63 protein-coding genes and 5 tRNA genes (2 of these 68 cut by a window edge) are annotated in these 55,706 nt (G+C 30.8%); 52 read left to right on the forward strand and 16 right to left on the reverse strand.

What is annotated here, in order from left to right; all coding sequences use genetic code 11:
• The 3 genes in view from dusA to ACTTBI_RS01820 are tightly spaced (at most 40 nt apart) and all read left to right on the forward strand, a layout consistent with a single transcriptional unit that may run on beyond the window.
• A protein-coding gene (dusA, locus tag ACTTBI_RS01810; protein WP_440652337.1) for a tRNA dihydrouridine(20/20a) synthase DusA crosses the window boundary here: on the forward strand, nt 1-125 show its final stretch. It extends 868 nt beyond the left edge of the window; 125 of the gene's 993 nt are visible here — the last part of the coding sequence; its start codon lies beyond the left edge, outside the window; the stop codon is at nt 123-125.
• A gap of 40 nt (nt 126-165) precedes the next feature.
• Entirely contained in the window at nt 166-951 is a 786-nt protein-coding gene (locus ACTTBI_RS01815) for a sulfite exporter TauE/SafE family protein (RefSeq protein WP_440614249.1), read from the forward strand.
• A 2-nt stretch (nt 952-953) separates the two neighbouring features.
• Nucleotides 954-1,355 carry an HIT domain-containing protein gene (locus ACTTBI_RS01820; RefSeq protein WP_440652338.1) on the forward strand — a complete coding sequence of 134 codons (402 nt, stop codon included), beginning with the start codon at nt 954-956 and terminating at the stop codon, nt 1,353-1,355.
• A 103-nt stretch (nt 1,356-1,458) separates the two neighbouring features.
• Here ACTTBI_RS01820 and ACTTBI_RS01825 read toward each other — a convergent pair whose 3' ends face one another.
• Nucleotides 1,459-2,913, reverse strand: coding sequence for a phosphomannomutase/phosphoglucomutase (locus ACTTBI_RS01825; protein WP_440652339.1), 1,455 nt, complete (start codon nt 2,911-2,913; stop codon nt 1,459-1,461).
• Between the two features lie 179 nt (nt 2,914-3,092).
• Between ACTTBI_RS01825 and ACTTBI_RS01830 the strand changes: the two genes are divergently transcribed.
• On the forward strand, nt 3,093-5,030 hold the full coding sequence (locus ACTTBI_RS01830; protein WP_440614252.1) for a ribonucleoside-diphosphate reductase subunit alpha: 1,938 nt from the start codon (nt 3,093-3,095) through the stop codon (nt 5,028-5,030).
• Nucleotides 5,021-6,034, forward strand: coding sequence for a ribonucleotide-diphosphate reductase subunit beta (locus ACTTBI_RS01835; protein WP_440614253.1), 1,014 nt, complete (start codon nt 5,021-5,023; stop codon nt 6,032-6,034). Before ACTTBI_RS01830 ends, ACTTBI_RS01835 begins: the two co-directional genes overlap by 10 nt.
• Nucleotides 6,035-6,048: 14 nt before the next feature.
• Here the strand turns inward: ACTTBI_RS01835 and ACTTBI_RS01840 are convergent, their stop codons facing one another.
• Genes ACTTBI_RS01840 through ACTTBI_RS01855 form a run of 4 tightly spaced genes read right to left on the reverse strand, consistent with a single transcriptional unit; the run spans nt 6,049 to nt 10,290 of the window.
• Nucleotides 6,049-7,173, reverse strand: a complete 1,125-nt coding sequence (locus tag ACTTBI_RS01840) for a bifunctional 2-methylcitrate synthase/citrate synthase (RefSeq protein ID WP_440652340.1) — start codon at nt 7,171-7,173, stop codon at nt 6,049-6,051.
• The gene (gene prpB, locus ACTTBI_RS01845; protein ID WP_440652341.1) at nt 7,173-8,069 is read right to left on the reverse strand and encodes a methylisocitrate lyase; all 897 of its coding nucleotides are present in this window, start codon (nt 8,067-8,069) and stop codon (nt 7,173-7,175) included. Before prpB ends, ACTTBI_RS01840 begins: the two co-directional genes overlap by 1 nt.
• Nucleotides 8,069-9,571 (reverse strand): MmgE/PrpD family protein, encoded by a 1,503-nt coding sequence (locus ACTTBI_RS01850; RefSeq protein ID WP_440652342.1) that lies wholly within the window; start codon nt 9,569-9,571, stop codon nt 8,069-8,071. Before ACTTBI_RS01850 ends, prpB begins: the two co-directional genes overlap by 1 nt.
• A 53-nt stretch (nt 9,572-9,624) precedes the next feature.
• Entirely contained in the window at nt 9,625-10,290 is a 666-nt protein-coding gene (locus ACTTBI_RS01855; RefSeq protein WP_440652343.1) for an HAD family hydrolase, read from the reverse strand.
• A gap of 69 nt (nt 10,291-10,359) precedes the next feature.
• Here ACTTBI_RS01855 and ACTTBI_RS01860 point away from each other — a divergent pair, with 69 nt between their 5' ends.
• From ACTTBI_RS01860 to rpsD, 9 genes are read left to right on the forward strand one after another with little or no spacing between them, the layout of a single operon-like run.
• Entirely contained in the window at nt 10,360-10,983 is a 624-nt protein-coding gene (locus ACTTBI_RS01860) for a DapH/DapD/GlmU-related protein (RefSeq protein WP_440652344.1), read from the forward strand.
• A gap of 3 nt (nt 10,984-10,986) precedes the next feature.
• Nucleotides 10,987-12,807 carry a glutamine--fructose-6-phosphate transaminase (isomerizing) gene (gene glmS / locus ACTTBI_RS01865; RefSeq protein WP_440652345.1) on the forward strand — a complete coding sequence of 607 codons (1,821 nt, stop codon included), beginning with the start codon at nt 10,987-10,989 and terminating at the stop codon, nt 12,805-12,807.
• A 35-nt stretch (nt 12,808-12,842) separates the two neighbouring features.
• Nucleotides 12,843-14,222, forward strand: a complete 1,380-nt coding sequence (locus ACTTBI_RS01870; protein ID WP_440652346.1) for a class II 3-deoxy-7-phosphoheptulonate synthase — start codon at nt 12,843-12,845, stop codon at nt 14,220-14,222.
• A gap of 38 nt (nt 14,223-14,260) precedes the next feature.
• Nucleotides 14,261-14,998 (forward strand): NAD(+) synthase, encoded by a 738-nt coding sequence (nadE, locus tag ACTTBI_RS01875; protein WP_440652347.1) that lies wholly within the window; start codon nt 14,261-14,263, stop codon nt 14,996-14,998.
• Between the two features lie 45 nt (nt 14,999-15,043).
• Nucleotides 15,044-16,399, forward strand: a complete 1,356-nt coding sequence (gene cysS, locus ACTTBI_RS01880; protein ID WP_440652348.1) for a cysteine--tRNA ligase — start codon at nt 15,044-15,046, stop codon at nt 16,397-16,399.
• Entirely contained in the window at nt 16,396-17,997 is a 1,602-nt protein-coding gene (gene cimA / locus ACTTBI_RS01885) for a citramalate synthase (RefSeq protein ID WP_440652349.1), read from the forward strand. The genes cysS and cimA overlap by 4 nt, the downstream gene beginning before the upstream one ends.
• A 2-nt stretch (nt 17,998-17,999) precedes the next feature.
• Complete coding sequence (locus ACTTBI_RS01890; RefSeq protein ID WP_440652350.1) at nt 18,000-18,863, forward strand: urea carboxylase-associated family protein; 864 nt, start codon at nt 18,000-18,002, stop codon at nt 18,861-18,863.
• Complete coding sequence (locus tag ACTTBI_RS01895) at nt 18,863-19,576, forward strand: RNA methyltransferase (protein WP_440652351.1); 714 nt, start codon at nt 18,863-18,865, stop codon at nt 19,574-19,576. The genes ACTTBI_RS01890 and ACTTBI_RS01895 overlap by 1 nt, the downstream gene beginning before the upstream one ends.
• A gap of 40 nt (nt 19,577-19,616) precedes the next feature.
• Nucleotides 19,617-20,234: a 30S ribosomal protein S4 gene (gene rpsD, locus ACTTBI_RS01900; protein WP_440648935.1), complete on the forward strand. Its 618-nt coding sequence runs from the start codon at nt 19,617-19,619 to the stop codon at nt 20,232-20,234.
• A 9-nt stretch (nt 20,235-20,243) separates the two neighbouring features.
• Here rpsD and grxD read toward each other — a convergent pair whose 3' ends face one another.
• Genes grxD through sfsA form a run of 9 tightly spaced genes read right to left on the reverse strand, consistent with a single transcriptional unit; the run spans nt 20,244 to nt 27,463 of the window.
• Nucleotides 20,244-20,576, reverse strand: coding sequence for a Grx4 family monothiol glutaredoxin (gene grxD, locus ACTTBI_RS01905; protein ID WP_440652352.1), 333 nt, complete (start codon nt 20,574-20,576; stop codon nt 20,244-20,246).
• Complete coding sequence (locus ACTTBI_RS01910; RefSeq protein WP_262589071.1) at nt 20,576-20,806, reverse strand: BolA/IbaG family iron-sulfur metabolism protein; 231 nt, start codon at nt 20,804-20,806, stop codon at nt 20,576-20,578. The genes grxD and ACTTBI_RS01910 overlap by 1 nt, the downstream gene beginning before the upstream one ends.
• The gene (gene purL / locus ACTTBI_RS01915; RefSeq protein ID WP_440652353.1) at nt 20,806-22,998 is read right to left on the reverse strand and encodes a phosphoribosylformylglycinamidine synthase subunit PurL; all 2,193 of its coding nucleotides are present in this window, start codon (nt 22,996-22,998) and stop codon (nt 20,806-20,808) included. The genes ACTTBI_RS01910 and purL overlap by 1 nt, the downstream gene beginning before the upstream one ends.
• Complete coding sequence (gene purQ, locus ACTTBI_RS01920) at nt 22,995-23,678, reverse strand: phosphoribosylformylglycinamidine synthase I (protein ID WP_440618325.1); 684 nt, start codon at nt 23,676-23,678, stop codon at nt 22,995-22,997. Before purQ ends, purL begins: the two co-directional genes overlap by 4 nt.
• A 3-nt stretch (nt 23,679-23,681) precedes the next feature.
• Nucleotides 23,682-23,924 carry a phosphoribosylformylglycinamidine synthase subunit PurS gene (gene purS / locus ACTTBI_RS01925; RefSeq protein WP_262589074.1) on the reverse strand — a complete coding sequence of 81 codons (243 nt, stop codon included), beginning with the start codon at nt 23,922-23,924 and terminating at the stop codon, nt 23,682-23,684.
• On the reverse strand, nt 23,921-24,706 hold the full coding sequence (gene purC, locus ACTTBI_RS01930; protein ID WP_440652354.1) for a phosphoribosylaminoimidazolesuccinocarboxamide synthase: 786 nt from the start codon (nt 24,704-24,706) through the stop codon (nt 23,921-23,923). The genes purS and purC overlap by 4 nt, the downstream gene beginning before the upstream one ends.
• Nucleotides 24,706-25,998 (reverse strand): adenylosuccinate lyase, encoded by a 1,293-nt coding sequence (gene purB / locus ACTTBI_RS01935; protein ID WP_440652355.1) that lies wholly within the window; start codon nt 25,996-25,998, stop codon nt 24,706-24,708. Before purB ends, purC begins: the two co-directional genes overlap by 1 nt.
• A 3-nt stretch (nt 25,999-26,001) precedes the next feature.
• Nucleotides 26,002-26,772 carry a type I methionyl aminopeptidase gene (gene map / locus ACTTBI_RS01940; protein ID WP_440652356.1) on the reverse strand — a complete coding sequence of 257 codons (771 nt, stop codon included), beginning with the start codon at nt 26,770-26,772 and terminating at the stop codon, nt 26,002-26,004.
• On the reverse strand, nt 26,765-27,463 hold the full coding sequence (sfsA, locus tag ACTTBI_RS01945) for a DNA/RNA nuclease SfsA (RefSeq protein ID WP_440652357.1): 699 nt from the start codon (nt 27,461-27,463) through the stop codon (nt 26,765-26,767). The genes map and sfsA overlap by 8 nt, the downstream gene beginning before the upstream one ends.
• 20 nt (nt 27,464-27,483) lie before the next feature.
• Between sfsA and ACTTBI_RS01950 the strand changes: the two genes are divergently transcribed.
• The 7 genes from ACTTBI_RS01950 to ACTTBI_RS01980 all read left to right on the forward strand — a co-directional run bounded on the left by ACTTBI_RS01950 (nt 27,484) and on the right by ACTTBI_RS01980 (nt 32,109).
• The gene (locus ACTTBI_RS01950) at nt 27,484-28,233 is read left to right on the forward strand and encodes a competence/damage-inducible protein A (protein ID WP_440652358.1); all 750 of its coding nucleotides are present in this window, start codon (nt 27,484-27,486) and stop codon (nt 28,231-28,233) included.
• A complete protein-coding gene (locus ACTTBI_RS01955) occupies nt 28,233-28,634 on the forward strand; it encodes a gamma-glutamylcyclotransferase family protein (protein ID WP_440652359.1) in 402 nt (133 codons plus the stop codon). Before ACTTBI_RS01950 ends, ACTTBI_RS01955 begins: the two co-directional genes overlap by 1 nt.
• A gap of 5 nt (nt 28,635-28,639) precedes the next feature.
• Nucleotides 28,640-29,932: an NAD(P)H-dependent oxidoreductase gene (locus ACTTBI_RS01960; RefSeq protein ID WP_440652360.1), complete on the forward strand. Its 1,293-nt coding sequence runs from the start codon at nt 28,640-28,642 to the stop codon at nt 29,930-29,932.
• 257 nt (nt 29,933-30,189) lie between these two features.
• Nucleotides 30,190-30,633 (forward strand): hypothetical protein, encoded by a 444-nt coding sequence (locus ACTTBI_RS01965; protein ID WP_440652361.1) that lies wholly within the window; start codon nt 30,190-30,192, stop codon nt 30,631-30,633.
• Nucleotides 30,634-31,125: a hypothetical protein gene (locus ACTTBI_RS01970; protein WP_440652362.1), complete on the forward strand. Its 492-nt coding sequence runs from the start codon at nt 30,634-30,636 to the stop codon at nt 31,123-31,125.
• A gap of 123 nt (nt 31,126-31,248) precedes the next feature.
• Nucleotides 31,249-31,334, forward strand: a tRNA-Leu gene (locus tag ACTTBI_RS01975).
• A gap of 4 nt (nt 31,335-31,338) precedes the next feature.
• The gene (locus ACTTBI_RS01980; protein ID WP_440652363.1) at nt 31,339-32,109 is read left to right on the forward strand and encodes an NAD kinase; all 771 of its coding nucleotides are present in this window, start codon (nt 31,339-31,341) and stop codon (nt 32,107-32,109) included.
• A gap of 152 nt (nt 32,110-32,261) precedes the next feature.
• Here the strand turns inward: ACTTBI_RS01980 and ACTTBI_RS01985 are convergent.
• A tRNA-Thr gene (locus ACTTBI_RS01985) sits at nt 32,262-32,337 on the reverse strand.
• A gap of 33 nt (nt 32,338-32,370) precedes the next feature.
• Nucleotides 32,371-33,114 (reverse strand): 23S rRNA (guanosine(2251)-2'-O)-methyltransferase RlmB, encoded by a 744-nt coding sequence (rlmB, locus tag ACTTBI_RS01990; protein WP_440633453.1) that lies wholly within the window; start codon nt 33,112-33,114, stop codon nt 32,371-32,373.
• A gap of 130 nt (nt 33,115-33,244) precedes the next feature.
• On the opposite strand from rlmB, the gene ACTTBI_RS01995 reads away from it, so the two are divergent.
• From ACTTBI_RS01995 to rpsH, 31 genes are all read left to right on the forward strand, one after another.
• A tRNA-Tyr gene (locus tag ACTTBI_RS01995) sits at nt 33,245-33,330 on the forward strand.
• A 46-nt stretch (nt 33,331-33,376) separates the two neighbouring features.
• Nucleotides 33,377-33,450, forward strand: a tRNA-Gly gene (locus ACTTBI_RS02000).
• A gap of 47 nt (nt 33,451-33,497) precedes the next feature.
• Entirely contained in the window at nt 33,498-34,688 is a 1,191-nt protein-coding gene (gene tuf, locus ACTTBI_RS02005; protein ID WP_262589086.1) for an elongation factor Tu, read from the forward strand.
• Between the two features lie 10 nt (nt 34,689-34,698).
• A tRNA-Trp gene (locus ACTTBI_RS02010) sits at nt 34,699-34,774 on the forward strand.
• Nucleotides 34,775-34,791: 17 nt separating this feature from the next.
• Complete coding sequence (gene secE, locus ACTTBI_RS02015; protein ID WP_262589088.1) at nt 34,792-34,983, forward strand: preprotein translocase subunit SecE; 192 nt, start codon at nt 34,792-34,794, stop codon at nt 34,981-34,983.
• Nucleotides 34,983-35,513, forward strand: a complete 531-nt coding sequence (gene nusG, locus ACTTBI_RS02020) for a transcription termination/antitermination protein NusG (protein WP_262589089.1) — start codon at nt 34,983-34,985, stop codon at nt 35,511-35,513. The genes secE and nusG overlap by 1 nt, the downstream gene beginning before the upstream one ends.
• A complete protein-coding gene (gene rplK / locus ACTTBI_RS02025; protein ID WP_262589090.1) occupies nt 35,513-35,938 on the forward strand; it encodes a 50S ribosomal protein L11 in 426 nt (141 codons plus the stop codon). The genes nusG and rplK overlap by 1 nt, the downstream gene beginning before the upstream one ends.
• Nucleotides 35,938-36,627 (forward strand): 50S ribosomal protein L1, encoded by a 690-nt coding sequence (gene rplA / locus ACTTBI_RS02030; RefSeq protein WP_440652364.1) that lies wholly within the window; start codon nt 35,938-35,940, stop codon nt 36,625-36,627. Before rplK ends, rplA begins: the two co-directional genes overlap by 1 nt.
• A gap of 5 nt (nt 36,628-36,632) precedes the next feature.
• Complete coding sequence (rplJ, locus tag ACTTBI_RS02035; protein ID WP_428081222.1) at nt 36,633-37,151, forward strand: 50S ribosomal protein L10; 519 nt, start codon at nt 36,633-36,635, stop codon at nt 37,149-37,151.
• Between the two features lie 6 nt (nt 37,152-37,157).
• Nucleotides 37,158-37,523, forward strand: coding sequence for a 50S ribosomal protein L7/L12 (rplL, locus tag ACTTBI_RS02040; protein ID WP_262589092.1), 366 nt, complete (start codon nt 37,158-37,160; stop codon nt 37,521-37,523).
• A gap of 56 nt (nt 37,524-37,579) precedes the next feature.
• Nucleotides 37,580-41,665 carry a DNA-directed RNA polymerase subunit beta gene (gene rpoB, locus ACTTBI_RS02045; RefSeq protein ID WP_440652365.1) on the forward strand — a complete coding sequence of 1,362 codons (4,086 nt, stop codon included), beginning with the start codon at nt 37,580-37,582 and terminating at the stop codon, nt 41,663-41,665.
• Nucleotides 41,665-45,843 carry a DNA-directed RNA polymerase subunit beta' gene (rpoC, locus tag ACTTBI_RS02050; RefSeq protein WP_440652366.1) on the forward strand — a complete coding sequence of 1,393 codons (4,179 nt, stop codon included), beginning with the start codon at nt 41,665-41,667 and terminating at the stop codon, nt 45,841-45,843. Before rpoB ends, rpoC begins: the two co-directional genes overlap by 1 nt.
• A 169-nt stretch (nt 45,844-46,012) precedes the next feature.
• The gene (rpsL, locus tag ACTTBI_RS02055) at nt 46,013-46,384 is read left to right on the forward strand and encodes a 30S ribosomal protein S12 (RefSeq protein WP_075506813.1); all 372 of its coding nucleotides are present in this window, start codon (nt 46,013-46,015) and stop codon (nt 46,382-46,384) included.
• Nucleotides 46,384-46,854, forward strand: coding sequence for a 30S ribosomal protein S7 (rpsG, locus tag ACTTBI_RS02060; protein ID WP_075506812.1), 471 nt, complete (start codon nt 46,384-46,386; stop codon nt 46,852-46,854). The genes rpsL and rpsG overlap by 1 nt, the downstream gene beginning before the upstream one ends.
• 6 nt (nt 46,855-46,860) lie before the next feature.
• Nucleotides 46,861-48,939, forward strand: a complete 2,079-nt coding sequence (gene fusA / locus ACTTBI_RS02065; protein WP_440648601.1) for an elongation factor G — start codon at nt 46,861-46,863, stop codon at nt 48,937-48,939.
• The gene (gene rpsJ, locus ACTTBI_RS02070; RefSeq protein WP_023853699.1) at nt 48,939-49,247 is read left to right on the forward strand and encodes a 30S ribosomal protein S10; all 309 of its coding nucleotides are present in this window, start codon (nt 48,939-48,941) and stop codon (nt 49,245-49,247) included. Before fusA ends, rpsJ begins: the two co-directional genes overlap by 1 nt.
• Before the next feature lie 2 nt (nt 49,248-49,249).
• The gene (gene rplC / locus ACTTBI_RS02075; protein WP_440614291.1) at nt 49,250-49,960 is read left to right on the forward strand and encodes a 50S ribosomal protein L3; all 711 of its coding nucleotides are present in this window, start codon (nt 49,250-49,252) and stop codon (nt 49,958-49,960) included.
• A complete protein-coding gene (rplD, locus tag ACTTBI_RS02080) occupies nt 49,960-50,583 on the forward strand; it encodes a 50S ribosomal protein L4 (protein ID WP_440652367.1) in 624 nt (207 codons plus the stop codon). Before rplC ends, rplD begins: the two co-directional genes overlap by 1 nt.
• A gap of 1 nt (nt 50,584) precedes the next feature.
• Nucleotides 50,585-50,878 carry a 50S ribosomal protein L23 gene (gene rplW / locus ACTTBI_RS02085; RefSeq protein WP_262589101.1) on the forward strand — a complete coding sequence of 98 codons (294 nt, stop codon included), beginning with the start codon at nt 50,585-50,587 and terminating at the stop codon, nt 50,876-50,878.
• Between the two features lie 3 nt (nt 50,879-50,881).
• Complete coding sequence (rplB, locus tag ACTTBI_RS02090) at nt 50,882-51,721, forward strand: 50S ribosomal protein L2 (RefSeq protein ID WP_075506807.1); 840 nt, start codon at nt 50,882-50,884, stop codon at nt 51,719-51,721.
• The gene (gene rpsS, locus ACTTBI_RS02095; protein WP_075506806.1) at nt 51,721-52,011 is read left to right on the forward strand and encodes a 30S ribosomal protein S19; all 291 of its coding nucleotides are present in this window, start codon (nt 51,721-51,723) and stop codon (nt 52,009-52,011) included. Before rplB ends, rpsS begins: the two co-directional genes overlap by 1 nt.
• Before the next feature lie 2 nt (nt 52,012-52,013).
• Complete coding sequence (rplV, locus tag ACTTBI_RS02100; protein WP_075506805.1) at nt 52,014-52,412, forward strand: 50S ribosomal protein L22; 399 nt, start codon at nt 52,014-52,016, stop codon at nt 52,410-52,412.
• Nucleotides 52,396-53,076 (forward strand): 30S ribosomal protein S3, encoded by a 681-nt coding sequence (gene rpsC, locus ACTTBI_RS02105; protein WP_075506804.1) that lies wholly within the window; start codon nt 52,396-52,398, stop codon nt 53,074-53,076. The genes rplV and rpsC overlap by 17 nt, the downstream gene beginning before the upstream one ends.
• Complete coding sequence (rplP, locus tag ACTTBI_RS02110; protein ID WP_075506803.1) at nt 53,076-53,486, forward strand: 50S ribosomal protein L16; 411 nt, start codon at nt 53,076-53,078, stop codon at nt 53,484-53,486. The genes rpsC and rplP overlap by 1 nt, the downstream gene beginning before the upstream one ends.
• Nucleotides 53,487-53,678: a 50S ribosomal protein L29 gene (gene rpmC, locus ACTTBI_RS02115; RefSeq protein ID WP_440652368.1), complete on the forward strand. Its 192-nt coding sequence runs from the start codon at nt 53,487-53,489 to the stop codon at nt 53,676-53,678.
• Nucleotides 53,671-53,907, forward strand: coding sequence for a 30S ribosomal protein S17 (gene rpsQ / locus ACTTBI_RS02120; RefSeq protein ID WP_428080011.1), 237 nt, complete (start codon nt 53,671-53,673; stop codon nt 53,905-53,907). Before rpmC ends, rpsQ begins: the two co-directional genes overlap by 8 nt.
• The gene (rplN, locus tag ACTTBI_RS02125; protein WP_008544079.1) at nt 53,907-54,275 is read left to right on the forward strand and encodes a 50S ribosomal protein L14; all 369 of its coding nucleotides are present in this window, start codon (nt 53,907-53,909) and stop codon (nt 54,273-54,275) included. Before rpsQ ends, rplN begins: the two co-directional genes overlap by 1 nt.
• Nucleotide 54,276: 1 nt before the next feature.
• A complete protein-coding gene (gene rplX, locus ACTTBI_RS02130) occupies nt 54,277-54,522 on the forward strand; it encodes a 50S ribosomal protein L24 (RefSeq protein WP_262589105.1) in 246 nt (81 codons plus the stop codon).
• Nucleotides 54,522-55,076, forward strand: a complete 555-nt coding sequence (gene rplE, locus ACTTBI_RS02135; protein ID WP_262589106.1) for a 50S ribosomal protein L5 — start codon at nt 54,522-54,524, stop codon at nt 55,074-55,076. The genes rplX and rplE overlap by 1 nt, the downstream gene beginning before the upstream one ends.
• A 2-nt stretch (nt 55,077-55,078) precedes the next feature.
• A complete protein-coding gene (rpsN, locus tag ACTTBI_RS02140) occupies nt 55,079-55,384 on the forward strand; it encodes a 30S ribosomal protein S14 (protein ID WP_075506797.1) in 306 nt (101 codons plus the stop codon).
• An 11-nt stretch (nt 55,385-55,395) separates the two neighbouring features.
• Nucleotides 55,396-55,706, forward strand: partial view of a 30S ribosomal protein S8 gene (gene rpsH / locus ACTTBI_RS02145; RefSeq protein WP_428080012.1) — the 5' portion only. Its footprint extends 85 nt past the window's final position; only the first 311 of its 396 coding nucleotides appear in the window; the start codon lies at nt 55,396-55,398; its stop codon lies beyond the right edge, outside the window.

The raw sequence follows: 55,706 nt of genomic DNA on the forward strand, positions 1-55,706 counted from the left end.
GCCATTGGAAAAGATATTTAAGCGAAAATATGTGTGTGAAAGATGCTGATGTAAAAAAAATTGATCACATAATGGATAAAATTAAATACAACAATGTTGATATGAGAGAAGGTCAATCTGCTTAGTTCAATCTTAGCAAATGAATATATCTATATAGTTTTATTAATGGTTTTGACTGCAATTCCAGTAGGATTTGTAGCTGGCCTTTTTGGTATCGGCGGTGGTTTAATAACTGTCCCGTTTCTTTATTATATATTTGGCAAACTTGGAATTGATCAAGCTTATATAATGCACTTAGCGGTAGGAACTTCTTTTGCAATAATAATTCCAACATCAATAGTTTCAGTTTTAACCCATCATAAATTTAATTCAGTCGATTTTAATGTAGTTAAAAGCTATGGTTTTTTTGTAGTTGCAGGAGTTGTTTTGGGAACAATATTTGCTGCAACTTTCAAAACAAAATCATTAGTACTTTTTTTTGCAATCGTAATCTTTTTTTTAGGAATTTATTTACTTACGATTAAAGAAAAGGAACAAAATGTAATATCTGAAATGAAATTGTATTTAAAAATAATACTTGGTGCGATTGTTGGATTTATTTCAGCTATAACAGGTATAGGTGGTGCTGTTATGAATGTGCCAATCCTTAAATTTTTCGGTTATTCAATTAATAAAGCAATTGGAAGTGCTGCAGCGATTGGTTTTTTAATTGCACTATTTGGTGCTACAGGTTTTTTTATTTCAGGAAGTTATTTAAAAACAAATTTACCATTTAGTATTGGATTTTTAAATGTACCAGCTTTTTTAATTTTCATTCCGATTACAACTTTTATGGCAAGAATAGGTGCAAGAACGGCTCACAGAATAGATAAAAATAAAATTAGTAAATTACTTGCTATTTTCTTACTATTCGTAGCAGTTAAGTTTTTCTACGAATATATTAAATTATAAGCATGTCGTTTAAGTTAAATAGGAAATTTTTAAAGACTTCACATCATCTTATTGATCTTAAATTATGCACTATTAGGTTAAACGATAATTCTAAATTTCCATGGATAATTCTAATTCCCAAAAGAAATAAGATTACCGACATAAGCGATCTTAATTTTAAAGATCAAACTCTGCTAATGAAGGAAATTGTTTATGCAAGTAAAGTAATGAAAAAATTATTTAAAACTTCGAAGCTAAATGTAGAAAAAATTGGAAATATTGTTCCTCAGTTGCATATACATATTATTGCTAGAAGTAAAAAAGATAGTTCCTGGCCATTATCTGTATGGGTTGTTAAGGGAAAAAATTACCCAAAAACAGCTCTAAAAGTAATAGTCAATAAATTAAGAAAAGCTCTAAAATAAAAAGAGGTGACTTCAGTCTCCCTCCATCACCTCATCTAATTTTTTAAATGATTCTTTACAGTTTTATGAACACTTATTAGTTGAAAATTAACTTTATTAAGCACTAAATTTTTTGATCGTATTCGCCTATTTTCCCCGTTTTTTGAAGTAAATCGTCAATAAAATCAAAAATTTTCTTCTTTCTATTATCTGAGGTCGGGCTTTCAGTTACAATTACCAATGAAGGTTTATTAGATGATGCTCTTATCAATCCCCAAGATCCATCTTCAAAAGAAAATCTTACACCATTAACTGTAAGAACTTCGGTTATTACCTGATCATCAATTTTAGTTTTATTATTTTTTAATTGTTCTACTTTTTTAACTAATTCTTCAACTACTTGATATTTTTCTTCATCTTTACAGAATGGTGCCATCGTTGGTGTTTGAAAAGTAATTGGTAATTCATTAATTATTTCACTCATTTTTTTATTTTCATTATCTAATAAATGACAGATATGAATGGCTGAATTTACTCCATCATCATAACCATATCCCAAAGGCTGATTGAAAAAGAAATGACCACTTTTTTCAAAGCCTGCTAATGCCTTTTCAGTGTTAACTTTACGTTTAATATGAGAATGACCGGTTTTCCAATAAATTGTTTCACAATTGTTTTCTAATAAAATTTTGTCTTTGGAGTACAAACCTGTTGATTTTACATCAACAACAAATTTAGAATTTTTGTGTTTAGCAGATAAGTTTCTTGCTATTAGTAAACCAATTTTATCAGAGAATATTTCGTTACCTTCATTATCAATAACACCGACTCGATCTCCATCACCATCAAAGCCAAAACCTATATCAGCATTATTTTCTTTTACCACTTTAGCAATTTCATGAAGCATTTCTAAATCTTCTGGATTAGGATTATATTTTGGAAAATTCCAATCTAAGTTACAATCTAACTCGATCACTTCACACCCAATACCCCTTAAGATATCTGGTGCAAAAACACCTGCAGTTCCATTGCCACAAGCAACTACAGCTTTAATTTTTTTATTTATTTTGTTTTTATTAATTAGGTCATTTTTATAAATTTTATCGAAATCTTTTATTTCTTTTTCATTTCCATCACCTTTTGAAAACTTTTCACTCAATGTTATTTCTTTTAATTCTTTCATCTCTTCAGGCGCATGAGTTAAGCCTTTTTTGATACCCATTTTTACACCAGTCCAACCATTCTCATTATGACTTGCTGTAACCATAGCAACTGCATCTGCATCTAAATTAAATTGTGCAAAATAAACCATTGGAGATAATGACAAACCAATATCTTCTATATGACATCCTGTTGACTTTAATCCTCTTTTAAGTGAGGTTTTTATCTCCTCACTGTAAGATCGATAATCATGTCCAACAATAATTCTAGGATGATCTTTTTTGGTGTGATTTTTTATTTGTGTTCCAAGTCCTTTGCCGAGATTCTCTATTCCTGCTGAGTTTATGTCTTTCTCATACAACCAACGGGCGTCATATTCTCTAAAACCATAAGGATCTATTTTTAAATTTTCACTCATTTATCCACTACTTACTCTTTTTATGTTAATTTCTTTAAAAAAATTTTATTTTTTTATTGATAATCATATTGTCGCGTTCTATAAATGTTCCATTGATTAAACGTTTATTTAGTATACTTAATCAAAGCGCCTACAACATATAGTTGTTTTCGCAAAACTAAAATAATATAATAATAAATATGAACAAGATTCTATCTCAAGCCCTCAAGAAAGCTGTCTCCGAATATAGCCCAGAAGTTAAAGAAGTTTCAAAAGCAAATAAGCCTGATTTATTTTCTTTAAATAATGAAACAGAATTATTTCAAAACGACAAAGGTATAATAATTAAAATTGATCGTTCTAAAGATTCGAAACTTACAGATTTTGGTAAAGCAACTTTAAAAGATAGATATCTTGGTTTAAACGAATCTTATCAAGATTTATTTGCAAGAGTAGCAAGCACTTATGCTGATGACAATCTACATGCACAAAGAATTTATAATTACATAAGCAATCTTTGGTTTATGCCAGCAACACCAGTTTTATCAAACGGTGGAACTAAAAGAGGTTTACCTATTTCATGTTTTTTAAATGAAGCATCTGATAGCTTAGGTGGAATTTTAGATCTTTGGAGTGAGAATGTTTGGCTTGCTGCAAAGGGTGGAGGAATTGGAAGCTACTGGGGCAACCTAAGATCTATTGGAGAAAAAATTGGCAGAGTTGGAAAAACTTCAGGAATAATTCCTTTTATTAAAGTAATGGACTCTTTAACAATGGCAATTAGTCAAGGTTCGTTAAGAAGAGGTTCTGCTGCTTGTTATCTTCCAATTGATCATCCTGAGATAGAAGAGTTTATTGAAATGAGAAGACCAACTGGTGGAGATCCAAATAGAAAAGCATTAAATTTACATCATGGTGTTTTAGTTTCAGATGCTTTCATGAGAGCAGTTGAAACAGATGAACAATGGGCATTAAAAAGTCCAGCAGACGGAACTGTTCAGCAAACTATTTCTGCAAGAAATTTATGGATAAGATTGTTAACAGCTAGAATTGAAACAGGTGAACCTTATATAATTTATATAGATACAGTTAACCGACAAATTCCTCAGCATCATAAGTTAGCAAATCTTACTGTTAAAACTTCTAACTTATGCAGTGAGATAACTCTTCCTACAGGAATTGATAAAGATGGTAGAGATAGAACAGCGGTGTGCTGTTTATCATCTTTAAATTTAGAAAAATATGAAGAATGGAAAGATGATCCAGATATGATTAGTGATGTAATGAGATTTTTAGATAATGTGTTATCTGATTTCATTAACAAAGCTCCTGAACAATTTAAAGATGCTAAATACTCTGCTGAAAGAGAGAGAAGCGTTGGTTTGGGTGTGATGGGCTTCCATTCTTTCTTACAGAAAAATAGAATTCCACTTGAGTCTGTAATGGCAAAATCATGGAATAAAAAAATATTTAAAAATATTCATGAAAAAGTTAATCAAGCTTCTAAAGATTTAGCTGAAGAAAGAGGAGCGTGTCCTGATGCTGCAGAGTATGGTTATCAAGAAAGATTTTCTAACAAAACTGCAATTGCACCAACAGCATCAATTTCTATTATTTGTGGAGGAGCTTCTCCAGGAGTAGAACCCATTGCAGCAAACAGTTATACTCACAAAACTTTATCTGGTTCATTTAATGTGAGAAACAGATATCTTGAAGAAATTCTTGAAAGTCATGGTAAAAATGATGAGGAAACTTGGTCTAGTATTACTACAAACCAAGGCTCAGTTAACCATTTAGATTTTTTAACTGATTTAGAAAAAGATGTATTTAAAACTGCATTTGAACTTAATCAAAGCTGGATAATTGAATTGAGCGGAGACAGAACTCCTTTTATTTCACAAGCTCAATCAGTCAACTTATTTTTACCTGCAGATGTTCATAAAAAAGAATTACATAAAATTCATTTTGATGCGTGGAAGAAAGGTTTAAAGAGCCTTTACTATTGTAGATCAAAATCAATTCAAAGAGCTGAGAATGTTAACGACTCTAAGTCAACAGACATCATGGCTAATGTATATAAAAATAAATCAACCGAAAATAGTGAACCAGAGTACGAGGAGTGTTTATCATGTCAGTAGCAGAAAAAGTTAAGTCAGAAATTATTCAACCACAAAAAAACAATAATGGATTGCTTGTTGCAAATCCAGTTTACAAACCTTTTAGATATCCATGGTGTTATGATGCATGGTTAACTCAACAAAGAATTCACTGGTTACCGGAAGAGGTTCCACTTGGAGATGATGTAAGAGATTGGCAAAAAAATCTTTCAACTTCAGAAAAAAATCTATTAACACAAATTTTTAGATTTTTTACGCAAGCAGATGTCGAAGTTAGCAACTGTTATATAAGACATTACATGAATGTATTTAAACCAACTGAAGTATTAATGATGATGTCTTCTTTTGCTTCAATGGAAACCGTTCACATTGCTGCTTACTCACATTTGTTAGATACAATTGGTATGCCAGAGTCTGAGTATTCAGCATTCATGAAATACAAAGAAATGAAAGATAAATACGATTACATGCAAGGTTTCGATGTTAAATCAAATCATGATATTGCAAAAACAATTGCTGTATTTAGTGCTTTCACAGAAGGTCTTCAGTTGTTTGCAAGTTTTGCAATTTTGTTAAACTTCCCAAGACATAACAAGATGAAAGGAATGGGTCAGATTGTTACTTGGTCGGTGAGAGACGAAACATTGCATTGCAATTCGATGATCAGATTATTTAAAGATTTCATTAAAGAAAATCCTGAAACATGGACACCTCAATTGAAAAAAGAAATTTATGAAGCTTGCAGAACAATTGTTGAGCATGAAGATGCTTTTATTGATTTGGCTTTTCAAATGGGTCCAATGGAAGGTTTGACTGCAGATGATATTAAAAAATATATTCGATTTATTGCAAATAGAAGATTAGATCAATTAGGATTAGAAGCGATCTATGACATTGATAAAAATCCATTAACTTGGTTAGATACAATGTTAAATGCTGTAGAGCACATGAACTTCTTTGAAGGAAGAGCTACAGAATATTCTAAAGCTTCAACCCAAGGAACTTGGGCAGAAGCATTTAGTTAATAAATATAATTGTATTATCTGTAATTTAATTCCATTACTTTTCGATGCTTACTACCTTTATATTTAGCAAGTGGTCGAATAAGTTTGTTAGCAGCATGTTGTTCCATAATATGTGCTGACCAACCTGTAATTCTAGAAATAACAAATATAGGCGTGAAAAAATCAGTATCAAATCCCATTAAATGATACATTGGACCAGTAGGGTAGTCCACATTGGGGTGAATATTTTTCTTTTTGATCATAACTTTTTCAACAATATCGTAAATTTTTTCAAACTTTTTATCTTTTTTAAGTTTTGCAACTTTACCAAAATAATTTCTCATAGTTGGAACTCTAGAGTCTCCTGATTTATATACTCTATGACCAAAGCCCATAACCACTTCTTTATTTTTAAGAGCGTTGTTAATCCATTTTAGTGCATTTTCTGGTTTTTTGATTCTGTTCATCATGTGCATCACTTCTTCATTTGCACCACCATGTAACGGTCCTTTTAAACTAGCAATTGCACCTGTAATTGCTCCATGAATATCAGATAAACTACTTGTAATTGTTCTAGCAGTAAAAGTTGAAACATTGAAACTGTGCTCTGCGTACAATATTAGAGAAACATCAAATGCTTTAACAATTTCTTTTTGAGGTACTTTTCCAAAGCACATGTAGAAAAAGTTTTCAGCAAAAGTTAAATTCTTTTTAGGTTTGATTATTTTTTTACCACTTCTAATTCTGTAAAATGCAGCAAGAGCAGTGGGTGTTTTTGCAAAAATTCTTAATGCTTTTCGCATATTAGCTTCTGGAGTAGTGTTGGAGGTTTCTTTATCTTCTAATCCCATTACACTAACAGCTGTTCTTGCAACATCCATTGGATGGGATTTTTTGGGCATGTGTTTTATAATTTCATATAAATTTTTAGTAAGCTCTCTATTGTTTCTCTCTTCTTTTTCAAACTGTCTTAATTGGATAGTGTTAGGTAGATCTTTGTTTAAGATTAAATAAGCAACTTCTTCAAATCTGCAGTATTCACATAAATCTTGAGCAGCATAACCTCTATATGTCAGAGAGTTAATCTCCGGCATAACTTTTGAAACTTCAGTTTCATCTACAACAATTCCAAGCAAACCTTTTTTAATATCATCACTCATTATTCATGTCCTTCTGTACTAAAATTATAAATTTTTTCATCTAAAGAATTGTATTTTTCGTATTCTACCAATTCATACAATCTTTTTCTTGTCTGCATCTTATCTATTATATTATTTTGATGTCCATTTGCATAAATGTCTCTTAATCCATCTTCAACGTTTTTCATAGCCAGTCTTTGTGTAGTTACTGGATATATAACAATATTATAGCCAAGGTTTTCTAACTCCTTATAGTTAAATAACTTGGATTTACCAAATTCTGTCATATTAGCTAACAAATAACATGAAAGTTCTTTTCTTACTTTTTCAAAATCTTTTTCATCATGCAAAGCTTCAGGAAATATAATTTCTGCTCCAGCATCAATATAAGCTTTACATCTGTCAATCATTTTATCAATTCCCTCAACACTTTTTGCATCTGATCTTGCTATAATTTTAAAATTTTGATCTTTTTTTGCAGCTACACATTCTTTTATTTTTGAAACCATAGCCTCTGTTGAAACAAGTTCTTTATTATCTAGATGCCCGCATCTTTTTCTCTCAATTTGATCTTCTAAATGAACACCAGTTAATCCAAATTCTTCAAAAGTTTCTATAGTTTCTTTGCAAGATTTAAATCCTGTGTCTATATCAACAATTGTTGGAAGATTTGTTACTCTCGATATTAAATATGATCTGGTACTCACATCTTGAAGAGTTGTTAAACCAATATCTGGAAAACCAAGATCATTGGCCATAACACCACCTGATACGTAAACTGCATCATAACCAATTTCCTCAATTAATTTCGCTGTTAGAGGATTGTAAGCTCCAGGAACTCTCAGAATTTTATTTGATTTAAGTTTTTGTTCAAAATCTATTCTTTTTTGACTTGGTTCTTTATCAACAAAGTGCATTAAAAAATTCCTTTTTTCAAATTTCTTTTTAACTTACTTTTTTTAATCTCAATATTTAGTTTATCTAATTGACCAGCTTTTAAGTTTTTTAAATTTTGAACATTTCTTAAAAAACGATCACTCTCTTTTTTATCTAAAATGCCATCTGTTAGAGTTAAAAATTTATTTATATAATTTTCTCTTTTAAATGGTCTTGCTCCATATGGATGAGCATCAGCTCTATCTAGTTCCTCAGTTACTTTTTTTCCACTGTTCAATGTAACAACAACTTTTGCTCCAAAAGATTTCTTTTTTGGATCTGGATCATGATATTTTTTTGTCCATTTTTTATCTTCATAGGTTGTTATTGAATTCCATATTTTAATAGTACTTTTTCTATTAGCTCTTGATTTTGTGTAAGATTTTACATGATGCCAATCACCATCTTCTAGGGCGACTGCAAAAATATACATAATAGAGTGATCCAATGTTTCTCTACTTGCATTTGGATCCATTTTTTGTGGATCATTTGCACCTGTTCCAATTACATAATGCGTATGATGACTTGTATAAATATCTATTTTTTTGATTTGATTTAAATTTGGTACTTTGGTTTTTAATTTCTTTGCAAGATCTATTAAAGCCTGAGATTGATACTCCGCGGAATATTCTTTTGTATAAGTTTCTAATATAGCTTTTTTACTTTCTCCTTTTTTAGGTAATGGGACTTTATATTTTGCTTTTTTTCCATCAAGTATCCTTGCAATTAAACTATCTTCACCTTCATAAATTGGACTTGGGGCGCCTTCACCTCTCATAACTCTATCGACAGCTTCTATTGCTAGTTTCCCAGCATGTGCAGGTGCATATGCTTTCCAACTAGATATCTCTCCCTTTCTAGATTGTCTTGTAGAAATAGTTGTGTGAAGTGCTTGCTGAACTGCTTGGTAAATTGTTTCAGTATTTAATTTTAACATTGATCCTAACCCCGCAGCAACACTTGGACCAAGGTGGGCAATGTGATCTACTTTATGTTTATGTAAACAAATCCCTTTAACTAAATTTACTTGAACTTCGTAAGCAGTTATAATTCCTCTTAATAGATCTAAACCACTCTTTTTATTTTGTTGGGCTACACTTAAAAGTGGGGGAATATTATCACCAGGGTGACTGTAATCTGCAGCTAAAAAAGTATCATGAAAATCAAGTTCTCTTACAGCGGTTCCATTTGACCAGGCTGCCCATTCACAATCAAATTTTAGTTTTGAGTTAACTCCAAAAAGAGTTGCTCCATTCTTTCTTGAATGCTTCAAAGCCATCTCTCTTGATGAAATAACAGGCTTTCTATTTAAAGAAGCAATAGCAACTGAAGCATTATCAATAATTCTATTGATTACCATTTCAACTGCTTCTTTATTTAGTTTAGCATTATCACTTGCAATTTCTGCAATTTTCCAGGCAAGTTGTTTTTTCTTAGGTAAATGAATTTTAGATGGAAAAACTTTAACAGTATGTAGTAACAAAATAACTCCTTTTAAGTAAATTTGTTTTAATAGCTAAAATAAATTAATCAATATTAAAGATATTCAGATATGATTTTTTCAATTCCAACAAAATCTTTTATCAGGTGATTATGGTAGATTTCATCAGATCTTTTTTCAGTATATCCATATTTTAACAATATCATTGGGATCTCTGCAGCTTTTGCAGAATTAGCATCTGTTTCGCTATCTCCAATCATAATAGATTTTTTTAAATCACCATCTAAAATTTCTATAACTGTAGTCAAATGTCTTGGATCAGGCTTACAATAATCAAATGTGTTATACCCCGCAACATATTCAAAATAATCATAAATTCCAATTTTTTTTAAAAGATCAACAGCAAGATGCTCAGTTTTATTAGTACAAACAGCCATAGAGATTTTTTCGTTCTTACACCAATTTAAAAACTCTTTTACTCCATTTATTAAAGTACTTTTGTTATAAATATTTTTTCCATAAAAAGACAAAAATTCATCTGTCATTTCGTTTTGAATTTTTTCATCAAACCATTTCCATTGACCGTTAGCTTTTGCCATCATAGCTTTTGCACCTTTACCAACTGCATTTTTTAATTCACCTAGTGTTTTTGTTGGATAACCAAATTTTTTCATTACATGGTTGTGCGCTGTTATTAAATCTGGTGCTGTATCTATTAAAGTTCCATCTAAATCAAACAATACTGTAAATTTTTGTTTCATATTAAAAGTATTTTAAAGAAATAATTTGTGAATTAATTAACATATATACTTAATGTAAAGAAAATCTAGATGAAACATACAAAGAAGCAACATAATCAAAATAAACTTAGAAATAAGTTTTTAAAAGCTGGTGTTGAAATGACAGGACCTGAAACTATTTTTTTTTCAAATGACACTAAAATTGGCAAAGGAGTTAGAATTGAACCATATGTAGTAATTGGTTCTAAAGTCAAAATAGGAAATAATGTTGTTATTAAATCTTTTTCGCATCTAGAGTCTTGTAAGTTAGAAAGTAAAGTTGAAATAGGTCCTTATGCAAGAATTAGACCTGATACAATCCTCAAAGAAGGTTCAAAAGTAGGTAATTTTGTAGAGATTAAAAAATCAACTGTTGGAAACAAATCAAAAATTAATCATTTATCTTATGTCGGAGATAGTGATATTGGCAAGATGGTAAATGTTGGTGCTGGAACAATTACTTGTAACTATGACGGTGTAAAAAAAAGCAAGACAGTAATTAAAGATAAAGTATTCATAGGATCAAATTCATCTCTAGTAGCGCCTGTAAAAATTGATAAAGAAAGTATTGTTGGCGCAGGATCTGTAATAACAAAAAATGTTAAAAAAAAATCTTTAGCACTAACTAGATCTTTACAAGTGGAAATTAAAAATTACAAAAGAAAGACAAAATAAATTATGTGTGGAATTATAGGAATATCTAGTAACAAATCTGTTTCTGCAAATATTATAAATTCTTTAAAAAAACTAGAGTATAGAGGCTATGACTCTGCTGGGGTTGCAACTTTATTTGACGGTCAGTTAAATGAAGTTAAATCTGAAGGAAGAGTTGATAATTTAGAACAAAACTTTGATCTAAAATCTTTAAAAGGAAATATAGGAATAGGTCATGTAAGATGGGCTACTCACGGTGTGCCAAATAGTATTAATGCTCACCCACATTCTTCAGACAATGTATCTGTTGTGCATAATGGAATAATAGAGAATTCAACAATTCTTAAAAAACATTTAATTAACAAAGGTCATACGTTTAAATCTCAGACTGATACTGAGGTAATAGTTCATTTAATTACAGAAAATTTAAAAACGATGGAATTTGAAGAGGCAATAACCAAAACCTTAAAACAGCTTCATGGAAGTTTTGCATTAGGTATAATTTTTAAAGATTTTCCAGGTTTAATTGTAGGTGCAAGAAGAGGATCACCACTAGCTGTCGGTTATGGTCCTAATGAAAATTACCTAGGGTCAGACTCTTATGCTTTAAAATCCATGACAAATAAAATTACTTATCTTGATGATGGAGAATTTTGTATTGTTAAAAAAGATCAAGTTCATTTTTATAATCAAGAGGGAAAAAAAATTAACAAAAAAATTTTAGAATTATCAACTAATGAGTCAAATTATGACAAAGGTGACTTTAAACATTTCATGGCTAAAGAAATAGAGGAGCAGCCTGTAACAGTAAAAACTGGAATTAAAGAATATTTAGATAATGTAAATAATGAGATAAACATTTTCAATTTTCCATGGAAAATCAATGAAATTAAATCAGTTACTTTAATTGGTTGTGGTACTGCTTATCATTCTTGTTTAATGGCAAAATATTGGTTTGAAGAATTAACTTCTTTAGATGTTAATATCGATATAGCTTCAGAGTTTAGATATAGAAAAAATAGATTTAAAAAGGATAGTTTATATATTTTTGTTTCCCAATCAGGTGAGACTGCGGATACTTATGCAGCTTTGGATCTTTGTAACAAAAATAATATGAAAACATGTGCAGTTGTTAATGTAATTGAAAGCTCAATAGCAAGAGACTCAAATTTTGTATTACCAATTCACTGTGGACCCGAAATAGGGGTTGCATCTACAAAAGCGTTCTTAGGTCAAATACTTGTTTTATATATTTTAGCTTTAAAAATTGGATCTTTGTCTGGTCAAATAGATAAAAAAAATTATCAGGAAAAAATTAAAGATCTTAAAAACTTACCAAGCTTAATAGAAAAAACTTTATTAATAGATAATGATATTCAAGCAATCTCTTCAACATTCAATGAGGCTAAAGGATCTATGTTCCTTGGAAGAGGTTTCTCTTTCCCCATAGCTTTGGAAGGTGCTTTGAAATTGAAAGAATTATCTTATGTTCATGCGGAGGGTTATCCAGCAGGTGAAATGAAACATGGACCACTTGCTTTAATAGAAGAGGGTATGCCAGTTGTTGTTCTAGCACCAAGAGACAGTTACTATAAAAAAACAATTTCTAATATGCAGGAAGTTATAGCAAGAGGTGCTAAAGTTCTTTTAATTACAAACAAAAGCAAGGATGAAATTGTTTCAGAGAATATTTGGGAGACTATTGAGGTAGAAAATACAAATGACGATTTATTACCATTCCTTTTAACAATTCCACTTCAAAAGCTTGCTTATTACTCAGCTTTAAAAATGGGCCATGATATAGATAAGCCAAGAAACTTAGCTAAATCCGTCACAGTTGAATAAAGTTTAAACTCTGCTAAAACACCCATAGGTTGAATATGAAAAATTGGAAAAAAAATAGTTGGAGAAAATATCCGGTTAAACACATACCGGAATATCCAGATAAAAAAGAACTGAATAAAGTTTTAGATAAAATTGGAACTTTTCCTCCTTTAGTATTTGCAGGTGAGACTAGACACTTAAAAGATCAATTAGCTGATGTTGTGGACGGAAAAGCATTTTTACTTCAGGGAGGAGATTGCGCAGAGAGTTTTGCTGAATTTAACCCTGATAATTTAAGAGATACATTTAAATTAATTTTGCAAATGTCTTTAGTTTTAACTTATTCAGCTTCTTTACCAGTCGTTAAAGTAGGAAGAATTGCTGGTCAATTTTCAAAACCAAGAAGTTCTCCTGTTGAAAATAAAGATGGTGTGGAGCTTCCAAGTTATTTAGGTGACAATATAAACGGAATGGAATTTACTGAAAAAGCAAGAGTACCTGACCCAAAAAGATTATTTAAAGCTTATTCTCAATCCGCATCAACTCTAAATCTTATAAGAGCATTTTCAAAAGGAGGTTTTGCAGACTTGAACAAAGTTCATTTATGGAATTTAGGCTATATTAAAAAAAGTCCAGAAGCCAAAAAATTTAAAGATCTTGAAGATAAAATTGCAGATGCCATAGCATTTATGCGAGCTTGTGGAATTACATCAGATTTCAATAATAGATTATACACAGTGAATTTTTGGACATCACACGAAGCGTTACTATTACCTTTTGAGGAGGCAATGACTAGAACTGATTCTACTACAGGTGAGAACCATGATACCTCAGCTCATTTCGTTTGGATAGGAGACAGAACAAGACAGCTTGATGGAGGACATGTGGAATTTTGTAGAGGAATTGAAAATCCTATAGGTATAAAATGTGGACCAACACTAAAACCAGATGATTTAATTAATCTTTGTAACCGAATTAATCCAAAAAATGAAAAAGGTAAAATAACTTTAATTTCAAGATTTGGAGCAGATAATGTTTCAAAATTTTTACCAAAATTAATTAGAGCAATTAAAAAAGAGGGATTGAATGTAATTTGGTCTTGTGACCCATGCCATGGTAACACAATTAAAGCTGCAACAGGTTTCAAAACTAGACCATTCAATAGTGTACTAAATGAGGTTAAAAATGTTTTTGCATGTCACCAAAGTGAAGGAAGTTATGCAGGAGGTCTTCACATTGAGTTAACTGGTCAAGATGTAACTGAATGCATTGGTGGAGCACAAAAAATTTCTGAAGAAGATCTTTCTTCAAGATACCATACTCATTGTGATCCAAGATTGAATGCTAATCAAGCTTTAGAATTAGCATTTATGATTTCAGATGAGATTAAAAAGAATAGCTCATATTCTAAAAATGCAGATAGAGCGGCATCTTAAGGCATTGTAAAATCTCAATAATAAAATAATTATAAATTATGAATGTCTCAGAAAAAGCTAAGTTTATATCTAATTGGATTAAAAACTATGTAGACAATATGCCTTCAAAGGCACAGTCTCTTGTTATAGGAATATCTGGAGGTATTGACTCATCTGTTTCTAGCACCTTAAGTGCTATGACGGGTTTGAAAACAATAGTTTTGTCGATGCCAATTAAACAAAAATCACATCAACATGATTTAAGTTTAAAACATCAGGAATGGTTGGTAAAAAATTTTAAAAATGTTGAAGCACATACAATTAATTTAGATGAATTGTTTTTAGCATTTAGCTCAAGTTTATCTAAATTTGAAAACGAGCATGGAATGGCAAATTCTAGGGCAAGATTAAGAATGACTACTCTTTACCAAGTAGCTGCAGCTAATAAAGGAATAGTAGTTGGAACTGGTAACAAAGTAGAAGACTTTGGTGTAGGATTTTACACAAAATACGGAGATGGAGGTGTAGATATTTCTCCCATAGCAGATTGTAATAAAACTCAGGTTTGGGAACTTGGAAAAGAACTTGGTATTTTAAAAGAAATTATTGAAGCTGCACCTACTGATGGATTATGGGATGATGGTAGAACAGATGAGGGTCAGCTTGGGTTAAAATATGAAGAGCTTGAGGAAGCTATGGATAATCCTAAATCTTCCAATAGAGCAAAATACGAAACCATTAGAAAACAAAATTTGCATAAAATGGAGCCTATTCCAGTATGCAAAATTCCAAATTAATCAAATAGATTCACAAATCTATAATTTAAGTATATTTCTAAAATTATGAGTAACGATATTTTTTTAACAAACAATCTTACAAACAAAAAAGAAAAATTTGTTCCAATAGATGAACAAAATATAAGAATGTATGTTTGTGGACCAACAGTTTATGATGATCCTCATATTGGAAATGCAAGACCAATAGTTGTTTTTGATATTCTTTATAAAATTTTTAATAAAAAATATTCAAAAGTTACTTATGTTAGAAATATTACAGATGTAGATGATAAAATTATTAAATCATCAAAAGAAAATAATATTTCAATTTCAGATTTAACAAATAAAGTAACAGAAAGTTTTGGTGAAGATTGTAATTATTTAAATTGTGAAGCACCAACTCATCAACCTAAAGCAACTGAAAATATTGATTTGATGATTAATATGATTTCTGAATTAATCAAAAAAGGTTTTGCTTATGAAAACAATAATCATGTTTATTTTGAGGTCAAAAAATTTAAGGATTATGGTCAACTTTCTAATAAGAAATTAGAAGATTTAATTGCAGGATCTAGAATTGAAGTCAGTGAAAATAAAAAAAATTCAGAAGATTTTGTTTTATGGAAACCATCAGTAGATGATGAACCTTCTTGGGATTCTCCATGGGGAAAAGGAAGACCTGGCTGGCACTTAGAATGTTCAGCAATGTCAAAAAAATTTTTAGGAGATGAGTTTGATGTCCATGGTGGAGGTATTGATTTAATATTTCCCCATCATGAAAATGAAATAGCACAATCAAGATGTGCTAATGATACAAAGGTATTTGCTAATTTTTGGTTGCACAATGCATTTATCACTATGTCCAATGAAAAGATGGCAAAATCTCAAGGTAACATTTTAAAAATAAAAGATTTTAGAAAAAAGATAAGTGGTCAAGTTTTAAGATTAGCTTTAATGAGCGCACATTATAAACAACCATTGGATTGGAATGATAAACTTTTAGAAGATAGTCAAAATACTATTAACAAATGGTACAATGTTTATGTAGATAGTAAAAATAATGCAGATATCTCGGATGAAATTCTTCAACCTCTGTATGATGATTTAAACACACCAGGTTACATAGCAAATTTACACAAATTATATGAAAAAGCACTAAAAGGTAATGACAATGATAAAGCTTTATTTGTTTCTGCTTGTCAGTTCGTAGGACTTTTAAACCAAAATAAAGTTGAGTGGTTAAGCTTCAAAATGAGCAAAGCTTCTATTTCAGAAAAAGAAATTTTGCAGAAAATTGATGAAAGAAACAAAGCTAGAGAGAACAAAAATTACGAGGAAGCTGACAAAATTAGAAATGAGCTTTTAGACAAAGGTGTTTTAATAGAAGATAAAGATGGTAAAACGACTTGGAAATTTAAATGAGTAAAGAACAACTTTATATTTTTGATACAACATTACGTGATGGTGCACAGACGCAAGGAGTTGATTTTTCCATTGATGATAAGAAGAAAATTTCATCAGCATTAGATATGTTGGGAGTTGATTATGTAGAAGGAGGTTGGCCAGGCGCTAATCCAACAGATACAGAATTTTTTAATAAAGATCATAATTTTAAATCAGCTAAATTAACCGCATTTGGCATGACAAAAAAATCAGAACATAGTGCTGAAAATGATCCAATGTTATCATCATTAATTAATTCAAAAAGCTCAGCAGTTTGTTTATTTGGAAAATCATGGGATTTCCAAGTTAAAGTTGCCTTAGGAATTACTAATGAACAAAATTTAAACAACATAAGCGAAAGTACCAAGCATATTGTTAAATCAGGTAAAGAATTTATGTTTGATGCAGAGCATTTCTTTGATGGTTATAAATCTAATCCAGAGTATGCATTGTCATGTTTGAAAGCTGCTTATGATAATGGAGCTAGATGGATTGTATTGTGTGATACTAACGGCGGAACACTTCCACATGAAATTTCTAAAATTGTAACTGAAGTAAGCAAACATATTCCAGGAAATAACTTAGGAATACACGCTCATAATGATACTGAAAATGCAGTAGCAAATAGTCTTGCTGCAGTTCAAGCAGGAGCAAGACAAGTTCAAGGAACTATAAATGGATTAGGAGAAAGATGTGGTAATGCAAATTTAATGTCTTTAATACCTTCATTTTTTTTAAAGAAAGATTTTTCAGAAAAATTTGAACTTAGTATTAAAAGAGAAAATTTAAAAAATTTAACTCAATGCTCAAGATTGCTAGATGAAATACTAAATAGAAAACCTAATAAACATTTGCCTTATGTTGGTGCCTCAGCTTTTTCACATAAAGGTGGTATGCATGTATCTGCAGTTCAAAAAGATCCAAAAACTTATGAGCACATCAATCCTGAAGAGGTTGGAAATTCTAGAAATATCGTAGTTTCGGATCAATCAGGACAATCAAATATAATGTCTAGATTAAATTCAATTGGGATTAATGTTCAGAAAAGTGATCCAAAAATAAAAAAACTTTTAGATGAAGTAAAAGATAGAGAGTTCATTGGTTATAGTTACGATGGTGCTGACGCGTCTTTTGAATTATTAGCTAGAAGACTAATGGGTGAAATACCAAGATATATTTCAATCAATGAATATGATGTTTCTGTAAAGAAAGATAAAACTGGAGAGATTATATCATATGCTAAAGCTCAATTAGAAGTGGACGGAGACAAAATTTTATGTGAAGGGCAAGGAAATGGACCTGTTAATGCTTTAGATAATGCAATTAGAAAGAATGTAAATAAGCTTGCCAAATATTCTGAATATCTGAAAGACTTAAGACTTGTCGATTATAAAGTTAGAATTTTAAATACAGGTACAGAAGCAGTTACAAGAGTTAGTATTGAAAGCACAGATGCAAAAGGAGTGAACTGGTTCACAATTGGAGTATCACCTAATATAATTGATGCTTCATTCAAGGCTTTAGTGGATAGTTTAGATTATAAATTATTTAAGGATAAAGCGCCTGGAAGTTTATAAAAATGAAAATTAAAAAATTTTCAGAAAAACCAACAGATATCGATAGTAGAATAGGGGCAAAGCCTATCGTTTGTTATCCAAATACCACTATTGAAGATAAAAATTTAAGTATTTTACATTCTGCAAGAGAGCATTTGGTTAAAAAAGATGAAGTAATCATACCTCCAAGAGACGCGAAAACATTTGAGGTTAAATTTGGGGAGTTTTTCAGAATTGAAAGTGTAGATGGTCCACAAGTTGGAGATCTAAATTTATTTAATTTAAATAATCTAGAGGAAAAATTTTATTCAGGAAAAACAAGAGCTTTATATGGGACACATCTATCCGTTGGAGACAAAATGTTTAGCAGCCTTCCATACCTCAGGTCTTTAGCGACAATAACTTGGGACACTTTGGATTGGTATGATTATGATAAAGACGGTGGTTCTGTTCATGATGTAATTGGAACCAGATGTGACCCTTATACCTCAAAGCTTTTGAGTGACAATGATTACCATTATTGTTGCCATTCAAATTTAACTAGAGCATTAGTTAAAGACAAAAATGTTGAGTTGGATTATGCAGAAAAAATAGTTCATGATGTTTTAAATGTATTTATGCTAACTGGTTTTACTAATGATACCAAACAATACTTCATGAAAGCTAGTCCTGTTAGACCAGGGGATTATCTAGAGTTTTTTGCTGAAACAGATTTGTTGGGCGCTCTTTCAGCTTGTCCCGGAGGAGATTGTGGATCTGAACACTCTTCTGATGTTGCAAAATGTTATCCATTAAAAGTTTCTATTTGGTCTGTAAATCCCAAGTATTTAACAGACATCAAACCATCTGTTGTCTCTAGTTACAACAGAAATCATGGCATTGATTAATGTCAGTTAATAATATTTCTTTCATTTTACATAAGCCTCAGCTTTCAGAAAATATTGGAGCTTGTGCAAGAGGAATGAAAAATTTCAATTTTCAGAAATTAGTTGTTGTTGATCCTAAACCAATATTTCCTAATGATAAAATTTTAGCAACTTCTGTTGGTGCTAAGAATATTATTAATAAAGCAAAGAGTTATGAAAATTTAGAAAGGTCTTTAAAGAATATTGATATTGTTATTGCAACATCCGCGAGATTTAGAAACAAAAATATAAAGCACATTCAATTAGAAGATTTAAAAAAAATTAATTATAAAAAAAAGATAGCTTTCCTATTTGGATCAGAAGCATCAGGTTTATCTAATAATGAGGTTAGTTATGCCAATTATACCCTCCAAATTCCAACAAATCCTGATTTTAAGTCATTAAACCTTTCTCATAGTCTCATAATTATTGCTCAATATGTATCAAGTATTCTTAATTCAAAAGTGTCCTCTTTTAATAAATCAAATAAAGTAAAACCAGCCTCAAAAAAAGAGATTGTGGCTATGGCTAATTTATGTGTTAAGAATCTGGAAGAGATTAATTTTTTCAAATCAAAAGAGAAGAAGCCAATAATGCTCGAAAACTTAAGAAATATCTTTTATCGAATGGAATTATCATCAAAAGAATCGCGTATTTTATCTGGTGTATTTGCCAGTTTAGGTAAAAAACGTTGATTGACAAAAGTAAGAGTAAGTTTATAAAGCCCACTATTAAATGACAAAAAGATTAAACTCTAAACATAAAGTAGACAGACGATTAAAGGTTAACCTGTGGGGAAGACCAAAAAGTCCTTTTAATACTAGAGCTTATGGACCTGGTCAACATGGTCAAACAAAAACATCTAAGCCTTCAGATTATGGAATTCAGTTACAAGCTAAACAAAAACTAAAAGCTTACTACGGAAATATAAATGAAAAACAATTCAGAAATATATACAAGAAAGCAGTTATGCTTAAGGGTGATACGGGTGAAAATTTAATTGGTCTATTAGAGAGAAGACTAGACGCTATTATTTATAGAGCAAAATTTGCAACAACTATTTTTTCAGCTAGACAATTAATCAATCACGGTCATGTTAGAGTAAATGGCAAGAAAGTTAATATTGGAAGCTATTCAGTAAAAGAAGAGGATACAATTGAAATTAGAGACAAATCCAAACAATTAGCAATCATTGATATTGCTCTTGCAAATAAAGAAAGAGAAACACCAGAATACATCCAAATGGATGAGAAAAATAAAAAATTAAAATTTGTAAGAATTCCTAAATTTGAAGAAGTTCCTTACCCTGTAATAATGGAACCTAATCTTGTAATTGAATATTACTCTAGATAATTTCTAAATTTAATTTTTAAAATTTATACCTTTATCCTCAAGAACTTTTTTAAGTTCTCCGTTTTCGTACATTTCTTTTACGATATCACAACCACCAATAAATTCTTTTTTAATATACAATTGAGGAATTGTTGGCCAATCACTGTAAACTTTAATACCTTCTCTGATGTTTTGATCTTCTAAAACATTTACTCCTTTAAAATTTACTTCAAGAATTTTTAACATGTTTGAAACAGCCATTGAAAAACCACACTGCGGAGCATCTGGAGTTCCTTTCATAAATAAACAAATATCATTGTTGTCTATATGATTTTGAATTATATTTTTTGTATTATCGTCCATTATTGCTCCTTTGTTTTAATTGCTAGGGCATGTAATTCATTTCCCATACGTCCCTTTAGAGAATTATATACCATTTTATGTTGTTCAATTTTACTTTTTCCTGAAAACTGAGAAGAAGTCACAGTCGCTGAATAATGATTTCCATCACCAGCTAAATCTTGAATCTCTACAACAGCATCAGGCATTGCTTCTTTAATTAAACTCTCAATTTCTTTTAAATCCATTGCCATTAGTTACTCATATAATCTGTAAGCCACTTTGTATTTGAACTTGTTAATTCGTCAATTGTAACTTTTGTCTTATCATCAAAATATAGTTCATTTTCACTGATTGTACCAAGTTCGTCAAAATGAACAGCATTTTTATTCAATATATCTGTGACTTTTTTAAAATCTTTTTTACTAACCTCAATAATGTATCGCCCCTGATCTTCACCAAAAAAATATTCCAATTCATTGATTAAATATTTTGGTTTATTTAAATTTATTCCTTTTTTACCTTTGATGCACATTTTGGCTACTGCTGTAATAATTCCACCTAAAGAAACATCATGAGCACTTTTGATTAGATTACTTTCGATAAGTTTCAATAAAGTTTCTCCATTATTTTTCTCATTAAATAAATTTATTTCAGGAGGAGGACCATTTTTTTCATCTAATATATTCCTTGCAAATAAAGTTTGATCTAAATGTCCCTCTGTTTTTCCAATAACTATAACCATACTATCAATCTCTTTAAAATCCATAGTGATCATTTTATTATAATCCTTTATCAAGCCCACACCTCCAATAGCAGGAGTTGGCTTTATACCTTCATCTTTAGTTTGATTGTAAAAAGAAACATTTCCTGAAACTACTGGGAATTTTAAATATTCGCTTGCTTCACCAATTCCTTGAACACATTCAACAAACTCACCCATATTCTCTTCATTTTCAGGGCTTCCAAAATTTAAACAATTAGTAATAGCTATAGGTTTTGCACCAACAGCAATTAAATTTCTAAAACTTTCACAAACAACTTGTTTTCCACCGGTAAGAGGGTGAGCCCAACAATATACAGCAGAACTGTCGACTGAAGCAGCTACGGCTTTATTTGTTCCATGCACTCTCACAACTCCAGCATCTCCACCTGGTTTTTGAATAGTATCCCCCATAACCGTATGATCATACTGCTGCCAAATCCAATCTTTGCTACAAATATTTGGGTTTGCTAAAACTTTTTTCAGAACATCTATAATTTTGAAATTTTTTAAATCTTCTTTTTTAATTTTATTTTTTTTAGGTAGCTTTGCTTTTTTCCATTTACGATTGTACATAGGTGAATTTTCGACCAATGTATTGACTGGGATGTCTGCTACTTTTTCATTGTCAAAGTAAAGTTGTATTTTTTTTGAATTAGTAGTTTTGCCAATTACTGCAAAATCTAAATTCCATTTATCAAATATTTTTTTTGCTTGTTTTTCTTTTCCATTTTCTAAAACAATCAACATTCTTTCTTGGCTTTCAGAGAGCATAATTTCATAAGGTGTCATCTTAGTTTCTCTGCAAGGAACTTTGTTTAGATTTATTTCAATACCAAGATTTCCTTTTGATGCCATTTCTATACTTGATGATGTTAATCCAGCAGCTCCCATATCTTGTATAGCTATAATTGAGTCTCCAGCCATTAATTCTAAACAAGCTTCCAGTAAAAGTTTTTCAGTAAATGGATCTCCAACTTGAACAGTAGGTTTCTTTTCCTCTATTTTGTCATCAAAACTTGCTGAAGCCATGCTAGCTCCATGAATTCCGTCTCTACCTGTTTTTGAACCAACATAAATAACTGGCTTGTTTAAACCAGCTGCTTTTGAGTAAAAAATCTTGTCTTTTTTAACCAAACCCAAGGTCATTGCATTAACCAAGATATTTCCATTATATGAACTATCAAAACTTGTTTGTCCCGCAACAGTTGGAACACCCATACAATTTCCATATCCTCCAATTCCATGAACTACACCTCTTAGCAGATTTTTTGTTTTTCTGTGTTGAGGGGAACCAAAATGAATTGAGTTTAAATTTGCAATAGGTCTAGCACCCATTGTAAATACATCTCTCATAATCCCACCAACGCCAGTTGCTGCACCTTGATAGGGCTCAATAAAAGATGGGTGGTTATGGCTTTCAATTTTAAAAACAATGGCATCATTATCTTCAATATCAATAACACCAGCGTTTTCTCCAGGACCTTGAATAACTTTTTTTCCTTTTGTTGGAAGTTTTTTTAAATGAAGTCTTGAAGATTTATATGAGCAATGTTCATTCCACATTGCAGAAAAAATACCAAGTTCAGTAATATTTGGTGTTCTTTTTAATAATTCACAAATTTTAGCATATTCATCTTTTTTTAAACCATGATCAATAGCTACTTGTTCGTTTACTATCATTTTAAATTATTAATTAAATTATTAAAAAAAATTGAACCATCTTCTCCTGATAAACAATTATCAATCATTCTTTCAGGATGAGGCATCATACCTAAAACATTTTTTTCTTTATTAAAAATACCAGCAATATTTTTAATTGAACCGTTTGGATTGAATTGTTCTTCTATTTTTCCATTTTCATCGCAATAATTTATTGCAACTTGTTCATTATCTTCAATTTCTTTTAATTGATCTTTGGTACAAAAATAATTTCCTTCATTGTGAGCAATATGAAATTCCAAAACATCATTTTTAATATTATTAAAATAATTATTTGTTTTATTATTAATTTTTACGAATACATTTTTGCAAATAAATTCTAAATATTTATTTCTTAATAACACACCGGGAACCAGTCCAGTTTCAACTAATATTTGAAATCCATTACAAATTCCCATTACCATACCACCAGAGTTGGCGAAATTAATGACTGACTTCATAATTTTAGACTTAGATGCCATGCTCCCACACCTTAAATAGTCACCATATGAAAATCCTCCTGGTAATACAATTAAATCACTTTTTGGAAGTTCAGCATCATCATGCCAAACCATTTTATTCTTAAATCCAAATTTTTTTAGAGCAACATCCATATCTCTATCACAATTGGATCCAGGAAAAGTAATGACAGATGATTTCATTAATTACTTTAGATCGATAATTTTATAGTTTTCAATTACAAGATTGGCTAAAAGTTTTTTACACATTTCTTCAACTTTATCTTTAGCTTTTTTTGGATCATTTTCTTTTGTATCAATTTCAAAATATTTACCTTGTCTAACTTCATTAACATCATCAAAGCCCATACCATCTAAAGTTTGATGAATAACTTTACCTTGAGGATCTAGCACATCTTTTTTTAGAGTGATTACTACTGAGATTTTCATTTTTTCTTTCTCTTAACAGATGATAGTTTTGTTACATTCACGGCACTTACATTGGATTGTTCATGCAAAATGCCTAATCTTTTAGCAACTTCTGTGTAGGCTGGGATTAAATCACCTAAATCTTTTCTAAATCTGTCTTTATCAAGTTTTTTATCAGTAATACTGTCCCAAAGTCTGCATGTATCTGGGCTAATCTCATCTGCCAGTATTACTTCTTGCTTCCCATTAGACTTTAATCTTCCAAATTCTAGTTTGAAATCAATCAATTTAATTCCAACTCCTCTAAACATACCAATCATAAAGTCGTTAATTCTCAAAATCATTTTTTTAACTTTATCAATTTCATTTTTAGTAGCCCAATCAAAGGCTATTATATGCTCTTCAGCAATGAGAGGATCACCTAATCTGTCATCTTTTAAGCAGTATTCAATTAATGGTTCTTTTAAAACAGTTCCATCCTCAATACCTAGTCTTTTAGTAATAGATCCTGTTGCAACATTTCTAACAATAAATTCAATTGGAATTATCTCAACTAGTTTTATTATTTGTTCACGCATATTTAATCTTTTTACTAAATGATTTTTAATTCCTATTTGGGATAAGTTTGAAAGAATATGTTCAGATATTCTATTATTTAAAACACCTTTTCCTTCAATTGTAGTTTTTTTTTGATTATTGAATGCCGTCGCATCGTCTTTAAAATATTGAATAACTAAGTTTTTATCATTTGTTGCATAAATGATCTTTGCTTTACCTTCGTATAGTTTTTTTCCTTTTTTCATTATTTAAAAACTCTTCTAAAGATCAAATGCACATTTTTAAAGTGTTTTGCGTAACTAAATATTGATTTAAGCCTTTTTGTTGTAATTTTACTCATAATAAACTTATCGTTAGATATCACATCAAATAAGTTTAGGTTTTCAGCAAAACATTTTTTTGCATACGATTGAACCATTCTGTAAGATTTTTCTCTACTTAAACCAGATTTAGTTAATTCTAGCATAACTTCTTGAGAAAAAATTAGCCCTTTTGTTATATTCAAGTTTTCTAACATTTTTTTAGGATAAACAATCATGTTGTCTAAAATATTTGTTAATCTAACCAATGCAAAGTCTGTTGTAATATTTGCATCAGGACCAATGTTTCTCTCAACACTTGAGTGTGAAATGTCTCTTTCATGCCATAGCGCTATATTTTCTAGAGCTGGTATCACAGCGCTTCTAACCATCCTTGCTAAACCAGTTAAGTTTTCACTTAAAATTGGATTTTTTTTGTGAGGCATTGCAGATGATCCTTTTTGATTTTTCGAAAAATACTCTTGTAATTCATAAACTTCTGTTCTTTGTAAATGCCTTATCTCAATTGCCACTCTCTCAATTGAACCTGCAATAATACCTAAAACTGAAAAATAAAATGCATGTCGATCTCTTGGAATTACTTGTGTTGAAATTGGCTCAACTTTTAAACCTAATTTTTTTGCAACATGTTTTTCTACATTTGGACTTATATTTGCAAAAGTCCCAACCGCTCCTGATATTGCGCACGTTGATACTTCATCTATTGCATCTTTAAGTCTTTTTCTGTTTCTCTTAAATTCCTCATAAAAAGAAGCTAATTTTAATCCAAAAGTAACTGGTTCAGCATGAATTCCATGACTTCTTCCCATACATGGAGTCATTTTGTATTTATTTGCCTGCTTTTTAAGTACTTTTAAAATTTGATCGATATCTTTAAGAATTATTTTTCCAGATTGAACTAATTGAATATTATAACTGGTATCAAGAACATCTGATGAGGTCATCCCTTGATGCAAATATCTTGCTTTAATTCCTGCTTTTTCTGTAACAGAGGTAAGAAAAGCTATAACATCATGTTTAACTTCAGATTCAATTCTATGTATCCTATTTACATTGATGACTGCTTTTTTTCTAACAATTGAAGCTACTCCTCTTGGTATTTTACCAAGTTTTTCCATAGCCTCAGCAGCAGCAACTTCTACATTTAGCCAAATTTTATATTTATTTTCCTCTGACCAAATATCAGTTAATTCTTTTCGAGAGTATCTTTTAATCATTAATTATAAGTATGGAGGCTTTGAATAACCTTTAGCAGATTCTGTAAAGATTTCATAACCATTTTCAGTAATTCCTAACGTATGTTCAAATTGAGCTGATAAAGATTTATCTTTTGTGACAGCAGTCCAACCATCATTTAACATTTTAACATCATATTTACCTGAATTTATCATAGGCTCGATTGTAAAAGTCATTCCAGGTTTTAACTCTGGTCCTGAGTTTTTACTTCCATAATGCAAAATGTTTGGTGGTTCATGAAATGTTGTACTTATACCGTGACCACAAAAATCTCTAACAACAGAGTATCCTTTTTCTTCAACAAATGATTGAATTTCATAACCAATATCACCTAATTTAATTCCTGGTTTTAAAATTCGAATTGCTCTCATCATAGATTCGTAAGTAGCGTCTATAAGATTATTCAATTTAATTGGTGTCTTACCAATACAAAACATTCTACTGGTATCACCATAATGTTCATCTACAATTGCTGTAACATCAACATTAACCGCATCACCATCTCTTAAAATTCTATCGGAAGGAATTCCATGACACACAACATGATTTAAAGAAGTACATAAAGATTTTGTAAAACCTCTATAGTAGAGTGGAGCAGAGTGACCTCCATTATCTCTTATAAACTCATATCCTAATTTATCTATATAGTCTGTAGAGACACCTTCCTTAATGTTATCAGTTAACATATCAAGTGTCCTTGCTGCTAAATCACCAGCAACTCTCATTTTTTCAAATTTTTCTTTATAATCACTCATCTAAAATTTTAAGTTTTTTATCTATAATAATTTTTTTTGAACTTATATCACATCTATAAGCTAGAAAATTTACACCAGCTTTTTTAGCTTTTTTATAATTTTCATAATATTCTTCATCGATATCTTTAGCTATTTTAAAATATTTCATATTTTGAATTTGAACTAAAAATATTAGATAACCTTTATAGCCTTTATTTATGGCATCAATAAGAGTTAATAAATGCTTAGATCCTCTTGAAGTAATGGCATCTGGAAATTCAGCAGTTTCTTTATCTCTAAATAACGTAACGTTCTTGACCTCTACAAAGCTTTTTTTATTTTTTTTTTCTAGTAAAAAATCAAATCTAGTTTCCTTATTAAAGAATACCTCTGGTTTTATTTTATAGTTATTTTTTAATTCTTTGATCAAATTATTTTTGATAGCATGATTTACTATCTTGTTGGCCATATGAGTATTGACACCAACTAAATTTTTTCTTGATTTAATTATTTCAAGTCCAAACTTTAGTTTTCTCTTAGGATCATTATTTGGTAGCAAATAAACTTCATTACCTTCATCTAATAAGCCTTTCATAGAACCTGTGTTAGGACAATGAGCTGTGATAATTTCTTTACCAAGTTTTACGTCGGTAAAAAACCTTTTGTAACGTTTGATTAGTTTGCCTTTTATTAAAGACTTGTTAAATTCCATTGCTAAATTATATATTTCATATGGATAAAAAAGCAAAATTTAAAGCTTCAATTTTAATTATTGGTAATGAAATTTTATCTGGAAGAACACAAGATACCAATACTTCAACATTAGCAACTTGGTTAAATTCTATAGGGGTAAAAGTTGAGGAAGTTAGAGTAATTCCTGATGTAGAAAACACTATAGTTGAAACACTAAATTTACTTAGATCAAAATATGATTATGTTTTCACAACTGGTGGTATAGGTCCTACTCACGATGATATAACAGCTCAATCGGTTTCAAAAGCATTTGGAATAAAATATGAAGTTCACAAAGAAGCTTTCAAAATTCTAGAAGAATATTATCAACCGGGAGAATTTAACAAGGGAAGACAGAAAATGGCATGGATGCCTGAAAATGCAAATCTCATTTTAAATCCAACAAGTGGTGCTCCAGGATTTAATATTGAGAATGTTTACTCACTACCAGGAGTTCCTTCTATATTAAAATCTATGTTAGGTGGATTAACAAATAATATAGTTGGTGGTGAACCAATCAAAAGCTTAACTATAAGTTTAAGAACAGTTGAAAGTGAAATAGCAAGTTCACTAACAAAAGTACAAAATAATAATTTGGATGTAGAGATTGGCAGTTATCCATTTTTTCATGCTGGTAAGCTTGGTGTATCGATAGTTATTAGATCAGAAGATCAAAATAAAATTGATGATTGTAATTCGCAGATTTTAAAATTTGTAAATGAAAAAAAAATTGAGGTAGTTGAGCGCTAATGTTGTATTTTGCTTACGGTAGCAATCTTCATCATTTTCAAATGAAACGAAGATGTAAAGACAGTGTTTTTTTAAAAAAAATAAACTTAAAAGATTTTAAATTAACATTTAGAAGTAAATACAGAGCAGCAGATATAGAGCCAAAAAAAAATTCGATCGTACCAGGTGGATTATTTGAAATATCAAAAAGTGATGAGAAAAAGTTGGATGTTTATGAGGATTTTCCAATTTTATATAAAAAATACTATTTCTATTATTATGGAAAAAAAGTCATGACTTATACAATGGTCAAGAAATCTCCTTTTAAATTTCCTACAGAAAGATATCTAAACATAGTTAAAAGAGGATATAAAGATTGCAAGTTAGATAAAAAATTTCTCACAAAAGCTTTACAATTTTAATTGAAATGTTTTTACACACAAAATTAGAGGATCGAAAACATCCAATAAGTGTAGCTTTTATTGGATGTGGGAAATTTGTAAGTATGTTTTTATCTCAATATTCTAACTTAAATAAAATTAAAATTGATAGCATAGTTGACCTCAATATTGATCAAGCAAAAAAAAATTGTTTAAAAAGCGGAGTAAGTGAAGAAGAGGTATCTAAAATTAATTTTACAACCTCTCTTGATCAAATTATTGATAGAAATATTGAAATCTTTATTGAAGCAACAGGAAACCCTATTGTAGGTACTGTCCATGCAACAAAGATTTTAAAAGAAAAGAAACATTTGATTTTAGTTAATGTAGAAGCAGATATCACATGTGGAAAATATTTATCAGATTTAGCTAAAGAAAATGGAGTTATTTGTTCAATGGCATATGGTGACCAACCTTCGTTAATTCTAGAACAAATTGAATGGGCTAGACTTAATGGTTTTGAAGTTATTTGTGCTGGAAAAGGAACAAAATACCATCCAAGTTTTGAATATTCCACGCCCGATACAGTTTGGGGTCATTATGGTTTAACTAAAGAAAGAGCAGAGAGTGAGTCAGGAATGAATCCTAAAATGTTCAATAGTTTTTTATGTGGTGATAAATCTGCAATTGAAATGTGCGCAGTAAGCAATGCTGCAAATCTTAAATGTCCTTCCAACGGATTAACTTTTCCTCCAGTTGGGGTTTATGATATAGCAAAAAAATTAATACCAAAAAAAGATGGTGGATTAATTGATTTTGAAGGTCAAGTTGAAGTTATATCAAGTATTGATCTAAATAAAAAAGATATTCCTAATGACTTGAGGTGGGGCGTATACATTGTAATTAAAGCTCAAAATGAATATGTAAAAAATTGTTTTAAAGATTATGGAATGGTCACAGATTCCTCTGGAAACTACTCGGCAATATGGAGACCTTATCATTATATTGGTTTAGAACTTGCTCAGTCGATATATTCTATAGCGCTTGATAATAGAGCAACAGGTTATACAAAAAAATATAATGCAGATGTTGCAAGTGTTGCAAAAAAAGATTTAAAAGTTGGTGAAAAGCTCGATGGGGAAGGAGGGTTTTGTGCAAGAGGTAAATTAATTACATCTCAAAATTCAAAAAATGAAATGATTTTACCACTTGGTTTAACAGATAATGCAATATTGAAAAAAAATATCAACAAAGATGAAATAATAAAAATTGGTGATGTTGAGCTTAATTTGCCAAAAGAGGTAATAGAAGCTAGAGATTACCAATACAATTTAATATAGTTGAGTTATAAATAATTGTGGATATAACAGTGAAATTCATTAATGCCCTCGTGGTGAAATTGGTAGACACAAAGGACTTAAAAGCCAAGGGATTCACAGACGAGTCAGTCCATAGTAGTCCAAGGTAGTCTAAAACATCCTATAAAATCACATAACTTTAATTTAGCTTTCAATAAATATTAAAGAATAAGGCTTAATTAATTTGTGTATACTTGTACAAAACTTGTACATGGAGAGATAAAAAATTATAACTAGCAATGAAATTTATTATTAAGTTTTTAATATTTATTCTTTTCATATCACCATCTTTTGCAGAAGATACATTTCCTGAAAATAATCCTAATCACACAATACAAATTTGTAAAGATGCTTCTACTAAAAGAGGTGTTTTGGATGAAAAAAAATTTGGATGGTGTATTGATGACAAAAATAAAGGTTATGAATTAGCTGAAGTAATTTATAATGAATTTAAATCTGAACCTTATTTTAATGAAGTGATTACTTATGTTTTAAGCGAAACCACAAAAAGAGGCAATATAGACTATCAGCACTTTTATTATGAATTAGAAAAACAAAAAGAAGCAATTTTAGATTTAAAATATTTGATTAAGGAAAAAAAAGTTAATGAAAGCCAGGTTAATAAGTGCTCTAAAGAGGAGTTTCCTAATATTTGGGCAATTGTTTATTGCTTAGAGGGTTAAATGAATTTAACAAATAACTTAAAATTTACTTTTTATTATTTAATTTTATTTATATTTACGACTTCTGTTTATGCTGAAAATACTCAAAAAATTTTTTTAGACTCACTTTTTAAAACTAAATCAAAAAAAGAAATATCTGACATATCAAAAAATATTAAATTTTATGATAACCTTATTCAATTATTCCCCTCTAATATCGATGCTTTAGAAGAAAAAAAATTAAATGAACTCAATGGACTTATGATTTCTATAAATGAGGTGCAAATTTTTGCTATGGACGATAGTCAATATGTAAACACAAACATAATTAGAATTGCTAGCGATACAAGCGTAAAAATGTGGCAATTAACTTGTAAACTTCACGGAGAACAAGCGACAAATTTCTTAAAATTAGCTAAAGGAAAATCTGTAGTTGTTATTAAATTGACTGGTAAAGTTTTAAAGTATCGTAGATCATCGGGAATGTTGTTAGATAACTGTAAGTTTGAATAAAAATAGGATATTATAGGATAACTTGTACAAGACTTGTACATGAGAAGATAAAATAAAAAAATTTTACTTATTATCCTTGTTCAATTATAAATATTAGCATAAACACTCATGAAATTCATTAATGCCCTCGTGGTGAAATTGGTAGACACAAAGGACTTAAAATCCTTGCCGCTTGCGGAGTGCCAGTTCGAGTCTGGCCGAGGGCACCATTAAATGAATAAACTACAAATTATTTCTGATAAAAATAATAAATCCTTAAATATAAAAAATATTTTATTAAAAAAAATTAGTTCTAATAATTTTCAAAATAAAAATTTAACTATTGTTATTGGAGGTGATGGTTTTATGCTCCAAACTCTTAAAAGAAACAAAAATTCTAATAAATTTTTCTATGGAATTAACTCTGGAAACTACGGTTTTCTAATGAATAAATTTTCCTCAAAAGATATAATAAAAAACCTTTCCAAAGCAAATATGGTTTCAATTTCTCCTTTAGAGATGATTGTAAGAAATAAAAATAATCAAATCAAAAAATCTATTGCTATTAATGAAGTTTCGGTTTTAAGACAGAGCAGACAAGCAGCTTCGTTATCAATTAAACAAGGTTCTAGGCAAATTATAAAAAAATTAGTTTCTGATGGAGTTTTGGTGTCTACACCTGCTGGAAGCACTGCTTACAATTTATCTGTTCATGGACCTATATTAAGTCTTCATTCAAAAAAATTATCCATATCTCCAATTAGCGCATTTAGACCAAGAAGGTGGAAGGGTAAAATAGTTAATGATAAATCTAAAATTGTTATCACAAATCTCAATCCATCTAAGAGACCCATTAGTGCAGTTGCAGATAATTTGGAAGTAAGAAATGCAAAATCTATTACTGTTAAAATAAATAATAAAATTAAGTTTAATCTTCTCTATGATAAAAATAGAAGTCTACAAAAAAAAATTAAAATTGAACAAATAAGAAAAGAAACAAGTTAGATTTAATGAATAAATTTAATCCAATTATAATAGTTGCTTTAGTTATATTTGTAGGATTTTTTGCATTTAAATTAATGTCATTCTTCGGTTGCTATGTTCGTATCGAGAATTTTGATAAGTGTTTGAAGTTAACTGCTTGGTAAAGAAAAAAGTGGTGCCCCCGCACGGATTCGAACCGCGGACCTATTGATTACAAATCAATTGCTCTACCAACTGAGCTACAAGGGCATGCGCAATAATTATTAATTATTTGATAAATAATCAACTCTTTTTTTTTAAATAACTTAAATGATGAAACACTATTGCTGCACTATTTGATATATTCAAACTTTCTATTTCTTCATTGATGTCAATTTTGACAAAAAAGTCTGCATATTTTCCAGTGTGTTGCCTCATTCCAAATCCTTCTGATCCAAAAAGTAAAATATTATTTCCCTCCCATTTGACATCAGTAAAATCTTTTTGGCCCTTTGAATCAAAACCATAAACCCAAAAATTTTTTTCTCTTAAATTTTTTAAAGTAGAATTAATATTTGAAACTTCAAAAATATTTACATGCTCCATACATCCACTCGCTGATTTATACATTAGTTTACTATCCTTTGGAAAATGTCTCTCTTTAATAATTACACCATCAATTTTAAAAGATGCTGCACTTCTAATGAGTGAACCTATATTTCTTGGATCAGTAACTTCATCCAAACATACAAAGGTTAAATTATTTTTTTCTTTAATAAATTCCTTTAATTCTGGTTGATCTAAATGTTCAATCTCAGCAACATATCCATTATGCATTAATTGTTCTTTTGATGAGTATTTGTCTAACTCTTTTTTTGATTTAAAATAGACTTTTACCTCTTCAAGAAGATTTGTATTTGGATTTTTTCTATGAATATTTTTTTTAGCATCCTCTGTTAAAAACACTCTTAAAACTTTCCTATTTGGATTACGCAATGCTTCCATTACCGCATGTTGACCAACAATAAAAAAAGATGATTTATTCATAAAATTATGATGTGTTTTACACGTTTTTTAATAGTTTTTCTTAATAAATCACGTGTTGCATTTGGATAAATAAAATATATAAAACGCATGTTATTTGAAGCTATATTGAACAAGGGGACACTTCCCCAAAGGAGGGGTTCCAGAGCGGTCAAATGGGGCGGGCTGTAAACCCGTTGACTTCGGTCTTCGAAAGTTCGAATCTTTCCCCCTCCACCATTTAATATAATTTTAAATAACAATGGAGTGTTACTCTTGGGGTTGTGCGGGTGTAGTTCAATGGTAGAACGCTAGCCTTCCAAGCTGGATGTAAGGGTTCGATTCCCTTTACCCGCTCCAAGAAATTAAAGTAAGAAACAAAAAAAAAAAACTGAGGTTAAAAAGAAATGTCAAAAGAAAAATTCGTACGAAGTAAACCCCACTGTAACATTGGGACTATTGGTCATGTCGACCATGGTAAAACAACTCTTACTGCAGCTATAACAAATGTATTAGCTGAAGCTGGTGGTGGAACAGCTGTAGCATACGATCAAATCGATAAAGCTCCAGAGGAAAAAGAAAGAGGAATTACAATTTCAACAGCACACGTTGAATATGAAACTGAGAAAAGACACTATGCTCACGTAGACTGCCCTGGTCACGCTGACTATGTAAAAAATATGATTACTGGTGCTGCACAAATGGATGGAGCAATATTAGTTGTTAATGCAGCTGATGGTCCTATGCCACAAACAAGAGAACATATTCTTTTAGGAAGACAAGTTGGTATTCCAGCAATTGTTGTTTACTTAAATAAAGTAGACCAAGTTGATGATAAAGATATGATTGAACTTGTAGAAGAAGAAATTAGAGAACTTTTAACTTCATACAAATATCCTGGAGATACAACTCCAATCGTTAAAGGTTCGGCTTTAGCAGCAGTTGAAAAAAGAGATGATGAAATTGGAAAAAATTCAATTTTAGAATTAATGAAAGCTGTTGATGAACATATTCCACAACCAGCTAGAGAAGTTGACAAACCATTCTTGATGCCAGTTGAGGACGTATTTTCAATTTCAGGAAGAGGAACAGTTGCAACTGGAAGAGTAGAATCTGGTGTAATTAAAACTGGTGAGGAAGTTGAAATCGTTGGAATTAAAGAAACAAAAAAATCAGTCTGTACTGGAGTAGAAATGTTTAGAAAACTTTTAGACTCTGGTGAAGCTGGTGATAACGTAGGAATTTTATTGAGAGGTATTGAAAGAACTGACATTGAAAGAGGTCAAGTTCTTTGTAAGCCTGGATCAATAACTCCTCATACTAAATTTGAAGCTCAAGCCTATATTCTTAAAAAGGACGAGGGTGGAAGACACACTCCTTTCTTTACAAAATATAGACCTCAGTTTTATTTTAGAACAACAGACGTTACAGGAGAAGTAGAATTACCGGCAGGTACTGAAATGGTTATGCCAGGTGATGATGCTAAATTCACTGTTAAACTGATTACACCTATTGCAATGGCAGAAAAATTAAACTTTGCTATTAGAGAAGGTGGTAGAACTGTTGGAGCAGGAGTAGTAACTAAAATTATAGAGTAACTCTATAAATAGGAGTGTAGCTCAATTGGTAGAGCGCCGGTCTCCAAAACCGGAGGCTGAGGGTTCGAGTCCCTCCGCTCCTGCCAATTTGAGCTAAAGAATTATGAAGAACCCGATTAAATTTATTCAGGAAGTAAAACAAGAGGCTTTCAAAGTTACTTGGCCTACTTGGAAAGAAACTTTGCAAGGTGCTTTAATGGTATTCGTTATGGCTGTTGTAATGTCTTTATTCTTCCTTTTATTAGATCAGGTTCTTAAATTCTTCTTAGAATTATTGTTAAAGGTGAGTATTTAATGAAAAATTGGTACATTGTTCAATCACACTCCAGTTTTGAAAATAAAGTTGCTTCTTTAATTAAAGAAGAAGCAGATAAGGCTAAAATAAGTGAGAAATTCGAAGAAATTATAGTTCCAACTCACGATGTTACTGAAGTTAAAAGAGGAAAGAGAATTCAAAGAAAAAAGAAATATTTTCCTGGATACGTACTAATTAAGAGTGAAATGGATAACAATATTTATCATATGATCAAAGGAATAAAGAGAGTTAGTGGTTTCCTTGGATCAAAAGGCATCCCAGTACCTGTTTCTGATAAAGAAGTTGAGAAAATTTTAGGTCAAATTAAAGATGGTGTGGCTCAGCCAAAATCTGGTATAGATTACAGCGTTGGTGAAAAAGTTCAGGTTGTTGATGGTCCATTTGCATCATTTAATGGAATGATTGAAGAAATTGATGAAGAAAAAGCTAGACTTAAGGTGTCAGTTTCTATATTTGGTCGTCCAACACCGGTAGATTTAGAATATAACCAAGTTGAGAAAGTAAGTTAATGGCAAAAGAAATAAGTGGATTTATAAAGTTACAAATTAAAGGTGGACAAGCTAATCCTGCTCCTCCTGTTGGTCCTGCTTTAGGTCAACGTGGTGTGAATATAATGGAATTTTGTAAAGCGTTTAACGACAAAACAAAATCTATGGCTGGAAAACCTGTTCCAGTTGAAATTACTGTTTATAAAGATAAAAAATTTGATTTTAAAATTAAATCACCACCAGCATCCTTTTATATTAAAGAAGCTGTTAAATTAAAAGGTGGATCAAAAGAACCAGGAAGGAATATTGTAGCTTCAATTTCTAAAAAACAATTAGAAGATATTGCTAAAGAAAAAATGAACGATTTAAATGCTCACGATATAAATGAAGCAGTAAAAATTATTGCAGGTTCAGCTAGATCAATGGGTATAGAGGTGAAGGAATAATGGCTTCAAAAAGATATAAAAAATTGCCTGAAAATACTAAAGACTTAAATGCAGAATCTATAGAAAAATTATTACCTGAGCTGAAAAAAAACTGCACAACAAAATTTGATGAGTCTTTAGATTTAAGTTTTCAAATAAATAACAAACAAAAGAAAAGTGAAGTCAACATTAGAACTGTAGTAAATCTTCCAGGAGGAACAGGTAAGAAAGTAAAAGTTGCTGTTGTTTGTGAAGACTCTAAAGCAAAAGAAGCAAAAGACGCAGGCGCTGATATTGTTGGTGGAGATGAATTTGTTGAACAAATAAAAGGTGGAGATTTAAATTTTGAAAAATTGATTTGTACACCGGGAATGATGATTAAACTTTCGAAATTAGGAAAAGTTTTAGGTCCGAAAGGATTAATGCCAAATCCAAAACTTGGTTCAGTATCTGAAAATATTAAACAAGCAGTTACTGATGCAAAATCAGGACAAGTTGAAATTAGAAATGATAAAGAGGGAAACATTGGAGTAAGTATTGGAAAAAAATCATTCAGTGATGATCAATTATTGAAAAATTATAATGCAATAATAGATGCGCTAGAAAAAGAAAAAACTAACAACACACTCAAAGGTGATTTAATAAAAGGTGTTTTTGCAACTTCTACTATGGGTGTTTCTTACAAAGTTAAATTAGGTAAATCGATATAGTTATGATGAACAAAGAACAAAAAAAAAATTATATTGAAGAAATGACTTCTAAATTTGAGAGTAGTAAAGCTGTGATGGTTACACACTATCAAGGCTTAACAATGACTCAATTAGATGATTTAAGAGCAAAAATGAGAGAGCATGGTATCGTCTTTAAGATCACTAAAAACAGAATCACAAAATTAGCATTAGAAAAAACTAAGTGTAAAGATTTATCCAATCTTTTCACAGGTCCAACAGCAGTTGCATTTGGTGAAGATGCAATAATGTCTGCAAGAATATTGTCTAAATTTGCTAAAGATAATGAGAATCTTAAATTAATTGGTGGAATAATGGATGATGAGGTTTTGGATCAAGCCGGTGTCCAAAATGTTGCTAGTTTACCTACACTAGATGAAGCAAGAGCCAATATTGTAGGTATTTTAAACGCTCCAGCCTCAAAATTAATTAGTATTTTGCTTGCACATTCGGAAAAAATGAGTAGTTTGTCCGCAGAAAATTCTGAAACACAACCCAAAGAGTAGAAAAATATGCCTGACCTAAATAAAATTATTGAAGACTTATCAAGTTTGACTGTAGCTGAAGCAGCCGAGCTTTCAAAACAGTTAGAAGAAAAGTGGGGTGTAACTCCAATGGCAGCAGCAGCTCCAGCAGCAGCAGGTGGTGCAGCTCCAGCAGAAGAAAAAGATGATTTCACTATCATGTTAGTTTCTGCAGGTGATAAAAAAATTAATGTTATTAAAGAAGTAAGAGCAGCTACTTCATTAGGTTTAAAAGAAGCAAAAGATCTTGTAGAGGGAGCACCAAAAGAAGTTAAATCTGGTGTTAACAAAAAAGATGCCGAAGAGATCAAAGCTAAGTTAGAAGCTGCTGGCGCAAAAGTAGAACTTAAATAAATTAATTAGAAAGAATTCAAATACTGATTATTTTTAATCAGTATTAATAAATATAGATGCAATTATCTTTTACTGAAAAGAAAAACATTAGAAAAAGTTTTGGTAAACTAAAAGAAAGCTTATCAATTCCAAATCTTATTGAAGTTCAAAAAAATTCTTACAAAGAATTAACCGAATTCTATGCTGAAACCGAATTAACAAAAGGTTTTGATAGAGTTTTTAAAAGTATTTTTCCAATTGAAGATTTAAATGACAAAGCAACTCTTGAATATGTTTCATACAGGTTAGAAAAACCTAAATTTGATGTTGAAGAATGTATAACAAGAGGTCTAACTTATTCTTCAGCTCTTAAATGTACTTTAAGATTAGTTGTTTACGAAATAGATCAAGAAAACAATACTAAAGATATTTTATCAGCAAAAGAACAAGAAGTTTATATGGGTGAAGTACCTATGATGACTAATAGTGGAACGTTTATTACCAATGGTGTTCAACGTGTTGTTGTAAACCAAATGCATAGAAGTCCAGGAGTTTTCTTTGACCATGATAAAGGAAAAACTCATGCAAGTGGAAAATTATTATTTAATTGTAGAGTAATACCTAACAGGGGATCATGGTTAGATTTTGAATATGATGTTAAAGATTTTTTATATTTTAAAATTGATAGAAAGAAAAAAATATTTGCTTCAACGTTACTTTTAGCTTTAGGTTTTTCTAAATCAGAAATTGTTGATGAGTTTTATGATAGTGAGCAATATACTTTTGATCCTAAGACAGAAAAATGGAAAACTAAATTTAATCCTGAGAATTACAAGGCTAAAAATTTTTCTGAAGAAGTAATTGATGCAAAAACTGGTGAAGTAGTAATCAAATTAGGTGATAAAATTAATTTTTTAAACGCTAAAAAATTAGCTAATGACGGACTTAAAGATATTTTAGTTTCAAGAGAATCTCTTTTTGGAAAATTCTTACATAGAGATGTTAAAGTAAGTGATGAAGAAGAAGGTACTTTTAAAATTGGTACCGAACTTAATGATACAATTATTCAACAAATACTGGATGCAAATGTTCACTCTTTACAAATATCCGTAACAAATTCCATAAATAAAGGACCATATTTATTAACAACAGTTTTAGCTGACAAAAATAACTCTAAAGATGAAGCTATAACTGAAATATATAAAATGCTAAGACCTGGAGAGCCACCTACAATAGAGATAGCCACTCAAATATTTAACAATCTTTTCTTTAGCTCAGACAGATACGATCTATCTGATGTTGGTAGAGTGAAAATGAATTCAAGACTAAACCAAGAGTGTTCTGATAAAATTACGATCTTAAGAAATGATGACATCATTGCAATTATTCACAAAATGTTAGATTTGCGTGATGGTAAGGATGATGTTGATGACATTGATCATTTAGGAAATAGAAGAGTACGTTCTGTAGGTGAGTTAGTTGAAAACCAAGCGAGAATTGGTGTTTACAGAATGGAAAGGGCTATTAAAGAAAAAATGACTACTCTAGATGTTGAGTCTGCGATGCCACAAGATTTAATTAACGCAAAACCACTAACTGTTTCATTGAAAGATTTTTTTGCTAGCTCTCAACTTTCACAGTTTATGGATCAAACGAACCCATTATCTGAAATTACACATAAAAGAAGAGTTTCTGCTCTTGGACCAGGTGGACTAACTAGAGAAAGAGCAGGATTTGAAGTTCGAGACGTTCACCCAACCCATTATGGAAGAATTTGTCCAATTGAGACTCCAGAGGGACCAAACATCGGTTTGATAAATAGTTTATCAACTTATGCAAAAATAAATAAATATGGTTTTATTGAAAGCCCATATAAAAAAGTAAAAGATGGGGTTGTGCAAGATAAAGTTGAGTATTTATCTGCAATGGAAGAAACCAAATTTACAATTGCTCAAGCAAATACAAAGTTAGATAAAAATGGAAAGATAGTTGAGGAACTTGTTTCTTGCAGACAAAATTTAAACTTCCTTTTATCAAAACCAGATGCAATTGATTATATCGACGTTTCACCAAAACAACTTGTTTCTGTTGCAGCATCTTTAATACCTTTCTTGGAAAATGATGATGCTAACAGAGCTCTAATGGGTTCTAACATGATGAGACAAGCAGTTCCTCTTTTAAAACCAGAATCTCCATTGGTTGGTACTGGAATTGAAAGTGATGTGGCTTTAGACTCTGGTGTAACTATTGTTGCTAAGAGAGATGGAGTTGTTGATAAAATTGATGGTAAGAGAATTGTTATTAAAGTAACAGAAGAAACTGATTTTAGTGAATCAGGTGTAGATATTTATAATTTACAAAAATTTAAAAGATCAAACCAAAATACGTGTATTAACCAAAGACCACTTGTTAGAGTTGGTGATAAAGTTAAATCTGGTGATATTATTGCAGATGGTCCTTCAACAAAATTAGGTGAATTAGCACTTGGAAAAAATGTAACAGTAGCATTTATGCCATGGCAAGGTTACAACTTTGAAGACTCAATTTTGATTTCAGAAAGATGTGTAACTGACGATGTATTTACTTCAGTACATATTGAAGAATATGAAATAATGGCAAGAGACACAAAACTTGGAGAAGAAGAAATTACCAGAGATATTCCTAATGTTAACGAGGAAGCTTTAAAAAATCTTGATGAATCAGGAATAGTTTACATTGGAGCTGAAGTAAACGCTGGCGATATTTTAGTTGGAAAAGTTACACCAAAAGGTGATTCAGCATCAGGACCAGAAGAAAAACTATTAAGATCAATTTTTGGAGAAAAAGCTATTGATGTTACTGATACATCTTTGAGAATGTCACGAGGTGCTAGTGGTACAGTTGTCGATGTAAGAGTATTTAACAGACATGGTATTGAAAAAGACGAAAGATCAATAACTATTGAAAGAGCTGAAATTGAACAAGTTCAGCAAGATAAATTAGTAGAGGAAGAAATTTTAGAGAGAAGCATTAAACAAAGAGCTTCACAAATTTTATCAGGATCATCATTAACTAAAAAAGTAAAAGATTTATCTGAAGGAACAAAACTTGATTTTGATGCAATTAATAATCTATCTATAAATGATGTATTTAAAATAACAGTTGGAAATGTAAATAATGAAGCGACTTTGGCACAACTTAAAGATCAATACAACAAAGCAAAACAAGACATTACAGAAAGATTTGAAGATAAAGTTCTAAAAATTAGAAGTGGTGATGATTTGTTACCAAGTGTTATGAAAATGGTAAAAGTTTTTGTAGCTATTAAGAGAAGATTAAGACCAGGTGATAAAATGTCAGGACGACATGGTAATAAGGGCGTCGTTAGTAAAATAGTACCAGTTGAAGATATGCCATACAGAGAAGATGGTAGACCAGTTGATATTGTTTTAAACCCTCTAGGTGTTCCAAGTAGGATGAATGTAGGTCAAATTTTAGAAACTCACCTTGGTTGGGCTTGTAAAGAATTTGGTGAACAGATTAAAAATTTAGTTAACGAAAATAATAAAAAGATTGAAAGAACTGAAAAAATAGAAAAATTTTTAAAATCTGTTTATGGAGAAGATACTTTCAATGAAAAAGTAGACAAATTAAGTAAGAACGAATTTAAAGACCTGTGTGAAAATTTACAAAATGGGATTGCAATATCCACTCCTGTTTTTGATGGCGCTAAAGAGAAAAATGTAACTGACATGTTAGAGTTAGCGAACTTACCAGGATCTGGACAAACTTATTTATGGGATGGAAGAACTGGAGAAAAATTTGACAGACCAGTTACAGTTGGAATAATTTATATGCTGAAACTTCATCATTTAGTTGAAGATAAAATTCATGCAAGATCTACAGGTCCTTACAGTTTGGTTACACAACAACCTCTCGGTGGTAAAGCACAATTAGGTGGTCAAAGATTTGGAGAAATGGAAGTATGGGCTCTTGAAGCTTACGGAGCTTCTTATACTTTGCAAGAAATTTTGACTGTAAAATCTGATGATGTTGCAGGAAGAGTTAAAGTTTACGAAACTATAGTTAAAGGTGAAGAGAATTTCGAGTCTGGTATTCCAGAGTCATTTAACGTCTTAGTTAAAGAAATTAAATCATTAGCATTAAACGTGGAGCTTAATTAATGAAAAAAGAATTAACTGATTTATTTAAAGGAAGCGAAATTTCAGAAGCGCAAAATTTCAATAGTATTAAAATTTCTTTAGCTAGTCCTGAGAAAATTAAATCTTGGACATTTGGTGAAATTAAAAAACCAGAAACTATAAATTATAGAACATTTAGACCAGAGAAAGATGGTCTATTCTGCGCAAGAATTTTTGGACCAATCAAAGATTATGAATGTTTGTGCGGAAAGTATAAACGAATGAAATTTAGAGGTATTATTTGTGAAAAATGTGGCGTTGAGGTAACAAAATCTAATGTAAGAAGAGAGAGAATGGGCCACATTAATCTCGCAACTCCTGTGGCACATATTTGGTTTTTGAAATCATTACCAAGTAGAATTGCACTTGCGGTAGATATGAAGTTGAAAGAAATCGAGAGAGTTCTTTATTTTGAAAACTTTATAGTAATCGAACCGGGATTAACTGGTTTGCAAAAAAACCAACTTTTAAATGAAGAAGAATTAGCAAAATATCAAGATGAATTTGGAGAAGAAAGTTTTACTGCAGGTATTGGAGCAGAAGCTGTTCTTGAGATGTTAAAAAATCTTGACTTAGAATTAGAGAGAAAAAATCTTGTTAGCTTTATTAAAGAGACTAAATCTAAAGTTAATGAAGAAAGAGCAATTAAGAGATTAAAATTAATAGAGTCATTTATCGAAACTGGTCAAAAACCAGAATGGATGATTATGACTGTGGTTCCTGTTATTCCACCAGAATTAAGACCATTGGTTCCGCTAGATGGTGGTAGATTTGCTACTTCAGATCTTAACGATTTATATAGAAGAGTTATTAACAGAAATAATAGATTAAAAAGATTAATGGATCTTAAAGCTCCGGACATCATTGTTAGAAATGAAAAAAGAATGCTTCAAGAGTCTGTTGATGCTCTTTTCGACAATGGAAGAAGAGGTCGTGTTATTACTGGAACAGGTAAAAGACCACTTAAATCTCTTGCAGAAATGCTCAAAGGTAAGCAGGGTAGATTTAGACAAAACTTATTAGGAAAAAGGGTAGACTACTCTGGAAGATCAGTAATCGTTGTCGGTCCAGACTTAAAATTACATGAGTGTGGATTACCAAAAAAAATGGCTTTGGAGTTATTTAAACCATTTTTATACGCAAGATTAAACAAATTAGGTTTAGCATCTACAATTAAACAAGCTAAAAAATTAGTAGAGAAAGAAACTAATGCTGTATGGGATGCATTAGAGTTAATCGTAAGAGAACACCCTGTTTTATTAAATAGAGCACCAACACTTCATAGACTTGGTGTTCAAGCTTTTGAACCAAAATTAATTGAAGGTGATGCAATTGAGCTACACCCTTTAACTTGCGCAGCTTTTAATGCTGATTTTGATGGTGACCAAATGGCTGTTCATGTACCTTTAAGTTTAGAAGCTCAGTTGGAAGCAAGAATATTAATGCTATCAACGAACAACATTCTATCCCCTTCAAATGGTAAACCTATAATCGTTCCAAGTCAGGATATGATTTTAGGAATATATTATCTTTCACAGGAACCTGTATCGGATAAACCATCTGGATACTTTATTAATTCTGATCAAATAGAGTTTGCATTATCTTCAGGTGAAATTAACGTTCATAGCACTATTATTTCAAGATATGAAACTGTTGACGAACAAGGAAATAAGAAGATTGAAAAATATACATCAACTGCAGGAAGATTTTTATTAGCCAACCTATTACCAAAAAATAGCAATATTAAATTTTCATTAGTTGATAGATTGCTACCAAAAAAAGTTGTTTCCGAAATAATTGATGTAGTTTTCAGATTCTGTGGTCAGAAAACGACAGTTATTTTCTGTGATAAACTTAAAGATTTAGGATTTAAGCATGCATTTAAAGCAGGAATTTCATTTGGAAAAGACGATTTAATTATTCCTGAAAATAAAACTCAATTAATTGATGATACTAAAAAACTAATTGCTGATTATGAAACTCAATATGCTGAAGGTTTGATTACAAGAGGCGAGAAGTACAACAAGGTTGTCGACGCATGGTCTAAATGTACTGATAAAGTTGCTGGTGAAATGATGAAAAGAATTTCTGCAACTGAAAAAACAGAAGAGGGCTTAAAAATAAACTCTGTATTTATGATGGCTGATAGCGGTGCCAGAGGTTCAGCAGCGCAAATGAAACAGTTAGCTGGTATGAGAGGATTAATTGCAAAACCTTCAGGTGAAATTATTGAAAGTCCAATTATCTCTAACTTTAAAGAAGGTTTAACAGCTTTAGAGTATTTTAATTCTACACACGGAGCAAGAAAAGGATTAGCAGATACTGCGCTTAAAACAGCAAGCTCTGGTTATTTAACAAGAAGATTATGTGACGTTGCACAAGATTTGACTGTTACTAAAAAGGCTTGTGATTGCAAAAATCCAGGCTTTATAGAGTTATCAGAGATTTTAGAAGGTGGAAATGTTGTTGTAAGTTTATCTGAAAGAGCTTTAGGTAGAGTTTCGTTTGATGACATTAAACATCCGTTGACTGGTGAAGTTATTATTAAAAAACAGGTTATGATTGATGAGGCTGGATGTGATAAAATTGATGCTGCTGGAGTAAAATCAATTAAAGTTTATTCAGTTATGACATGTGGTTCAAAAGAAGGTGTCTGCGCAACATCATACGGTAGAGATTTATCAAGAGGTAAAATGGTACATGTTGGTGAAGCTATTGGAATGATTTCAGCTCAATCAATTGGAGAACCTGGTACACAGTTAACTATGAGAACTTTCCACGTTGGGGGAACAGCCTCAGTAAAACAAGATAATCAGATTATTAGCAAAAGCGATGGAACATTAAAAATTATTAATTCAAACATTTTGGAAGATTCTAAAAAGAATTTAATTGTTATGGGTCGAAATACCCAGCTTTCTATAGAGGATGATAATGGTGTTCAAATAGCAGTTTACAAAGTTGCTTATGGATCAAGATTATTTTTTAATAATGGAGACAAAGTCAAAGCAAATACAAAAATTTGTGAGTGGGATCCATACACAACACCAGTTATTGCTGAAAAGAGTGGTATTGCAAGTTATGTTGATTTGATAGATGGTGTTTCAATTCAAGAGACTACTGATGATGCGACTGGGATATCATCAAAATCTGTAATTGACTGGAGAGGTCAATCTAAGAGTACAGATTTGAAACCAAGAATTACTTTAAGAGATGAAAAAGGAAATGTAATTAAAAAAGCAGATGACAATGAAGCTAGATATTACTTAGTACCAGATTCGATTTTATCAATTAAAGATGGTCAAAAAGTTTATGCTGGTGATGTTATTGCAAGATTACCTAAAGAAACAACGAAAACCAAAGACATTACTGGAGGTCTTCCAAGAGTAGCTGAACTTTTTGAAGCTAGAAAAGCTAAGGATAGTGCTATTATTGCTGAAAACGATGGAAGCGTTGTTTTTGGAAAAGAAGTTAGAGGTAAACAACGAATTTCAATTGTTCCAGAAGACGGATCAGAACCATCAAATTATTTAATTCCAAAAGGAAAACACATTAACTTTAATCCTGGTGAAAAAATTCAAAAAGGTGAATACCTTTTAGATGGTCAGCCATTACCTCATGATATTTTAAGAATTTTAGGTATTAAAGAATTAACGGAATATTTTGTTAATCAAGTTCAAGAAGTATATCGATTACAAGGTGTTATTATAAATGATAAACATATCGAAACAATTCTAAGACAAATGCTTAAAAAAGTAGAAGTTAAAGTATCTGGGGACTCAAGTTATTTACCAGGTGAAGTGGTTGATAGAATCAAATTTGATAATACTAATGAAAAATTAGTTGCTGAAGGTAAAACTCCTGCAGTTGGAGAAAGAGTTTTAATGGGTATTACTAAAGCTTCACTTCAAACAGAATCATTTATTTCTGCTGCATCTTTCCAAGAGACAACAAGAGTATTAACAGATGCTGCAATTAAAGGTAAAGTTGATCCATTAAACGGTCTAAAAGAGAACGTAATTGTTGGAAGATTAGTTCCTGCTGGTACGGGTAATATCAAGAACAGATGGAACAATAAGGCCTTAGAAGATGATAATAGCTTCTTAGAAGAACAGGATAAACTCGAAGCTTCTGAGCCTGAAGAAACGCAAGTAAATCAATAAAAAAATCGCCTAAAAATTGCAGTTTTAGTTTGACAATAGCTGATTAATAAGTATTTTGGCGATGTTTTTGGTTGGAATGTAGTGCTCTTGAGGTACTAAACGCTGCCACAAAATAACCTGTCAGTTATTTTCATCTCAAAAATAAATTAATTAATTTTAAAAAAAAATTATGCCAACTATTAATCAGTTGTTAAGAAAAAAAAGAGTTAAACAAGTTTCTAGGAACAAAGTTCCTGCTTTACAAAAGCAACCTTTAAAAAGAGGTGTTTGTGTTAAAGTTTATACAACCACTCCAAAAAAACCAAACTCTGCATTAAGAAAAGTTGCTAGAGTTAGATTGTCAAACGGTTTTGAAGTAACTGCTTATATCCCAGGCGAAGGACATAACTTACAAGAACACTCAGTAGTACTAATTAGAGGTGGAAGGGTTAAAGATTTACCTGGTGTTAGATATCATATCTTAAGAGGAAATTTAGATACACAAGGTGTTGCAAATAGAAAACAGAGAAGATCTTTATACGGAACAAAAAAAGGTAAATAATGTCTAGAAAAAAAACTCAACCCAAAAAAAATGTAGTTCCAGATCCAAAATTTAATTCAACTATAATTCCAAAATTAATAAACAACATTATGTATGATGGGAAAAGAGGTATTGCTGCAAAAATAGTTTATGAAGCAATAGAGAAAATCAAAACGAAAACTAAAGATGAACCTATAAATATTTTTAATGAAGCAATTAACAATATCAAGCCCACTGTAGAGGTTAGATCACGAAGAGTAGGTGGTGCAACATACCAAGTTCCAGTTGAGGTAAAAAGTAAAAGAGCCCAAGCACTTGCAATAAGATGGTTGGTTGATTCTGCTAGAAAAAGAAAAGATAAACACATGGCAGATAAAATTTTTAACGAACTGTATGATGCTTATGAAAAAAAAGGTGCTGCAGTAAAAAAACGAGAGGATGTTCATAAAATGGCAGAGTCTAATAAGGCATTTGCGCATTTTAGATGGTAAAAAATTATGGCTAGAACTCATACATTAGATAAATATAGAAACATTGGGATCATGGCCCACATAGACGCTGGTAAAACAACTACTACAGAAAGAATATTATATTATACAGGAAAAAGTCATAAAATTGGTGAAGTACATGACGGTGCTGCAACAATGGACTGGATGGAGCAAGAACAAGAAAGAGGTATCACAATTACTTCTGCAGCAACAACTTGTTTCTGGAATGACCACAGGGTTAATATAATTGATACTCCAGGCCATGTAGATTTTACAATTGAAGTAGAAAGATCTTTAAAAGTATTAGATGGTGCTGTGGCTGTATTTGATGGAGTTGCTGGTGTAGAGCCTCAATCCGAGACAGTATGGAGACAAGCAGACAAATATAAAGTTCCGAGAATTTGTTTTGTAAATAAACTTGATAGAACTGGTGCAGATTTCTTTAGATGTGTTGATATGATCAGAGATAGATTGGGAGCTAAACCATTAGTTTTACAAGTACCTATTGGAATTGAAGCTTCTTTAACTGGTGTTGTTGACCTAGTTAAAATGAAAGCTCAAGTATGGAAAAATGAAGCATTAGGTGCTGAGTGGGAATATAAAGATATACCTGATGATTTAAAAGAAATTTCAGAAAAATACAGAACTGAATTAATTGAGTCTGCAGTTGAGCAAGACGAAAAGTTAATGGAAGCGTATTTAAATGGTGATGAAATTAAAGAGGAAGATTTAGTAAAGTGCATTAGAAAAGGAACTTTAAATTTTAGCTTTGTTCCTGTTTTAACTGGTTCAGCTTTTAAAAATAAAGGTGTTCAACCATTATTAGATGCAGTTATTAATTACCTTCCAAGTCCAGTGGATATTGGATCTATTAAAGGAACTAAAGTTGGTTCAGATGATGAAATTGAAATGAAATTCGAGGATGGATCGTCTTTTTCAGGTTTAGCATTTAAAGTTGCAAATGATCCATTTGTTGGTTCATTAACATTTGTTAGAATTTATTCAGGTACAATTAAATCAGGTACAGCTGTGTACAATTCTTCATCAGATAAAGAAGAAAGAGTTGGTCGTATGCTTTTAATGCATGCAAACTCTAGAGAAGATATCAAAGAAGCAAATGCAGGTGATATTGTTTCTTTGGCAGGTTTAAAAAATACTATGACAGGTCATACTTTGTGTGACAAAGAAAATCCTGTTTTATTAGAGCCAATGGAATTTCCTGAACCAGTAATTGAAATTGCTGTTGAGCCTAAAACAAAAGGTGACCAAGAAAAAATGGGTGAAGCTTTAGCAAGATTAGCTAAAGAAGATCCATCATTTAGAGTATCATCTGACGAGGAATCTGGTCAAACAATCATCAAAGGTATGGGTGAACTTCACTTAGATATTATTGTTGATCGTATGAAAAGAGAATTTAAAGTTGAGGCAAATGTTGGGGCTCCACAAGTTGCTTACAGGGAGACAATAGAAAAATCAGCTGAATTTGAATATATACATAAAAAACAAAGTGGTGGCGCTGGTCAATTCGCTAAAGTAAAATTATTTGTTGAACCTCAAGAACCAGGTAAGGGTAGAGAGGTTGAAAGTGCCATTAAAGGTGGAGCTATTCCAAAAGAATTTATACCTGGTGTTGAAAAAGGTATTGAGACAGTTTCTGATAGCGGGATATTAGCAGGGTTTCCTATGATTGATTACAAAGTAACGATTGTTGACGGTTTACATCATGATGTAGACTCAAGTGTTCTAGCATTTGAACTTGCCAGCAGAGCATGTTTTAAAGAAGCTTGTACACAAGGTGGATTAAAGCTTTTAGAGCCTATTATGAGAGTGGAAGTTGTTACTCCAGAAGATTATATGGGCGATGTAATTGGTGATTTAAACAGTAGAAGAGGTCAAATTAGCACTCAAGAGCAAAGAGGTAACGCAACTGTAATCACGGCAATGGTTCCTTTAGCAAATATGTTTGGTTACATAAACAATCTAAGATCAATGTCTCAAGGAAGAGCACAATATTCAATGTTCTTTGATCATTATTCTAAAGTTCCACAAAATGTTCAAGACGAAGTAACTAAAAAGGTAGCAGGTTAATGGAAAAACAAAATATTAGAATTAAATTAAGAGCATACGACAATAAAGTTTTAGATGCTTCTACCGAAGAAATAGTTAATACAGTTAAAAGAACTGGAGCTACTATAAAAGGTCCAATACCACTTCCTACTAGAATTGAAAGATATACAGTTTTAAGATCTCCACACATTGATAAAAAAAGTAGAGAACAATTCGAGTCTAGAACCCACAAAAGATTAATCGATATTATAGAACCAACACCACAAACGGTAGAAGCTTTAATGAAATTAGACTTAGCCTCAGGTGTAGATGTGGAGATAAAAATTTAATTATGAGCGAGATAGCTTTATTAGGTAAGAAAATTGGCATGACTAGAGAATTTTATAAATCTGGTCAGTTAGTGCCTGTTACAGTTCTTAAAGTTGAAAAAGCTAGAGTTATTCAAGTAATTGAAGAAGAAAAAAGAGGTTACAAAGCTGTTCAACTTGGATATGGAAAAATAAAAAATTCAAAATTAACAAAAGCAATGAAAGGTGTTTTTGCAAAGAAAAACACTGAAGCCAAGAAAAAATTAAAAGAATTTAGAGTAAACGATACTTCTGCTTACAAAGAAGGAAATGAATTTGGTTTAGAAATTTTTAAAGATATAAAATTTGTAGATACAAGATCAAAAACGATTGGTAAAGGTTTTGCCGGTGCAATGAAGAGACATAATTTTGGGGGCTTAAGAGCCAGCCACGGTGTTTCTATTTCTCATAGAGCTCATGGTTCAACAGGACATAGTCAAGATCCGGGTAAAGTTTTTAAAGGAAAAAAAATGGCTGGTCATATGGGTGATAAGTTAAGAACAATGCAAAATATCGAAATAATAAAAACAGATTTAGAAAATGAGTTACTTTATTTGAAGGGATCTATTCCAGGATCAAAAAATGCTGAAGTGATGGTTAAAAAATCAGTAAAAAATATAAACAAAATGACAATCAGTGAAAAACAAGCTGCTGCTGAGGAAGCAAAAAAAACACCAGATAAAAAGAAAAAATAATGAAATTAGATAAAATTAGCATAGACGGAAAAAAAGATACTATTGAAGTGTTAGATAAAATATTTTCTGCAAAAATTAATCAAAAGTTAGTTGCTAGTGTTTTATATAAAACAAATGCCAACTACAAAGGTAGACACGCTAAAACTAAACAACAAAATGAAGTAAAAGGTCCAACATCAAAAATTTATGCACAAAAAGGAACTGGTGGAGCAAGACACGCTAGTAGAAAAGCTCCTATTTTTGTCGGTGGTGGTATAGCTCATGGTCCAAAAGGTGAATTAGCTTACAAAAAAAGAAAGTTAAATAAAAATGAAAAGAAACAAAGTGTTGCTTCTTTAATTACTGAAAAAAATAATAATAAGAACTTATTAATTTTAAATGATTTTAATTCTGAAATTAAAAAAACAAAAGAAATGAATTCAATAATTAATAAACTAGAGATTTCTAACTCATTAATTATACTTGATAAAAATTCTAAAGATAAGATAGAAAAATCTGTAAGAAATATTCCAAACGTAAAAGTTACTGACGTAAATCATTTTAGTGCTTTCGATATTATAAAATTTAAGAAAGTAGTTTTTACTGAAAGTTCAGTAAAAGAATTGGAGAAAAGGTATTCTTAATATGGATAAAATACATTTATACGACAAAATTCTTTTTCCAGTTGTTACTGAGAAATCTACAAACCTATCAGAATTGAATAAAATTACTTTTAAGGTTCCTGATGGTGCTAATAAAAAAAACCTAAAAAAAAATATTGAAAAAATTTTTAAAGTTAATGTCACTAAAATTAACATCATCAATAAACAAAATAGAACTAAACTCACTAGAGGTAAAAAAGTGAAAGTTTCAGGATACAAAAAAGCAATTATAACTCTAAAAAAAGGTCAAAGCATTGATCTAACAACAGGAATTTAAGAAATGGCATTAAAAACTTTTAAACCTTATACAAAATCTACTAGAGGTACTATTTTAGTAGATAGAACAGGTCTATGGAAAGGCAAACCTTTTAAAACTCTTGTTTCTCCAAAAAATGCTATGAAGGGCAGAAATAATAATGGACACATCACTTCAATTAACAGAGCAGGTGGGCATAAGAAAATGTATAGACATGTTGATTTTTATAGAAAAAAATTTGACATGGAGGCTACCGTTGAAAGAATAGAATATGATCCGAATAGATCTTGCTACATAATGTTGGTTAAATTTGAAGATGGAACACATTCGTATTTTTTAGCTCCTCAAAAAATTAAAGTTGGAGATAAGATTGAGAGCGGATCGAAAAAAGAAATTAAAATTGGAAATTGCATGCCGTTACAAGATATTCCTGTTGGTATCAATATTCATAACGTTGAAATTCAACCAGGTGGTGGTGGTAAAATAGCTAGAGCCGCTGGTTCTTCAGTTACAATTAGTGGATTAGATGGAAATTATAGTTTAATTAAATTAGCGTCAGGTGAAGTACGTAAAATAGACTCTAGAGCTTTAGCTACTATTGGAATTTTAAGTAATCCTGATCAAAAAAATATTAAAATTGGAAAAGCTGGTAGATCAAGATGGTTAGGAAGAAGACCTCATACTAGAGGTGTTGTTAAAAATCCAGTTGATCACCCACATGGAGGTGGTGAAGGTAAGTCAGCAGGAGGAAGGCATCCAGTGTCTCCAACAGGACAATCTGCAAAAGGTTTAAAAACTAGAGATAACAAGAGAACAGATAAATTTATAGTTAAGAGAAGAAATAAAAGGAAGGATACTAAGTAATGGCTAGAGCTGTATGGAAAGGACCATTTGTTGAAGAAAGCTTGATGAAAAAAGTGGACAAGTACAAAGATGATCCGAAGAAAATTCCAATTAAAACTTGGTCTAGAAAATCTACTATTCTTCCAGATTTTGTAGGAGTAGCTTTTCAAATATATAATGGTAAAAAATTTATTCCAATAACAGTATCAGAGGATATGGTTGGTCATAAATTAGGAGAGTTTGCTCCAACAAGAACTTTCTTTGGACACACACCAGCTGATAAGAAAGCTAAACCAGCAGAGAAAAAATAATTATGGGTAAGAAAAAGAAAATTGATAAAAACAACGATAAGACAGTAAAGTCTATAAACAATGGAATTAGATCAAGCGTAAGAAAGATTAATCCAATTTTAAAAAGTATTGTTGGTAAAAAGGTTGATGTAGCTATTAGAGACCTGCAGTTTTCAGAAAAAAGAGTTACAAGAGATATTAGAAAGACAATTAGCTCAGCTGTTGCAAACGCTGAAAATAACTTTCAATATGATATTGACAATTTAATTGTCAAAGAAGCGTATTGTGGAAAAAAAATTGTTATGAAAAGATTTAGACCAAGAGCAAAAGGTAGAGCGGCACCAATTTTAAAACCTTGGTCAACAGTAACTATAATTTTATCAGAGGCAAAACAAATGGAGAAACATGGGACAAAAGGTTAATCCTGTAGGTTTTAGATTAGGTGTAAACAGAGGTTGGGACTCTGTTTGGTATGCTAAGAAAAAAGATTTCGGCAACTATCTAATTGAAGATTTTAAAATAAGAGAATACATCAAGAAAAATGTTATTAATTCAGGTGTATCTAAAGTGATGATAGAGAGAACATCAAACAAATGTTACGTTACAATTTACACATCTAGACCTGGATTTGTAATTGGTAAAAAAGGTAGTGATATTGATAAAATTAAAAATAACTTATCAAAATTTACGACAAATGAGGTCAACTTAAATATCAAAGAGGTTAAAAAACCTGAAACAAATGCATATTTAGTTGCTGAAAACATTGCACAACAGTTAGTAAAAAGAATTTCATACAGAAGAGCCATGAAAAGAGCTATGCAATCATGTATTAGATTAGGTGCAAAAGGGATTAAAGTTTCAGTAAGTGGAAGATTAGGTGGTAATGAGATCGCTAGAACTGAATGGTTAAGAGATGGTAGTATACCATCACACACTTTAAGAGCAGATATAGATTATGCAGAAGCGGAAGCTCTTACAACATATGGAATTATTGGAATTAAGGTTTGGATCTATAAAGGTGAAGTTTTTGCAAGAGAATTTAGCCAAGAAACAAACAAAGTCACTCCAAAGGAAGGTAAACAATAATGCTTCAGCCAGTAAGAACTAAATGGAGAAAAGCTCATAAAGGAAGAATTCATGGTAATGCTACTAGAGCAAGTACTATTAATTACGGTGCATATGCCCTGAAGGCATTACAGCCTGAAAGAGTTACTGGAAAACAAATTGAAGCTGCTAGGGTTGCTTTAACTAGACACATGAAAAGACAAGGAAGAGTATGGACAAGAGTTTTTCCAAATATTCCAGTTTCTAAAAAACCAATAGAAGTTAGAATGGGTAAAGGAAAAGGATCACCAGAATATTTTGCTTGTAGAGTAAAGCCTGGAAGAATTTTATTTGAAGTTGATGGTGTTTCTGAACAAATTGCCAAAGAGGCACTTTATAAAGCTTCAGCAAAGTTACCAATAAAAACAAAGACAATAAAGAGATTTGCATAAATGAAAAAACAAGAGATTAAAAAATTAAGCAAAGATGAAGTTGTCAAAAATATTGATAAGCTTAAAAAAGACTTATTTAATTTTCGATTTCAAAAAATGAATTCTCAAATAACTAACCCTGCAAAAATTGGAGAAACAAGAAAAACAATTGCAAGATTGAAAACAATTTTAAAAGGAAAATCAAATGCCTAAAAAAATATTAACAGGAGTGGTGATAAGCGACAAACCTAATAAAACAATTACAGTTATGGTAGAGAGAAAATATTCACACCCTGTATTGAAAAAAGTCATTAGAGTCAGAAAAAATTACAATGCTCATGATGAAAATAATACATTTAAAACAGGTGATAAAGTTTCAATTATTGAAAGCAAACCATTTTCAAAAAATAAAAAGTTTCAAGTTATGGAGAATAATAAATAATGATTGGTGTACAGACAGAATTACAAGTTGCTGACAACACTGGTGCAAAAAGAATAGAGTGCATCAAAGTATTGGGTGGATCTAAGAGAAGATATGCCAGCATTGGAGATACAATTGTAATTGCTGTGAAAGAGGCTATCCCTAAGGGCAAAGTAAAGAAAGGAACCGTTCATAAAGCTGTAGTAGTAAGAGTTAAAAAAGGAATTCATAGAAACGATGGATCAAAAGTAAAATTTGATAATAATGCAGCAGTATTAGTTGACGATAAGGGTGAACCAGTTGGTACCAGAATATTTGGCCCTGTTACTAGAGAATTAAGAAGTAGAGGGCAAATGAAAATAATTTCACTAGCGCCGGAGGTTTTATAAGATGATTAAAAAAGGTCTAAAAGTAAGAGTGCTAACTGGAAAAGACAAAAAAAAAGAAGGTGAAGTTATCGAAATCGACAGAGCAAATAATAGAGCCAAAGTAAAAGAAATTAATATGGTTAAAAAACACGTTAAAACAACAAAAGAGAAAAAAGGTGGTATTTTTTCAAAAGAAGGTTTTATTCATTTATCAAATTTAAAATTAATAGATGAAAAAGCAGAAAAGAAAAAAGAGGCTAAGAAATAATGACTCCAAGATTAAAAGAAATTTTTAATAAAGAAATACAACCAGCTTTAAAAGACCAATTTGGCTTCAAAAATATTTACATGGCGCCAAGAATTGAAAAAATTGTTTTAAATATGGGTCTTGGTTTAGATGGTTCAGACTCTAAAATTCTTAAATCTTGTGAAGAGGATATGGCTAAGATAACAGGTCAAAAACCTGTAACTACAAAATTCAAAAAATCTGTAGCTAATTTTAAGACAAGAAAAGGATCTAATGCAGGCTTAAAAGTAACTTTAAGAAAAAATAAAATGTATGAATTTTTAGATAGACTAGTAAATATTGCTCTTCCTAGAATTAAAGATTTCAGAGGATTGTCGCCAAAAGGTTTTGACAAATTCGGAAATTATACTTTTGGCATAAAGGAACATATCATTTTTCCTGAAGTTAGTTTTGATAGAGCTGATAAAGTTAGAGGCTTAGATATCGTTATTGTTATAAAAGCAATTAACAAAGAGCACAGCTTTGCATTATTAGAAAAAATGAATTTTCCATTTATTAAAAAAGGAGACAATTAAAAATGGCTAAACTTAGTGCTGTAAATAAAAACAAAAAAAGAATTAAACTTTCAGACAAAATGTTCAAGAAAAGACAAAATTTAAAAAAAATAATAATGGATAAAAAACTTCCATTAGAGGAAAGATTTAAGGCACAGCAGAAATTATCAAAATTGCCAAGAAATTCAGCCAAAACAAGAGTGATGAATAGATGTGAAATAACAGGTAGACCACATGGTGTTTATAGAAAATTAAAAATATCAAGAATTGCTCTTAGACAATTAGGATTACAAGGAAAAATACCTGGCTTAGTTAAGTCGAGCTGGTAGGAAGGATAATTATGAGTTTAAGTGACCCAATAGGAGATATGATAGCTAGAGTTAAAAATGCTCAAGCGAGAAATCATAAAAAAGTAGATCTGCCATCATCAAACTTTAAATCAAAAATTGCAGATATACTTAAAAATGAAGGTTTTATAAAAGACTTTAAAATTAGCTCAGAAGATAATAAACCAACATTGTCTTTAGAACTTAAATATCACTCTGGTAACCCAGTTATCAGTGCATTTGAAAGAGTTTCTAAACCAGGAAGAAGAATTTTTTCTAGTGCCGAAGGTTTACCTAAAATTAATAACGGTCTTGGTATTGCAAT

It is taken from the genome of Candidatus Pelagibacter sp. HIMB1542, assembly GCF_052047835.1.
GTDB lineage: Bacteria > Pseudomonadota > Alphaproteobacteria > Pelagibacterales > Pelagibacteraceae > Pelagibacter.

What these genes read in the sequence shown, in the direction of transcription:
- ACTTBI_RS01980 (WP_440652363.1), top strand. Translation starts at nt 31,339, where the DNA reads ATGAATAAACTACAAATTATTTCTGATAAAAATAATAAATCCTTAAAT.
- rpsD (WP_440648935.1), top strand. Translation starts at nt 19,617, where the DNA reads ATGACAAAAAGATTAAACTCTAAACATAAAGTAGACAGACGATTAAAG.
- ACTTBI_RS01835 (WP_440614253.1), top strand. Translation starts at nt 5,021, where the DNA reads ATGTCAGTAGCAGAAAAAGTTAAGTCAGAAATTATTCAACCACAAAAA.
- ACTTBI_RS01820 (WP_440652338.1), top strand. Translation starts at nt 954, where the DNA reads ATGTCGTTTAAGTTAAATAGGAAATTTTTAAAGACTTCACATCATCTT.
- purL (WP_440652353.1), bottom strand. Translation starts at nt 22,998, where the DNA reads ATGATAGTAAACGAACAAGTAGCTATTGATCATGGTTTAAAAAAAGAT.
- rplC (WP_440614291.1), top strand. Translation starts at nt 49,250, where the DNA reads ATGAGCGAGATAGCTTTATTAGGTAAGAAAATTGGCATGACTAGAGAA.
- rplN (WP_008544079.1), top strand. Translation starts at nt 53,907, where the DNA reads ATGATTGGTGTACAGACAGAATTACAAGTTGCTGACAACACTGGTGCA.
- rpsJ (WP_023853699.1), top strand. Translation starts at nt 48,939, where the DNA reads ATGGAAAAACAAAATATTAGAATTAAATTAAGAGCATACGACAATAAA.
- prpB (WP_440652341.1), bottom strand. Translation starts at nt 8,069, where the DNA reads ATGCACTTTGTTGATAAAGAACCAAGTCAAAAAAGAATAGATTTTGAA.
- ACTTBI_RS01955 (WP_440652359.1), top strand. Translation starts at nt 28,233, where the DNA reads ATGTTGTATTTTGCTTACGGTAGCAATCTTCATCATTTTCAAATGAAA.
- rplX (WP_262589105.1), top strand. Translation starts at nt 54,277, where the DNA reads ATGATTAAAAAAGGTCTAAAAGTAAGAGTGCTAACTGGAAAAGACAAA.
- tuf (WP_262589086.1), top strand. Translation starts at nt 33,498, where the DNA reads ATGTCAAAAGAAAAATTCGTACGAAGTAAACCCCACTGTAACATTGGG.
- ACTTBI_RS01825 (WP_440652339.1), bottom strand. Translation starts at nt 2,913, where the DNA reads ATGAGTGAAAATTTAAAAATAGATCCTTATGGTTTTAGAGAATATGAC.
- rpsC (WP_075506804.1), top strand. Translation starts at nt 52,396, where the DNA reads ATGGGACAAAAGGTTAATCCTGTAGGTTTTAGATTAGGTGTAAACAGA.
- ACTTBI_RS01965 (WP_440652361.1), top strand. Translation starts at nt 30,190, where the DNA reads ATGAAATTTATTATTAAGTTTTTAATATTTATTCTTTTCATATCACCA.
- rplP (WP_075506803.1), top strand. Translation starts at nt 53,076, where the DNA reads ATGCTTCAGCCAGTAAGAACTAAATGGAGAAAAGCTCATAAAGGAAGA.
- rpmC (WP_440652368.1), top strand. Translation starts at nt 53,487, where the DNA reads ATGAAAAAACAAGAGATTAAAAAATTAAGCAAAGATGAAGTTGTCAAA.
- glmS (WP_440652345.1), top strand. Translation starts at nt 10,987, where the DNA reads ATGTGTGGAATTATAGGAATATCTAGTAACAAATCTGTTTCTGCAAAT.
- ACTTBI_RS01840 (WP_440652340.1), bottom strand. Translation starts at nt 7,173, where the DNA reads ATGAGTGATGATATTAAAAAAGGTTTGCTTGGAATTGTTGTAGATGAA.
- purQ (WP_440618325.1), bottom strand. Translation starts at nt 23,678, where the DNA reads ATGAAATCATCTGTCATTACTTTTCCTGGATCCAATTGTGATAGAGAT.
- nadE (WP_440652347.1), top strand. Translation starts at nt 14,261, where the DNA reads ATGAATGTCTCAGAAAAAGCTAAGTTTATATCTAATTGGATTAAAAAC.
- rplE (WP_262589106.1), top strand. Translation starts at nt 54,522, where the DNA reads ATGACTCCAAGATTAAAAGAAATTTTTAATAAAGAAATACAACCAGCT.
- nusG (WP_262589089.1), top strand. Translation starts at nt 34,983, where the DNA reads ATGAAAAATTGGTACATTGTTCAATCACACTCCAGTTTTGAAAATAAA.
- fusA (WP_440648601.1), top strand. Translation starts at nt 46,861, where the DNA reads ATGGCTAGAACTCATACATTAGATAAATATAGAAACATTGGGATCATG.
- rplW (WP_262589101.1), top strand. Translation starts at nt 50,585, where the DNA reads ATGGATAAAATACATTTATACGACAAAATTCTTTTTCCAGTTGTTACT.
- secE (WP_262589088.1), top strand. Translation starts at nt 34,792, where the DNA reads ATGAAGAACCCGATTAAATTTATTCAGGAAGTAAAACAAGAGGCTTTC.
- ACTTBI_RS01910 (WP_262589071.1), bottom strand. Translation starts at nt 20,806, where the DNA reads ATGGCAATGGATTTAAAAGAAATTGAGAGTTTAATTAAAGAAGCAATG.
- rpsG (WP_075506812.1), top strand. Translation starts at nt 46,384, where the DNA reads ATGTCTAGAAAAAAAACTCAACCCAAAAAAAATGTAGTTCCAGATCCA.
- rplK (WP_262589090.1), top strand. Translation starts at nt 35,513, where the DNA reads ATGGCAAAAGAAATAAGTGGATTTATAAAGTTACAAATTAAAGGTGGA.
- ACTTBI_RS01855 (WP_440652343.1), bottom strand. Translation starts at nt 10,290, where the DNA reads ATGAAACAAAAATTTACAGTATTGTTTGATTTAGATGGAACTTTAATA.
- rpsN (WP_075506797.1), top strand. Translation starts at nt 55,079, where the DNA reads ATGGCTAAACTTAGTGCTGTAAATAAAAACAAAAAAAGAATTAAACTT.
- rplD (WP_440652367.1), top strand. Translation starts at nt 49,960, where the DNA reads ATGAAATTAGATAAAATTAGCATAGACGGAAAAAAAGATACTATTGAA.
- purB (WP_440652355.1), bottom strand. Translation starts at nt 25,998, where the DNA reads ATGATTAAAAGATACTCTCGAAAAGAATTAACTGATATTTGGTCAGAG.
- ACTTBI_RS01960 (WP_440652360.1), top strand. Translation starts at nt 28,640, where the DNA reads ATGTTTTTACACACAAAATTAGAGGATCGAAAACATCCAATAAGTGTA.
- ACTTBI_RS01860 (WP_440652344.1), top strand. Translation starts at nt 10,360, where the DNA reads ATGAAACATACAAAGAAGCAACATAATCAAAATAAACTTAGAAATAAG.
- rpsQ (WP_428080011.1), top strand. Translation starts at nt 53,671, where the DNA reads ATGCCTAAAAAAATATTAACAGGAGTGGTGATAAGCGACAAACCTAAT.
- sfsA (WP_440652357.1), bottom strand. Translation starts at nt 27,463, where the DNA reads ATGGAATTTAACAAGTCTTTAATAAAAGGCAAACTAATCAAACGTTAC.
- cimA (WP_440652349.1), top strand. Translation starts at nt 16,396, where the DNA reads ATGAGTAAAGAACAACTTTATATTTTTGATACAACATTACGTGATGGT.
- grxD (WP_440652352.1), bottom strand. Translation starts at nt 20,576, where the DNA reads ATGGACGATAATACAAAAAATATAATTCAAAATCATATAGACAACAAT.
- purS (WP_262589074.1), bottom strand. Translation starts at nt 23,924, where the DNA reads ATGAAAATCTCAGTAGTAATCACTCTAAAAAAAGATGTGCTAGATCCT.
- ACTTBI_RS01830 (WP_440614252.1), top strand. Translation starts at nt 3,093, where the DNA reads ATGAACAAGATTCTATCTCAAGCCCTCAAGAAAGCTGTCTCCGAATAT.
- ACTTBI_RS01890 (WP_440652350.1), top strand. Translation starts at nt 18,000, where the DNA reads ATGAAAATTAAAAAATTTTCAGAAAAACCAACAGATATCGATAGTAGA.
- ACTTBI_RS01870 (WP_440652346.1), top strand. Translation starts at nt 12,843, where the DNA reads ATGAAAAATTGGAAAAAAAATAGTTGGAGAAAATATCCGGTTAAACAC.
- rplB (WP_075506807.1), top strand. Translation starts at nt 50,882, where the DNA reads ATGGCATTAAAAACTTTTAAACCTTATACAAAATCTACTAGAGGTACT.
- cysS (WP_440652348.1), top strand. Translation starts at nt 15,044, where the DNA reads ATGAGTAACGATATTTTTTTAACAAACAATCTTACAAACAAAAAAGAA.
- map (WP_440652356.1), bottom strand. Translation starts at nt 26,772, where the DNA reads ATGAGTGATTATAAAGAAAAATTTGAAAAAATGAGAGTTGCTGGTGAT.
- ACTTBI_RS01970 (WP_440652362.1), top strand. Translation starts at nt 30,634, where the DNA reads ATGAATTTAACAAATAACTTAAAATTTACTTTTTATTATTTAATTTTA.
- rpsS (WP_075506806.1), top strand. Translation starts at nt 51,721, where the DNA reads ATGGCTAGAGCTGTATGGAAAGGACCATTTGTTGAAGAAAGCTTGATG.
- ACTTBI_RS01895 (WP_440652351.1), top strand. Translation starts at nt 18,863, where the DNA reads ATGTCAGTTAATAATATTTCTTTCATTTTACATAAGCCTCAGCTTTCA.
- rplA (WP_440652364.1), top strand. Translation starts at nt 35,938, where the DNA reads ATGGCTTCAAAAAGATATAAAAAATTGCCTGAAAATACTAAAGACTTA.
- rpoC (WP_440652366.1), top strand. Translation starts at nt 41,665, where the DNA reads ATGAAAAAAGAATTAACTGATTTATTTAAAGGAAGCGAAATTTCAGAA.
- rpsL (WP_075506813.1), top strand. Translation starts at nt 46,013, where the DNA reads ATGCCAACTATTAATCAGTTGTTAAGAAAAAAAAGAGTTAAACAAGTT.
- purC (WP_440652354.1), bottom strand. Translation starts at nt 24,706, where the DNA reads ATGAAAAAAGGAAAAAAACTATACGAAGGTAAAGCAAAGATCATTTAT.
- rplJ (WP_428081222.1), top strand. Translation starts at nt 36,633, where the DNA reads ATGAACAAAGAACAAAAAAAAAATTATATTGAAGAAATGACTTCTAAA.
- ACTTBI_RS01815 (WP_440614249.1), top strand. Translation starts at nt 166, where the DNA reads ATGGTTTTGACTGCAATTCCAGTAGGATTTGTAGCTGGCCTTTTTGGT.
- rplL (WP_262589092.1), top strand. Translation starts at nt 37,158, where the DNA reads ATGCCTGACCTAAATAAAATTATTGAAGACTTATCAAGTTTGACTGTA.
- rlmB (WP_440633453.1), bottom strand. Translation starts at nt 33,114, where the DNA reads ATGAATAAATCATCTTTTTTTATTGTTGGTCAACATGCGGTAATGGAA.
- rplV (WP_075506805.1), top strand. Translation starts at nt 52,014, where the DNA reads ATGGGTAAGAAAAAGAAAATTGATAAAAACAACGATAAGACAGTAAAG.
- rpoB (WP_440652365.1), top strand. Translation starts at nt 37,580, where the DNA reads ATGCAATTATCTTTTACTGAAAAGAAAAACATTAGAAAAAGTTTTGGT.
- ACTTBI_RS01950 (WP_440652358.1), top strand. Translation starts at nt 27,484, where the DNA reads ATGGATAAAAAAGCAAAATTTAAAGCTTCAATTTTAATTATTGGTAAT.